The sequence below is a fragment of the Janthinobacterium sp. UMAB-60 genome (assembly GCF_900095235.1).
Classification (GTDB): Bacteria; Pseudomonadota; Gammaproteobacteria; order Burkholderiales; family Burkholderiaceae_D; genus Janthinobacterium.
Genome location: NZ_LT607488.1, coordinates 1 through 57,671, shown reverse-complemented (window position 1 = coordinate 57,671; position 57,671 = coordinate 1). Strand labels below are relative to the sequence as shown.

The 57,671-nt window shown below is 63.5% G+C and carries 48 protein-coding genes; 14 read left to right on the top strand and 34 right to left on the bottom strand.

Features of this window, described 5'->3' with window-relative positions; translation table 11 throughout:
• Positions 1-753 (top strand): SDR family oxidoreductase, encoded by a 753-nt coding sequence (locus K0F86_RS12935; protein ID WP_219134764.1) that lies wholly within the window; start codon positions 1-3, stop codon positions 751-753.
• 77 nt (positions 754-830) lie between these two features.
• Here the strand turns inward: K0F86_RS12935 and cheY are convergent, their stop codons facing one another.
• The 14 genes from cheY to flhD all read right to left on the bottom strand — a co-directional run bounded on the left by cheY (position 831) and on the right by flhD (position 13,850).
• Positions 831-1,229, bottom strand: coding sequence for a chemotaxis response regulator CheY (cheY, locus tag K0F86_RS12930; RefSeq protein WP_010396677.1), 399 nt, complete (start codon positions 1,227-1,229; stop codon positions 831-833).
• 147 nt (positions 1,230-1,376) lie between these two features.
• Positions 1,377-2,447, bottom strand: a complete 1,071-nt coding sequence (locus K0F86_RS12925; protein ID WP_071078256.1) for a chemotaxis response regulator protein-glutamate methylesterase — start codon at positions 2,445-2,447, stop codon at positions 1,377-1,379.
• A gap of 117 nt (positions 2,448-2,564) precedes the next feature.
• Positions 2,565-3,173 carry a chemoreceptor glutamine deamidase CheD gene (cheD, locus tag K0F86_RS12920; RefSeq protein ID WP_071078257.1) on the bottom strand — a complete coding sequence of 203 codons (609 nt, stop codon included), beginning with the start codon at positions 3,171-3,173 and terminating at the stop codon, positions 2,565-2,567.
• A 9-nt stretch (positions 3,174-3,182) separates the two neighbouring features.
• Positions 3,183-4,055, bottom strand: a complete 873-nt coding sequence (locus K0F86_RS12915) for a CheR family methyltransferase (protein WP_102121798.1) — start codon at positions 4,053-4,055, stop codon at positions 3,183-3,185.
• Between the two features lie 71 nt (positions 4,056-4,126).
• A complete protein-coding gene (locus K0F86_RS12910; RefSeq protein ID WP_219134763.1) occupies positions 4,127-5,839 on the bottom strand; it encodes a methyl-accepting chemotaxis protein in 1,713 nt (570 codons plus the stop codon).
• A 162-nt stretch (positions 5,840-6,001) separates the two neighbouring features.
• Positions 6,002-6,508 carry a chemotaxis protein CheW gene (locus K0F86_RS12905; RefSeq protein WP_071078260.1) on the bottom strand — a complete coding sequence of 169 codons (507 nt, stop codon included), beginning with the start codon at positions 6,506-6,508 and terminating at the stop codon, positions 6,002-6,004.
• Positions 6,509-6,539: 31 nt separating this feature from the next.
• Positions 6,540-8,741 (bottom strand): chemotaxis protein CheA, encoded by a 2,202-nt coding sequence (gene cheA, locus K0F86_RS12900; RefSeq protein ID WP_219134762.1) that lies wholly within the window; start codon positions 8,739-8,741, stop codon positions 6,540-6,542.
• Between the two features lie 43 nt (positions 8,742-8,784).
• The gene (locus tag K0F86_RS12895; RefSeq protein WP_034758362.1) at positions 8,785-9,150 is read right to left on the bottom strand and encodes a response regulator; all 366 of its coding nucleotides are present in this window, start codon (positions 9,148-9,150) and stop codon (positions 8,785-8,787) included.
• An 83-nt stretch (positions 9,151-9,233) separates the two neighbouring features.
• Positions 9,234-9,782: a chemotaxis protein gene (locus tag K0F86_RS12890; RefSeq protein ID WP_096234722.1), complete on the bottom strand. Its 549-nt coding sequence runs from the start codon at positions 9,780-9,782 to the stop codon at positions 9,234-9,236.
• A gap of 46 nt (positions 9,783-9,828) precedes the next feature.
• A complete protein-coding gene (gene motB / locus K0F86_RS12885; protein WP_219134761.1) occupies positions 9,829-10,806 on the bottom strand; it encodes a flagellar motor protein MotB in 978 nt (325 codons plus the stop codon).
• A gap of 58 nt (positions 10,807-10,864) precedes the next feature.
• A complete protein-coding gene (gene motA / locus K0F86_RS12880; protein ID WP_077401985.1) occupies positions 10,865-11,725 on the bottom strand; it encodes a flagellar motor stator protein MotA in 861 nt (286 codons plus the stop codon).
• A gap of 219 nt (positions 11,726-11,944) precedes the next feature.
• Positions 11,945-12,706 carry a class I SAM-dependent methyltransferase gene (locus K0F86_RS12875; protein WP_219134760.1) on the bottom strand — a complete coding sequence of 254 codons (762 nt, stop codon included), beginning with the start codon at positions 12,704-12,706 and terminating at the stop codon, positions 11,945-11,947.
• Positions 12,707-12,808: 102 nt separating this feature from the next.
• A complete protein-coding gene (gene flhC / locus K0F86_RS12870) occupies positions 12,809-13,372 on the bottom strand; it encodes a flagellar transcriptional regulator FlhC (protein ID WP_219134759.1) in 564 nt (187 codons plus the stop codon).
• Positions 13,373-13,532: 160 nt separating this feature from the next.
• Entirely contained in the window at positions 13,533-13,850 is a 318-nt protein-coding gene (gene flhD / locus K0F86_RS12865) for a flagellar transcriptional regulator FlhD (RefSeq protein WP_034758381.1), read from the bottom strand.
• 605 nt (positions 13,851-14,455) lie between these two features.
• On the opposite strand from flhD, the gene kynU reads away from it, so the two are divergent.
• The 5 genes from kynU to K0F86_RS12840 all read left to right on the top strand — a co-directional run bounded on the left by kynU (position 14,456) and on the right by K0F86_RS12840 (position 20,356).
• Positions 14,456-15,706, top strand: coding sequence for a kynureninase (kynU, locus tag K0F86_RS12860; protein ID WP_219134758.1), 1,251 nt, complete (start codon positions 14,456-14,458; stop codon positions 15,704-15,706).
• A 20-nt stretch (positions 15,707-15,726) separates the two neighbouring features.
• Positions 15,727-16,599: a tryptophan 2,3-dioxygenase gene (gene kynA / locus K0F86_RS12855; RefSeq protein ID WP_219134757.1), complete on the top strand. Its 873-nt coding sequence runs from the start codon at positions 15,727-15,729 to the stop codon at positions 16,597-16,599.
• 14 nt (positions 16,600-16,613) lie between these two features.
• Complete coding sequence (locus K0F86_RS12850; RefSeq protein WP_219134756.1) at positions 16,614-17,159, top strand: alpha/beta hydrolase; 546 nt, start codon at positions 16,614-16,616, stop codon at positions 17,157-17,159.
• Between the two features lie 117 nt (positions 17,160-17,276).
• On the top strand, positions 17,277-19,328 hold the full coding sequence (locus tag K0F86_RS12845) for a toxin-antitoxin system YwqK family antitoxin (protein ID WP_219134755.1): 2,052 nt from the start codon (positions 17,277-17,279) through the stop codon (positions 19,326-19,328).
• 2 nt (positions 19,329-19,330) lie between these two features.
• Positions 19,331-20,356, top strand: a complete 1,026-nt coding sequence (locus tag K0F86_RS12840; protein WP_219134754.1) for a hypothetical protein — start codon at positions 19,331-19,333, stop codon at positions 20,354-20,356.
• A gap of 2 nt (positions 20,357-20,358) precedes the next feature.
• On the opposite strand, the gene K0F86_RS12835 is transcribed toward K0F86_RS12840, so the two are convergent.
• Complete coding sequence (locus tag K0F86_RS12835) at positions 20,359-21,396, bottom strand: hypothetical protein (protein ID WP_219134753.1); 1,038 nt, start codon at positions 21,394-21,396, stop codon at positions 20,359-20,361.
• 142 nt (positions 21,397-21,538) lie between these two features.
• Between K0F86_RS12835 and K0F86_RS12830 the strand changes: the two genes are divergently transcribed.
• Positions 21,539-22,336: an alpha/beta fold hydrolase gene (locus K0F86_RS12830; protein WP_257572141.1), complete on the top strand. Its 798-nt coding sequence runs from the start codon at positions 21,539-21,541 to the stop codon at positions 22,334-22,336.
• On the opposite strand, the gene K0F86_RS12825 is transcribed toward K0F86_RS12830, so the two are convergent.
• The 3 genes from K0F86_RS12825 to K0F86_RS12815 all read right to left on the bottom strand — a co-directional run bounded on the left by K0F86_RS12825 (position 22,255) and on the right by K0F86_RS12815 (position 26,172).
• A complete protein-coding gene (locus tag K0F86_RS12825; RefSeq protein WP_219134752.1) occupies positions 22,255-22,620 on the bottom strand; it encodes a hypothetical protein in 366 nt (121 codons plus the stop codon). The two genes, K0F86_RS12830 and K0F86_RS12825, sit on opposite strands and share 82 nt — an antisense overlap.
• Before the next feature lie 109 nt (positions 22,621-22,729).
• Entirely contained in the window at positions 22,730-24,649 is a 1,920-nt protein-coding gene (gene htpG, locus K0F86_RS12820) for a molecular chaperone HtpG (RefSeq protein WP_219134751.1), read from the bottom strand.
• A gap of 89 nt (positions 24,650-24,738) precedes the next feature.
• A complete protein-coding gene (locus K0F86_RS12815) occupies positions 24,739-26,172 on the bottom strand; it encodes a PLP-dependent aminotransferase family protein (protein ID WP_219134750.1) in 1,434 nt (477 codons plus the stop codon).
• A gap of 133 nt (positions 26,173-26,305) precedes the next feature.
• Here K0F86_RS12815 and K0F86_RS12810 point away from each other — a divergent pair, with 133 nt between their 5' ends.
• From K0F86_RS12810 to K0F86_RS12800, 3 genes are all read left to right on the top strand, one after another.
• The gene (locus K0F86_RS12810; protein WP_219134749.1) at positions 26,306-27,217 is read left to right on the top strand and encodes a DMT family transporter; all 912 of its coding nucleotides are present in this window, start codon (positions 26,306-26,308) and stop codon (positions 27,215-27,217) included.
• Between the two features lie 176 nt (positions 27,218-27,393).
• Positions 27,394-28,587 carry a PLP-dependent aminotransferase family protein gene (locus K0F86_RS12805; RefSeq protein ID WP_219134748.1) on the top strand — a complete coding sequence of 398 codons (1,194 nt, stop codon included), beginning with the start codon at positions 27,394-27,396 and terminating at the stop codon, positions 28,585-28,587.
• 288 nt (positions 28,588-28,875) lie between these two features.
• Positions 28,876-30,234: a diguanylate cyclase domain-containing protein gene (locus K0F86_RS12800; protein ID WP_219134747.1), complete on the top strand. Its 1,359-nt coding sequence runs from the start codon at positions 28,876-28,878 to the stop codon at positions 30,232-30,234.
• A 103-nt stretch (positions 30,235-30,337) separates the two neighbouring features.
• Here K0F86_RS12800 and K0F86_RS12795 read toward each other — a convergent pair whose 3' ends face one another.
• The 5 genes from K0F86_RS12795 to K0F86_RS12775 form a co-directional block, all read right to left on the bottom strand.
• The gene (locus K0F86_RS12795; protein ID WP_219134746.1) at positions 30,338-32,599 is read right to left on the bottom strand and encodes a TonB-dependent hemoglobin/transferrin/lactoferrin family receptor; all 2,262 of its coding nucleotides are present in this window, start codon (positions 32,597-32,599) and stop codon (positions 30,338-30,340) included.
• 245 nt (positions 32,600-32,844) lie between these two features.
• Positions 32,845-34,422: an FGGY-family carbohydrate kinase gene (locus K0F86_RS12790; RefSeq protein ID WP_219134745.1), complete on the bottom strand. Its 1,578-nt coding sequence runs from the start codon at positions 34,420-34,422 to the stop codon at positions 32,845-32,847.
• 3 nt (positions 34,423-34,425) lie between these two features.
• Positions 34,426-34,773, bottom strand: a complete 348-nt coding sequence (locus K0F86_RS12785; protein ID WP_219134744.1) for a hypothetical protein — start codon at positions 34,771-34,773, stop codon at positions 34,426-34,428.
• Entirely contained in the window at positions 34,770-36,338 is a 1,569-nt protein-coding gene (locus K0F86_RS12780) for a glycerol-3-phosphate dehydrogenase/oxidase (protein ID WP_219134743.1), read from the bottom strand. The genes K0F86_RS12785 and K0F86_RS12780 overlap by 4 nt, the downstream gene beginning before the upstream one ends.
• Positions 36,335-37,945, bottom strand: coding sequence for an FAD-binding oxidoreductase (locus tag K0F86_RS12775; protein ID WP_219134742.1), 1,611 nt, complete (start codon positions 37,943-37,945; stop codon positions 36,335-36,337). The genes K0F86_RS12780 and K0F86_RS12775 overlap by 4 nt, the downstream gene beginning before the upstream one ends.
• A 139-nt stretch (positions 37,946-38,084) precedes the next feature.
• Between K0F86_RS12775 and K0F86_RS12770 the strand changes: the two genes are divergently transcribed.
• The 3 genes from K0F86_RS12770 (at position 38,085) to K0F86_RS12760 (ending at position 41,043) form a co-directional block, all read left to right on the top strand.
• Positions 38,085-39,167, top strand: a complete 1,083-nt coding sequence (locus K0F86_RS12770; protein WP_219134741.1) for an AraC family transcriptional regulator — start codon at positions 38,085-38,087, stop codon at positions 39,165-39,167.
• A gap of 71 nt (positions 39,168-39,238) precedes the next feature.
• Positions 39,239-40,021, top strand: coding sequence for a 3-hydroxybutyrate dehydrogenase (locus K0F86_RS12765; protein ID WP_219134740.1), 783 nt, complete (start codon positions 39,239-39,241; stop codon positions 40,019-40,021).
• Between the two features lie 173 nt (positions 40,022-40,194).
• Entirely contained in the window at positions 40,195-41,043 is an 849-nt protein-coding gene (locus tag K0F86_RS12760; protein ID WP_219134739.1) for a DUF2071 domain-containing protein, read from the top strand.
• Here the strand turns inward: K0F86_RS12760 and K0F86_RS12755 are convergent.
• From K0F86_RS12755 to K0F86_RS12745, 3 genes are all read right to left on the bottom strand, one after another.
• Entirely contained in the window at positions 41,015-42,655 is a 1,641-nt protein-coding gene (locus tag K0F86_RS12755) for a PAS domain-containing methyl-accepting chemotaxis protein (RefSeq protein ID WP_219134738.1), read from the bottom strand. The two genes, K0F86_RS12760 and K0F86_RS12755, sit on opposite strands and share 29 nt — an antisense overlap.
• A gap of 145 nt (positions 42,656-42,800) precedes the next feature.
• The gene (locus tag K0F86_RS12750) at positions 42,801-44,051 is read right to left on the bottom strand and encodes an HD-GYP domain-containing protein (RefSeq protein WP_219134737.1); all 1,251 of its coding nucleotides are present in this window, start codon (positions 44,049-44,051) and stop codon (positions 42,801-42,803) included.
• 369 nt (positions 44,052-44,420) lie between these two features.
• Positions 44,421-45,011 carry a hypothetical protein gene (locus K0F86_RS12745; protein ID WP_219134736.1) on the bottom strand — a complete coding sequence of 197 codons (591 nt, stop codon included), beginning with the start codon at positions 45,009-45,011 and terminating at the stop codon, positions 44,421-44,423.
• Positions 45,012-45,249: 238 nt separating this feature from the next.
• Between K0F86_RS12745 and K0F86_RS12740 the strand changes: the two genes are divergently transcribed.
• Positions 45,250-47,340, top strand: a complete 2,091-nt coding sequence (locus K0F86_RS12740) for a S9 family peptidase (protein ID WP_257572140.1) — start codon at positions 45,250-45,252, stop codon at positions 47,338-47,340.
• A 149-nt stretch (positions 47,341-47,489) separates the two neighbouring features.
• On the opposite strand, the gene K0F86_RS12735 is transcribed toward K0F86_RS12740, so the two are convergent.
• From K0F86_RS12735 to K0F86_RS12700, 8 genes are all read right to left on the bottom strand, one after another.
• Positions 47,490-49,544 (bottom strand): esterase-like activity of phytase family protein, encoded by a 2,055-nt coding sequence (locus K0F86_RS12735; RefSeq protein WP_219134735.1) that lies wholly within the window; start codon positions 49,542-49,544, stop codon positions 47,490-47,492.
• A 71-nt stretch (positions 49,545-49,615) separates the two neighbouring features.
• A complete protein-coding gene (locus tag K0F86_RS12730) occupies positions 49,616-50,542 on the bottom strand; it encodes an AraC family transcriptional regulator (protein WP_219134734.1) in 927 nt (308 codons plus the stop codon).
• 56 nt (positions 50,543-50,598) lie between these two features.
• Entirely contained in the window at positions 50,599-51,516 is a 918-nt protein-coding gene (locus K0F86_RS12725) for an AraC family transcriptional regulator (protein WP_219134733.1), read from the bottom strand.
• Positions 51,517-51,531: 15 nt separating this feature from the next.
• Positions 51,532-53,013 (bottom strand): mannitol dehydrogenase family protein, encoded by a 1,482-nt coding sequence (locus K0F86_RS12720; RefSeq protein WP_219134732.1) that lies wholly within the window; start codon positions 53,011-53,013, stop codon positions 51,532-51,534.
• A complete protein-coding gene (locus K0F86_RS12715; protein WP_219134731.1) occupies positions 53,013-54,062 on the bottom strand; it encodes an ABC transporter ATP-binding protein in 1,050 nt (349 codons plus the stop codon). The genes K0F86_RS12720 and K0F86_RS12715 overlap by 1 nt, the downstream gene beginning before the upstream one ends.
• A gap of 18 nt (positions 54,063-54,080) precedes the next feature.
• Positions 54,081-54,899 carry a carbohydrate ABC transporter permease gene (locus K0F86_RS12710; RefSeq protein ID WP_071078291.1) on the bottom strand — a complete coding sequence of 273 codons (819 nt, stop codon included), beginning with the start codon at positions 54,897-54,899 and terminating at the stop codon, positions 54,081-54,083.
• A 10-nt stretch (positions 54,900-54,909) separates the two neighbouring features.
• Positions 54,910-55,770 (bottom strand): carbohydrate ABC transporter permease, encoded by an 861-nt coding sequence (locus tag K0F86_RS12705; protein WP_219134730.1) that lies wholly within the window; start codon positions 55,768-55,770, stop codon positions 54,910-54,912.
• Positions 55,771-55,886: 116 nt separating this feature from the next.
• Positions 55,887-57,197, bottom strand: coding sequence for a sugar ABC transporter substrate-binding protein (locus tag K0F86_RS12700; RefSeq protein ID WP_219134729.1), 1,311 nt, complete (start codon positions 57,195-57,197; stop codon positions 55,887-55,889).
• Positions 57,198-57,671: the final 474 nt, after the last annotated feature.

Below are 57,671 nucleotides of genomic sequence, written 5' to 3'. Positions count from 1 at the left end.
ATGCATACCATACTCACCCCAGCCAGGGTCGCCATCGTCACGGGCGCCTCGCGCGGCATCGGCGCGGCCATCGCCCGCCGCCTGGCGCGCGATGGCATGCAGGTCGTCGTCAATTACGCCAGCGACAAGGCGGCGGCAGACGAGCTGGTGGCCAGCATGCTTGCCGACGGCAGCGCCGCCATCGCGGTCAAGGCCAACGTCGCCGATGCGGGCGAGGTGCAAGCGCTGTTCGATGCGGCCGAAGCGGCCTTCGGCGGCGTCGATGTGCTGGTCAACAACGCCGGCATCATGCCACCCGCGCTGCCCGCCCTGGCCGACACGGATGACGCCACCTTCGACAGCCTGTTCGCCATCAACGTCAAGGGCAGCTTCAACACCATGCGCCAGGCGGCGACGCGCTTGCGCCACGGCGGCAGCGTGGTCAACTTCTCGACCAGCGTGATTGGCCTGGCCCTGCCCGGCTACAGCATCTATGGCGCCAGCAAGGCGGCCATCGAGACGATGACGACTATCTTCGCCAAGGAATTGCGCGGCAAGAACATCACCGTCAATGCCGTCGCACCCGGCCCCACGGCCACGGCCCTGTTCTTGAATGGCAAGACGGCGGAAATGATAGAACGCATGAGCAAGATGGCGCCCCTGGAGCGCCTGGGCACGCCGGACGACATCGCCGCCGCCGTGGCCTTTTTGGCAGGGCCGGATGGCCGCTGGGTCAATGGCCAGACCTTGCGCGCGAATGGCGGCCTGGTGTAAGCAAGGTGCAGGCCGACGAAAAAAAACGCCGCCAGTTCGCACTGGCAGCGTTTTTCTTGATAACGGTCAAGCCTGGATCAGGCGCCGGCTTTTTCCAGCTTCTCGAAAATCTTGTTCAGCTTTTCATCGAGGGTCGCGGCCGTGAACGGCTTGACAACATAACCGCTGGCGCCAGCTTGCGCGGCGGCGATGATGTTTTCTTTTTTCGCTTCGGCGGTCACCATCAGCACGGGCAGCTTGGCCAGTGCGGGATCGGCGCGGATATGCTGCAGCATCGTCAGGCCATCCATATTAGGCATGTTCCAGTCCGAGACGACGAAATCGTAGGATTCCGCGCGCAGCTTGGCCAGGCCCATCACGCCGTCTTCCGCCTCATCGACGTTGGCATAACCCAGTTCCTTCAACAGATTCCGGACAATGCGGCGCATCGTCGAAAAATCGTCAACGACTAAAAATTTCATCTTTGGATCAGCCATGAATAACTCCGTTGTTTCTGTAGCGGTTTGTTAATAATATCGACATGAATGCCGACATTATGGTCGACACTACGGCAGCAAGTTGTAGGATAGCATTTTCGTTGCTTTTAGGCGAACAAACTTGCCCCAGATCATACAAAACGTGGCTTACACGCGCAAAGCACGCATGCCATGCGCAGCCAGGTGTCCCAGCACCATGCCGGGCAGCGCCGTCAGAGCGCCGACCTCATGCGTAGCACCGATGGCGATCGCCTCGCGCGGCATGCCGAACACCACGCAACTGGCTTCGTCCTGCGCAAAATTATACGCTCCTGCGGCCTTCATCTCCAACATGCCTTGTGCGCCATCCTTGCCCATGCCGGTCAGGATCACGCCGACGGCATTTTTACCCGCCGATTGCGCGGCCGAACGGAACAGCACATCGACCGAGGGGCGGTGGCGGTTGACCGGTTCGCCCTGGTCGATCTTGGTCATGTAGTTGGCGCCGCTGCGCGTCAGGGTCAGATGCGAATGGCCGGGCGCGATGTAGGCGTGGCCGGGCAGCACCCGTTCGCCGCCTGCCGCTTCCTGCACCGAGATCTTGCACAGCGAATCGAGGCGGCGCGCAAACGAACGCGTAAATCCTTCCGGCATGTGCTGCGTGATCAGGATGCCGGGGCAATCGGATGGCATCTGCATCAAAAATTCGCGGATCGCTTCCGTGCCGCCCGTGGAGGCGCCCACGATGATCAGCTTTTCGCTCGACGTCAAGGGGCTGCGCAGCGCAGGCAGCGGTGCGGCTACCCGGTCGCCCGCCGACGGCAGCGTGCGGGCGCGGATGCGCGCCTTCGAGGCCGCGCGGATCTTGTCGGCGATCATGTCGGTATATTCGCGCATGCCGCTCTGGATGGAAATCTTTGGCTTGGTGACGAAATCGACGGCGCCCAGCTCCAGCGCGCGCATGGTGATTTCCGAACCGCGCTCGGTCAGCGACGACACCATCAGCACCGGCATCGGACGCAAGCGCATCAGTTTTTCCAGGAAGTCGAGGCCATCCATCTTCGGCATCTCGACGTCGAGGGTGAGCACGTCGGGGTTGGTCTGCTTGATCATCTCGCGCGCCACCAGCGGATCGGGCGCCGCCCCCACCACTTCCATGTCGGGCTGGCTATTCACGATTTCCGTCATGACGCTGCGAATCAGCGCCGAATCATCCACGATCAATACTTTGATCTTCATAAAATATCCTTCCAGGCCTTGCGGCCCTTATTCTTAATCGGTAAAAACGCCAGACAAAACCGTAGCGAGCGGCAGTGATTTGTGGCTAAGAAGCGCAGTAGGTTTGGTCTGGTGTTACTAGAACAGCTCGATCTCGCCACCCACGGGCGCAACCTTGAGACGGCTGGCGTAATCGAGTTCGCGGCGCACCAGGGTGTCGTTGTGCGTCTGCATCAGCTTTTTCACCAGCACCTTGCCGCTGCGGGGGAAAAAATACACCTTGCGCGGGTGGATGTCGTTCAAGTCTTCGGCCACCACGCGCATCTTTTCCGCCTTCAGGTAATTGATGACGAAAGCCGCATTGCGTTCACCGACGTTGATCGCCGTGAAGCCGCGCAGCACGGCGCCGCCGCCAAACACCTTCGCTTCCATGTTCTCGCGCCGCGCGCCGGCCTTCAGCAGATCGTTGATCAATATCTCCATGGCGTAAGTGCCATAGCGCATCGACGCGGAAATCGGGCTGTTCGGATCGCTGCCGCCGTCGGGCAGCATGAAATGGTTCATGCCGCCCAGGCCCGTGACGCGGTCGCGGATGCAGGCCGAGACGCAGGAGCCGAGCACGGTGACGATCAGCATGTCCTTGTTGGTAAAGTAATACTCACCAGGCAAGATCTTGGCGGCGTCACAATTGAACGTCCTGTCGTAATAGACGTTAGTGGCAAATTGCTCTTTGGATTCCAGGCTCATATTTCACTCTCATGTACGATGCGACGATGCCTTGGGCGCGGCGCCCCGAGGCTGGTCGAGCTCATAGACTGTTTTACCGCGCAGCTTCAATGAATCCGACACGTACAGGAAATTCTCCGAATGGCCCGCAAACAGCAGGGCATCAGGCTTCATCAACGGCACAAAGCGCGACAGGATCTTGCGCTGCGTCGCCTTGTCAAAATAAATCATCACGTTACGGCAAAAGATGACGTCGAACTGTCCCGTCAGGGGCCAGCTGTCGGCCAGCAGGTTGAGCGGCTTGAAGGTGATCATCTGGCGCAGTTCCGGGCGCACCCGCACCTGCCCCTCGCGATCGCCCTTGCCGCGCAAGAAAAAGCGCCGCGCACGGTCGGCCGGCATCTTCTCGAGCCGGTCCAGGTTGTAGACGCCATTGGCGGCCGTGGCCAGCACATTCGTGTCGATATCCGTGGCGATGATGGTGACGGGCGGCGTGAGCGTATTGAACGCCTCGCACACCGTCATGGCGATCGAGTACGGCTCCTCGCCGGTGGAACTGGCCGAACACCAGATGGTGATCGGACCGCTCAGTTTTTTCACATGCTCGGCCAGCAGCGGGAAGTGATGCGCCTCGCGGAAGAACGACGTCAGGTTGGTCGTCAGCGCATTCGTGAACGCTTCCCACTCGTCGCCCATGCGGCCCGCTTCCAGGTCGTCCAGGTAGCGGACGAACGAGGAGATGCCCGTCGCGCGCAGGCGCCTGGCCAGGCGGCTGTAAACCATCTCCTGCTTGCTGTCGGCCAGCGCGATGCCGGCCCGCTTGTAAATCATGGCGCGGACCCGTTCGAAGTCCTTGCCAGTGAAATCAAATTCCTTGACCGAATCCGTTTTAGTTTGCGGCATTTTGTTTTTACCTCTCTATGACTACTCTGACCAATGCCTTTGCAAGTATAACTAGCGGGACCGGGTTGGCGTCAGAACTCTTCCCAATCGTCGCCGCCGGCCGCCGCCAGCTTTTTCGCGGGCGGTGGCGTGCCGGCCTGCGCCGTCTTTGCCAACCGCCGTGTAGTTGCCGCCACATTCGGTGCCGGCCGTGCCGGCGCCTTCACCGGCGCGGGCACGGACGCCTGCGCCGCGCTCTCGCCACCCAGCTTGAAAATGCTGACGGCGTCGGCCAGTTTCTGCGCCTGCTCCTGCATGCTTTCGGCGGCCGCCGCCGCTTCCTCGACCAGCGCCGCATTTTGCTGCGTCATCTGGTCCATCTGCGCGATGGCCTGGTTCACTTCCTCGATGCCATGGCTCTGTTCCTGCGTTGCCGCCGTGATCTCGCCCATGATGTCGGCCACCTGCCGGATCGACGTGACGATCAGACCCATGGTCTGTCCCGCCTCATCCACCAGGCGGCTGCCCGCATCGACCTTGTCGACCGAGTCGCCGATCAGGCCCTTGATCTCTTTCGCGGCGCCAGCCGATCGTTGCGCCAGATTGCGCACTTCCGATGCCACCACCGCAAAACCGCGTCCCTGCTCGCCTGCGCGCGCCGCTTCGACGGCCGCATTCAGCGCCAGGATATTCGTCTGGAACGCGATGCCGTCAATGACGCCGATGATATCGACGATCTTGCGCGAACTGTCCTTGATGGAGCCCATGGTGTCGACCACTTGCGCCACCACCTTGCCGCCCTGCTCCGCCACCGACGATGCCGACACGGCCAGCTGGTTGGCCTGGCGCGCGTTGTCCGCGTTCTGCTTCACGGTCGACGTCAGCTCTTCCATCGACGACGCCGTCTCTTCGAGCGAACTGGCCTGCGTTTCCGTGCGCGCCGACAAGTCCGCATTGCCGCTGGCGATCTCGCGCGACGCCACGGTGATGGTGTCCGTCCCGGTGCGCACGTCGCTGACCGTCTGCACCAAGCTCTCGTTCATGTCCTTGAGCGCCTGCTGCAGCGCGCTCGTTTCATCCTTGCCTTCGACCACCACGCGCGCTGTCAGCTCGCCGGCAGCCACCTTCTGCGCCACCGCCAGGGCGCCCGACAGCGGCACCGTGATCGAGCGCGTGATGAAGATGGCGCACCAGGCGCCGATCGCCACCGCCGCGCCACCCAGGATGAACAGTACCATCATGAGGCGCGCATCGGCCGCCAGCGAATCGTCCATGAAGCTTTGCTGGGCCACATGCTGCAAGTCGAGCAGCTTGTTGATATCGGCCAGGGTCGTCTTGTTCAAGGGGTCGATGCGGGTGGCAATCACCTTCGCCGCGCCCTCGCTGTTAAACGCCAGCACCTGCCCCATCGCTTCCTTGAAGGCGGCGTCGACCTCGCCGTCGACCCTGGCGATATTGGCCAGCAGCGTCTTCTCGCCATCGGACAGGCCCAAGGTGGCCAGCTTGCCGCGCGCGCCGTCGTACAGCTTGCGCTGCTCGCGCACCTTGCCCTCTTCCACCTGCATCAGGCCGACATCGCCCTGCAGGCCGATATTGCGCATGGCGATACCGGTTTCCAGCATCGCGCTTTTCATCAGCGACGCCTGCGTATTTTTTTCGCTGGCCAGTGCCAGGCCCGTGAGCAACTGGGCCTTGTTACGATAATTCAGTGCATTCGCCGAAACGATCACCACCACCAGGATGGCGAGGATGCTGCCGAAACCTATCCCCAGCCGGGTACCTATCTTAAAATCGCGCAAACTCATTACAGTCTCCAATATTTATGTGAACGGCGCCCGTTCAACCGGACGGCGCCGTGTTGTGGCCTGGTCTCTGTCGGACCTTGCAGCCTGCCGGCGCGCCTCTAGATGCTGCTCGCGCCGGTACATGCATATCTGTAGTGATACTTTGCGTGGCAAAACTGCCGCTTACGCCGCCAGCTTGTCGATCAGGCCCATCTCGCTGCTCGACATCAGCTTGTCGATATCGACCAGGATCAGCATGCGCTCGTCGATGGTGCCCAGGCCGATCATGTAGTCGGTCGAGAAGGCGGTGCCCATTTCCGGCGCCGGTTTCACCTGCTCCGGCGTCAGGGTGGTGACGTCGGAAACGCTGTCGACCACCATGCCGACGATGCGGCCGCCGATGTTCAGGATGATCACCACCGTGAACTGGTCATACACGGGCGTGCCCAGGTTGAACTTGATGCGCATGTCGACCACGGGAATGATGATGCCGCGCAGGTTGATCACGCCCTTGATGAATTCAGGCGCGTTGGCGATGCGGGTGACCGCTTCGTAACCACGGATTTCCTGGACCTTCAGAATATCGATGCCGTACTCTTCGGAGCCCAGGGTGAAGGCCAGGAATTCACGTCCGGCGATGTCCTTGCCGTCGCCCGTATTGCTTCCGGATGTTTGTTGAGTATCTGACATGGTGCGTTTTCCTATCTTTTATCTATCGGTATTACGAAAAAATGGACTCGTCGGCCAGCTGGCGAGAGGAACGGATCAGGGCGGCGACATCGAGAATCAGCGACACACCGCCATCGCCCAGGATGGTGGCGCCAGAAATGCCCACTACCTTGCGGTAATTCGATTCGAGGTTTTTCACCACGACCTGCTGTTGTCCCACCAGGTCGTCGACAAACAGGGCTGCCTTGCGCCCTTCCGTCTCGAGAATCACGCAGATGCCTTCCGACGGACTGGTAAAGCGCGGCGCGATGTCGAACATCTGGTACAGCGGAATCAGCGGCAGGTACTCGCCACGCACTTTCACCACTTGCCCCTTGCCACTGATGTCCTTGATATCCTCAACGGCTGGCTGCAGCGATTCGATGACAAAGCCCAGCGGTAAAATATACACTTCGTCGCCGACGCGGATCGACATGCCATCGAGGATGGCCAGGGTCAGCGGCAGCGAGATCGAAATCGTCGTGCCGAAGCCCTTCGCCGAACGGATGTCGACCACGCCGCCCATGGCGCTGATATTGCGCTTGACGACATCCATGCCCACGCCGCGGCCCGACACGTCGGTGACCGCCTCGGCGGTGGAAAAGCCGGGCGCGAAGATCAGCTGCCACACGTCGGCGTCGCTCATCGTCTCGGACACGTCCATTCCCTGCTGCTGCGCCTTGGCCAGGATGCGCTCGCGGTTCAGTCCCGCGCCATCATCGGATACTTCGATGATGATGTTGCCACCCTGGTGGCTGGCCGAGAGGAATAAACGGCCGGCCTCGGTCTTGCCGGCGGCCACGCGGGCGGCCGGCATTTCCACGCCGTGGTCGATACTGTTGCGCACCAGGTGCGTGAGCGGATCGACGATGCGCTCGATGAGGCCCTTGTCCAGTTCCGTGGCGGCGCCATTGGTGATGAAGTCGACCTTCTTGCCCAACTTGGTCGCCAGGTCGCGCACCATGCGCGGGAAACGCGAAAAGACGAAATCCATCGGCATCATGCGGATCGACATCACCGCTTCCTGCAAGTCGCGCGTATTGCGCGTCAGGTGGCTGACGCTGTCGAGCAGTTTCTCATGCAGCATCGGGTCGAGCGCGCCGGCGCGCTGCTCGATCATCGCCTGCGTGATCACCAGCTCGCCCACCAGGTTGATCAGCTGATCGACTTTTTCAATCGAGACGCGGATCGACGACGATTCGGTACCGGCCTTGTCGCCCTCTTTCCTGGCCGGTTTCTTTTCCTGCTCCACCTCGGTCGCGGCGCTCGCCACGGCCGGCACGGCGGCAGCGCCGGCGTTGCCCGCCTTGGCGGCATCGGCACGAATCTGTTCGAGCGGCTGGAAGAATCCGTAGCCCTGTTCGGCGTCGCTCTGCACGCCGGCGGCGGCGCGGATGTCCTCGATCGGCTGGAAGAAGCCATAGCCGGGATCGGCCGCCCCCTGCGCTCCAGGCGCGCCTGGCAGCGGGTCGAAGAAACCATAACCCTGGGCTTTTTCCTGCGCCGCGCGGGCCGCTTCGGCTTCGCCTGGCGCCAGTGGCGGCGCCTGCGTAATGACCATGTCGTCGGGATTGAGCACGAACGAGCAGATGGCCAGGATATCGTCCAGGCTTTCATGCGTCGTCACTTCCAGCACCTTGCGCGCGTCGGCCAGGGTGGACACGGCGACGTCGCCCAACAAGCCCAGTTCGGCCGCCAGCGCATCGACTTCGCGCTCTTCCATCTTCGGCAGCTCCAGGCGGATGCGATGTCCGCCGGCGTGGCTGACGGCTGCCTTTTCCGCCGTATGGAACGCTGGCGCGACGGGCGTGAGCGCGGCCACGGGCACGTCCTGCGAGAACGACTGCAGCATCATGCGCACATTGGCCACGGCATCCTGGTCGACGGCGCTGCCCAGACGATGACCGTCGAGCTGCATCTTGAGGATGTCCTTGGCGGCCAAAAAGGCGTCGACGTGTTCCGCCGTCAGGGCCATCTGGCCCTGGCGGATGCGGTCGAGCAGCGACTCGAGGATGTGCGTCACCTCGCTCATGTCGGAGAGGCCGAACGTCGATGCGCCGCCCTTGATCGAATGGGCGGTGCGAAAAATGGCATTCAGGTCTTCGGCGTCGGGCGCCGCAATATCGACGGCCAGCAGCAGCCGTTCTTTTTCAGCCAGCAGTTCTTCGGCCTCATCGAAAAAGACCTGAAAAAACTGGCTAATATCGATGGTCATAGGGTGACTCCGTCATGTGCATCGTTGCGCTGCGCGGCTGGCATCAGCCGATCACCTTCTTGACCACTTCAATCAGGCGTTGCGGATCGAAGGGCTTGACCAGCCAGCCATTGGCGCCGGCGGCACGTCCTTTCGACTTCATTTCGTCCGACGACTCCGTCGTCAGCATCAAAATCGGCACCTTCTGGTAGGTCGGCAGTTCGCGCAGCAGCTTGATCAGCTCCAGGCCATCCATGCGCGGCATGTTCTGGTCCGTCAATACCAGGTCCACGGTTTGCAGCTTGGCTTTTTCCAGTCCATCCTGGCCGTCGACGGCCTCCACCACCTGGTAACCGGCGGCTTTCAGGCTGAACGCCACCATCTGGCGCAATGAGCTGGAATCGTCCACTGCAAGTATCGTTTTGGCCATCTTTGCTCCCACTTATTCCGGGCATCCTGCCCGAGTATTTGATTAATCAATCCATGCAACCGCAAGCGTTCCACACTGGCATGCTAGAACAGCTCGATGTCGCCGCTTTCCAAATGCTGTTGACTGACAGCCTTGCGCAGCACGCTGCGCAACTCCAGGCTTTGAATCGCCAGCGCCATGCTGACCCGCCCCAGCAAGGCGACAATTTCTTCATTGTCGCTCTCCGGCAACATCTCCGCACCATGCGAGCCCAAGGTACCGAGGAACTCGCGCAAGCCCGTCACGCGCTTCAGGGTACGCTCGATCAGCTGACTGGTCATGTCCTGAAACTGCATGCTGGTGATGGCGGCATTCACGTAGCCGCCCACTTCGTCCTGCAGCGCCAGCAGTTTTTCCCGCTGCTCTTCGGCCGGCACGCCGCCTGCGAGCAGCATGGCGATGGTATCTTGCTGCGCAGCGACGGCTGCGTGTATCGCCATGAAATTGAAGGACAGCTTCTCGATTGCCTCTTCCAGCAAGATGCCGGTCTGCACCAGGTCGGTTTCCACCTCCGTCAAGTGCTTGCGGCCATGGTCCGACACGCCAGACAGCAGGCGTTTTACATGCGAGCCAAGTATTTTCTTTCTTGTCATAAAGGTCTCATTGTTTCAGTACACCACGCGTTGACAGCCTTGCGTGTTATTTTTTCGCCGCTGCCGGGCCGGGAACTGGCGCCGCCGCGGGCGGCGCACCAGCCGCCAGCCCCGAAGCGACAGCGGCGGAAGCGGCATCGCTCACCGGCAGCTCTATCGCCGCCCCATCGCGCAAAACATTTTCTTCCGTGCGTTTGTTCATGACGATTATGCTGATGCGCCGGTTGATCGGATTGAAGGGATCGAGCTTGTCCAGGTGAGCGGCCGAGCCCAGTCCCACCACGCGCAATACTTTTTCTTCCTTCATGCCGCCAATCACCAGTTCGCGCCGCGACGCATTCGCGCGGTCAGCCGACAGTTCCCAGTTGCTGTAGCCGGCATCGCTCATGTAGGGCGTCGAATCCGTGTGGCCGGACAGGCCGATGCGGTTCGGCACTTCATTGAGCACGAAGCCGATGGCGTGCAGGATTTCCTTGGTATAGGGTTGCAGATTCGCATTGGCGAGCGCAAACATCGGACGGTTCTGCTCGTCGACGATCTGGATGCGCAAGCCTTCGCTGGTGATATCGAGCAGCAACTGGTTCTTGTATTTTTTCAGCAGGGGATCGGCTTCGATGGTCGCTTCGATGCGCGCCTTGAGCGCCTGCAGGCGCTTGCCTTCCTCGCGTTCGAGCGCGGCCTTGGCGGAATTGAGGTCGAACGACTTGCGCTGCGGCTCTTCCTGCGCCTTGCGCACCTGTCCATCCTGGCGTGACAGGTCCTGGCCGCCGCCCTGGATCACGGAATTGCTCTCGCCGCTGCCGGAACCGCCCGCCATCGCCACTTTCAGCGGTGTCTTGAAGAATTCGGAAATGCCGTTCAAGTCGCCCTTCGAGGTGGAGCCCAGCAGCCACATCAGCAGGAAGAAGGCCATCATGGCCGTGACAAAGTCGGCGTAGGCGATTTTCCACGCTCCGCCATGGTGGCCGCCAGCCGTCTTCTTGATACGCTTGACGATAATCGGGCGCATGCCTTCATCGGCCATGGCGTCCCCCTTCCGTGTGCTGCAAATGAATCATGGTGTCCAGGCGTCTGTTCACTGCTTACTTCGTTTTCGATTTCTTGATGTGGTCTTCCAGCTCGTTGAACGTAGGACGCTCGGTCGAGAACAGGACCTTGCGGCCGAACTCCACGGCCAGCGCTGGCGCATACCCGTTCAGGCTGGCCAGCAGGGTTACTTTCACGCACTGGAACATCTTGCTCGACTCTTCCAGCTTCTGCTCCAGCAGGCTGGCCAGCGGGCCGACAAAGCCATACGCCAGCAAGATACCGAGGAAGGTGCCGACCAGCGCGTGCGCGATCAGCATGCCCAGCTCGGCCGGCGGTATGCCCACCGACTCCATCGTGTGCACCACGCCCATCACGGCGGCGACGATACCGAAAGCGGGCAAGCCGTCACCCACCTTGGCAATCACGTGGGCCGGCACGGCGCCTTCGTGATGGTGCGTCTCGATTTCGTTGTCCATCAGGTTTTCGATCTGGAACGCATCCATATTGCCCGATACCATCAGGCGCAGGTAATCGGTCATGAATTCGACGATGTGGTGATCGGCCAGCACGGCCGGATACTTGGAAAACAGGGGACTCTCTTCGGGCTTGTCGATATCGCCTTCGATCGACATCAAGCCTTCCTTGCGCACCTTGCTGAGCACTTCGAACAGCAGCGACATCAGTTCCATGTACAGCTCTTTGGTATAGCGCGAACCCTTGAACAGGCTGGGCAAGGCGGCGATCGTCGCCTTGATCGCCTTGTTATTGTTACCAACAAGGAAGGCGCCCAGGGCGGCGCCGCCGATCATCAGCAACTCCAGCGGCTGGAACAGCGCCGCCAGATGGCCGCCGGCCAGCGCGAAGCCGCCAAAGACCGAGGCGCAGACGATGATGTATCCGATTATGACTAACAAGTGCCCTGACTCCCAATAATGGCCGGGGCTGTGTGCCCGGCATGTTCAAACCTGTTCCTGCCCTCTGGCGGCCGCGCCGCCGACGAAGACAGCGGCAAAAAAAGTGACCGGGAGTTAATTGAAATATGTTGCTTTTCAATGCAAATCCGAGAAAATGCCGTGTGGAACTACAATAACGTGAGATTGCCCTCCGGGCAAGCAAATAACGCAGACAATTGCTTAAAAGCACCATATGTAAAGTAAAGGGCCACCCTCTGTGGCGGCGATGGTCTTATCGGGTTCGCGTGCGGCAATCTGGAATTCGTAACTAAGAAGCATACTACCGGGCAACATTTCCCTTTCCGCCTTGCGCCACAGGGCCGCCATCGCCGCTGGCGACAGGTAGGCAAAGACCGCATCGTAGCGGCTGAAATCGAGTGCTTCGTAGTCGCCGCGCAGGAAGCGCGCGCGGCTGCCCGACAGCCGCGCGCGCAGGCGGCTTGCCAGCCACGGCAGCGGCGCCAGTTCGATGCCGGAAAACTGCCCATCGGGACGGCGCCGCGCCAGGTCCAGCACCAGGCCGCCCAGGCCGCTGCCGATATCGACCAGACGCACGCCGGGACGGTCCGCGATCAGCTCGGCCACCGCCTGCCAGACCTTCGGCCCCGACGGGTAAAACGGCACTTGCGTGCGAAACGTGGACCAATACAAGCTCAACAGGAAAACAAAGGCCGCCAGGAACACGACCGGGGGCCAGTGCAGCAAGCTGGCCGCCAGCAGCGCGGGCGCGAACAGCAGGCCGATGGCGCACCACCAGCGCGCCAGTCCCGCACGCCACGTGATGAGCGCCGCCAGCACACCCTGCAGCAAGGCCACGACGGACAACGACATGGCCACGCCTGCGCGCGCCAGGCCATACACCAATAGCAACATCAAGGGAAAGGCCAGCACCTGGATCAGGATGGCCTTGAGCGCGGGCGCGCGCAGGATTTGTTGCAGCATGGGGCAGTCAAAGAAGGAAAACGCCAGTGTAAGCGAAAGCACCATGAAAAAACCGGAGTCCGGTCTGGCGACCGGCTCCGGCTTGAGCGATGCGGGGCAGTATCAGGTGGCGATGCTCGGCGACGCGACCGCGGCCGCTTCATCGCGCGCCTTCTTGGTCTTGCCGGCACGCGAAGGCATATGGCACAGGCCGCAGACATAATCGGCGTTCAGGTCGAGGCAGTTGACGACAAACTTGCCGCCGCACTTGCCGCAGGGCGCCATGTTCAGCATCTTGCTGCTAAAAAAGCGCACCAGGGTCCAGGCCCGCGTCAGCGACAGCAGCGGCTCTTCACCCGCTTCGGGCGGCATCTGCTCGAGATACAGTTTGTACGCCTTCATCACGGCTTCGATGCCGGTGGCGCCGGCGTGGTCGACGAGGAATTTGTGGATATTGATGAATAGCGAGGAATGGATATTCGGCTGCCAGGTGAGGAACCAGTCGGTGGAAAAGGGCAGCATGCCCTTGGGCGGCGAGACGCCCTTCAATTCCTTGTACAGATTCAGCAGGCGTTCGCGCGACAGCGAGACTTCCGTCTCCAGCAGTTGCAGACGCGCGCCCAGCTGTATCAACTCGATGGCCAGCTGGATTTCTTGCGCTTCCGATACGACACTTTTCTTGGCCATGCTGTGTACTCCACTACTGACTGATACTAGACTGATACTGACTAACTGATACTGACTAAAAGGTTGCCAGCAAAATGTTCAGGGCAAGGCGCGTTGCCGAAGACAGTACGAATGTACGGCGAGGCAATGCAACGCCGCCATGGACGTTTTGATGGGAACCTTAAGCGATTTCTTCGACGCCCTGTCCGGCCATGAGGATAGCGGCATGCGACTGGGCCAGCGAGCGGTCTTTATTGTAGTTCGTCAACATACCCAGGATGGCGCTGTCGTCGAAGCGGAAGCGGGCCAGCATCATGTTGCCGCCAGCGAGCTTCAGGATCTGCGCATTGCTCATGCCTTCGATCAATTCGGCGATTTCGGCGGCTATGCCCAAACGGAAGATGGCCGTTACCTTGTCCGCACGAATCATTTGCTGGGCCAGCATCAGGTAGCTCAGGTTAGCGTCGCGAATCTCAGCCATCATGTCGTTAGCAGTCATTTCCATCTCCTCAATCCGTTGAATTCAGCTGGCGTTGTCTGTTGCCAGTGAGATACATTCTGCAGGAGCAACATCAAACGCAACAGAGGCGAAGGACTGTATTTTTGGTCGGGAAATGGCGGGCAGGACCGTAGGTGTTTGTCTGACAAACACGACTCGATCATGGTCGCACGCCAGTAACGGCGCGGATGCGGGAGGTGGCCGTTGAAGGGGATTTACCCGGATTCAGGCCTGTAAAAAATATCACTTTTTTACAACAACTTGATAAAAATCAAGTCTGCTTACCTAGATAACGGCTGCCTTGACAGGAACTTTAGGGCTTTTTCGAAAAATATTTAAAAGACCCGCATTCTTTTTGGCGGCTTGACGCCGTTCATGTAATCGTTGACGGCGGCAAATCGCAGAACTTTAGGGCGATTTGAAAATATTTTAAAAAAAACGTGATTTTTTTCGTTGACGCCCCGCAGGACAGCACTTTCCACCCCTCATCCGAGGCGCAAATGCCGCTTTTTGGCGGGGATTTGCTACACTGCCTGCTTCCGCACAATACTTTAGACCTCAAGCAATATCGTGCTATTAACGCAAGTCCCAACATGAAAGCCACCATGATTTCTCGACATGACTGCAGCGCGCGCGACCTCGATGACCCGCTGGCGCCCCTGCGCCAGCAATTCGACTTGCCGCAAGGCGTGATTTATCTCGACGGCAACTCCCTGGGCGCCCGGCCGAAAGCGGCCCTGGCCCGTGCCCAGCACGTCATCACGGCCGAATGGGGCACGGACCTGATCCGCAGCTGGAATAGCGCGGGCTGGTTCGACCTGCCCAAGCGCCTGGGCGACCGCCTGGCGCCGCTGCTCGGCGCGCAGACTGGCGAAGTGGTGGTCACCGACACCACCTCCGTCAACCTGTTCAAGGCGCTGGCCGCCGCCCTGCAGATGCAGGCCAGCGATCCCGCCCATGCCGCCCGGCGCATCATCGTCAGCGAACGCAGCAACTTTCCCACCGACCTGTACATGGCGCAAGGCCTGGCCGCCTGGCTCGACCGCGGCTACCAGCTGCGCCTGGTCGACAGTCCCGAGGAACTGGCGCAAGCCATCGATGCCGCTTGCGCCGTCGCCATGCTCACGCACGTCAACTACCGTACCGGCTACCAGCACGACATGGCCGCCATCAGCAGCCATTGCCACGCGCAAGGCGCGCTGGCACTGTGGGACCTGGCCCATTCGGCCGGCGCCGTGCCGCTGGACCTGAACGGCGCCGGCGCCGACCTGGCTGTCGGCTGCACCTACAAATACCTGAACGGCGGCCCCGGCTCGCCCGCCTTTATCTGGGTGCCGGAAAAACACCAGGCGCGCTTCCGCCAGCCGCTGTCCGGCTGGTGGGGTCACGCCACGCCGTTCGCCATGGACCCGGGCTTCGCGCCAGCCGACGGCATCGCCCGCGCCCTGTGCGGCACGCAGCCGATTGTCTCGCTGGCCCTGGTCGAATGCGGCCTCGATATCTTTGCGCAAACGAGCATGGAAGCGATCCGCCGCAAGTCGCTGGCCCTGACGGATTTGTTCATCGCGCTGGTGGAACAGCGCTGCGCCAGCCATCCGCTGGGCCTCGTCACGCCGCGCGAGCATGCGCGACGCGGCAGCCAGGTCAGCTTCACGCACCCGCACGGCTATGCCGTGATGCAGGCACTGATCGCGCGCGGCGTGATCGGCGACTACCGCGAGCCGGCCATCATGCGCTTCGGCTTCACGCCCCTGTACACGAGCTTTGCCGACGTCTGGGATGCCGTCGAGATCCTGCGCGACATCCTCGACACACTCGCCTACGACATCGCCGCCAAGCGCGACGCCGTCACCTGAACCCGAACCAAGAGAACACCATGAGCAAAGAAAACAGCAGCGGATGCCCCATGCATGCGGGCGCCCAGCAAGGCGCCGAATGGCATGGCGCGCAGATGGATTTCAGCGAATCGATGAGTTACGGTAACTACCTGGCGCTGGACCGCATCCTGACGGCGCAGCATCCGCTGTCGCCGAACCACAACGAGATGCTGTTCATCGTGCAGCACCAGACCAGCGAATTGTGGATGAAGCTGATGCTGCACGAAATGCACGCCGTGCGCGCCAACCTGCAAAGCGGCGACCTGGCGCCCGCGTTTAAAATGCTGGCCCGCGTGGCGCGCATCATGGATCAATTGGTGCATGCCTGGGACGTGCTGGCCACCATGACGCCGCCCGAATACACGGCCATCCGGCCCTACCTGGGTGCCTCGTCCGGCTTCCAGTCCTTCCAGTACCGCGAGATCGAATTCATTTTGGGGAACAAGAACGCCGCCCTGCTCAACGTGCACACCACAAAGCCCGACACCTATGCGGTGCTCGACGCCGCCCTGCGCGCGCCGTCCGTCTACGATGAAGCCGTCAAACTGCTGGCGCGCAGCGGCTTGCCCATCGCGCCCGAGCGCCTGGACGCCGACTGGACCCTGCCGACCGCCTCCGACGCCTCGGTCAAGGCGGCCTGGCTGGAAGTCTACCGCGCCCCGTCGAAACACTGGGCCTTGTACGAGCTGGCCGAAAAGCTGGTGGACCTGGAAACGGCCTTCCGCTTCTGGCGTTTCCGCCATGTGACGACGGTCGAGCGCATCATCGGCTTCAAGACGGGTACGGGCGGCACGGCGGGCGTGAGCTACTTGCGCAAGATGCTCGACGTGGTATTGTTCCCGGAATTATTCGCCCTGCGCACGGAGTTGTAACTTATGGAGCATCGATGTCGTGTCTCGTCCTGACCCTGGCCGGCCTGTGGAATTCCGGGCCGCAGCATTGGCAAACCCATTGGGAAGCGCGCCACCCGCAATGGTCGCGCGTGCCGCACCGGGAATGGCAGACGCCGGACAAGGATGAATGGGTGGCGGAACTCGACCGCGCCATCGCCGCCTGCGAACGCCCGCCCGTGCTGGCGGCGCACAGCCTGGCCTGCGCGCTGGTGGCCCATTGGGCGGCCAGCGGCTCGCCGCACAGGATCGCCGGCGCCGTCCTGGTCGCCCCCAGCGATGTGGAAGCGCCCTCCTACCCATCCGGCACCACGGGTTTTTCTCCCATGCTGCTGCAAGCCTTGCCGTTTCCCAGTCTGGTGGTGGCCAGCGGCGATGATCCCTACGTCAGCTTCGCGCGGGCGCGCGCGTTTGCCGCCGCCTGGAGCAGCGATTTCACCATGATCGGCGACGCCGGCCATATCAATGGCGACGCCGGCTACGGCCCCTGGCCGGACGGCGAACAGCTGCTGCTCGATTTTTGCGCCGCGCACCAGCCCTGAACAAGGGCGCGCACACGATACGCGTGCGCCCATTTGCCCGCGGCAGAGAACGCAGGCAGAATCGTGGCCTTTCCATTGCGGCGCCCCGGCGCCAGCCCCACGATGAAACTTCCGCTCTTGCCAGTTCTCCTGCCCTTGCTGCTTTGCTCCGCCCTTGCCCACGGCGCGCCCTTCTATGAAGGCAAGAGTCTCGCCCATCCCGCCATCAATGCATCGCAGGACAGCGGGGCTGACGTCGCCTTTCTCAAGGAAAAAGAAGGTGTCAACGGCTATTACTGCGAGTGCAAGAGCGGCAGCTCGAAACCCATTTTGCTCGACCAGTTCGGCAACGCCGTCATCCGCTCCGTCTTCTACGCCTCGCTGGACAAGGAAACGGACGACAGCGTACAAACCATGCTGGTGCTGTTCCGCGAGGGAGAAAGAAATGGCTTGCGCGCCTACCGCTACCACCGCGGTTCGGGCAAATACCGGCGCCTGGACGGCCTCCAGCCGGCCCTGAACCGCATCGTGGCGCAAGGCGCCGCTCCCAATGCGGGCCAGGTCAAGGCGGCGCTGGCGAAACTGGCCCCCATGGACTACAGCGTCGCGCGGGGCAAGAGCGGCAATGCGGACTTCGACGCCATCGACCATACGCAAGGCACCATCGTCGGCTACTACAGCGATGACGGCAAGCCCGTGGCGGCAGGCGGCAAGGACGCCATCACCTACAAGAAGACCTTCCAGAAGAAAGGCGAGCGTTTTCTCACTGCCAGCTACACGCTGTACAGCGACGCGGGCGCCGGCATCCTGCCCAATTACCGCCTGTGGCAAGTGACGTGGGAAACGGCGCCAAAGCAATTCACGGGCAGCCAGGACGGCCCGTCCGTCATCTACAGCCTGGCCTGGGACGACGGCTCGGTGGTCGAGCGGGGGCAGTACGTGAAAGGCAAGCGCCAGGGACTGTGGGTGCGCGAAGGCATGCATGAAGGCAGCGAAAAAGGTCATTTCGTCGACGGCCTGCAGGAAGGCCTGTGGTCCTTCAACTATCCCAAGCAAAGCGAGAGCGGCATGTACAAGGCCGGCAAGCGCGAAGGCCGCTGGACGGTCGTCAACTATGCCGATGCAGAGGAGGTGACGGGTTTCGACACCTACGCGGGCGGCCAGCTGAACGGCCCGCACGAGCGCCGCATGGGCGGCAAGCTGCAAACGCGCGGCAACTACGTCAACGGCACGCGCCATGGCGCATGGATCACGGAAGACGGCGACGGCAACTTCATCGACGGCTTGCGCGACGGGCCGTGGAAACTCAAGCTCAAGGACAAGGTCACGCAAAGCGTCACTTTCGTGAAAGGTAAAAAACAGGGCGAGGCACTCGACACGGACGCCAGTGGCGCGCTGCGCCAGCGCGACCATTACCAGGCCGGCGTGCTCGATGGCAGCCGCACGCGCTATCTGGGCCCGGCCGGCAAGGAATACGTGGTCTACACGGCCACCTACCGCAATGGTCAGCTGGACGGGCGCGAACAGGCGTTCGACGACAGCGGCAAGGTCCTGCGCCTCGATACGCTATGGGACAAGGGCAAGAAGCAGGGCCTGGACGCGCGCTACTACCCGAACGGCAAGCCGGAACGCCTGGCCGTCATCGACCAGGGCCGCCTGCTCACGCACCTGCGCGAGTACTATGAAGACGGCCAGCTGCTCAACGACATCCACCGCTGCACCTTCAAGGAGGACGGCAGCACGCGCGACGACGTGTGCGAGTACCACCACATGTACTACCCGGACGGCAAGCCGCAGTACTACTACGCCTTCCAGTACGGCCAGCGCCAGGAAGGCTATTCGAACTACCCGGACGGCAAGCGCAAGGACGAACTGCTGGTCGACCGCGCGGCCGACACCTCCGTCTTCAACGCGTATTATGCAAGCGGCCAGCTCAAATGCACGGAGCCGCGCAGCGGCCACAGCACGCGCACGGTCAACGGCCAGACCATGATCAGCTACGCCTCGGCCGACCGCGATGGCGACAATATCTGCTACCACCCGAACGGCAAGGTGGCCAGCATCTACACCTTCCGCAAGCGCGTGCTCGTCGAATGCGGCAAACGCTTTGACGACACGGGCAAGCAGACGTTCCCGGGGCCGGAAGGCTGCCCGCCCCCCAGACAGGTGGACTATCCCATAGGACTGTGACCATGACGCAAGCAAGACAGCCGCAGCGCATCCAGAATCCCGAGCGCATCGATGCCGGGGCGATCCGCGCCGCCATCGCGGGCGGCCAAGAGGTGCTGGTGCAGTTCAATACCCTGGCCGAGCCGGGGCCGCTGCTGGCCGACCTCGACGCCCTGGCCGCCACTTGCGGCACGGCGCTGACCATCCGCATCTACGGTTACGACCCGAGGGTGTTCGATGCCCGCATCCTGCGCGCGCTGCCGCATGTGGCCAGCCTGTCCATCGATTGCCACCGGCAAGCCATCCATCTGGAAGCGCTGGGCGAGCTGCGGCACCTGAAGCGCCTGAGCCTGGGCGTGTACGAGCTGGCGCAAGGCGACATCCTGCAACTGGACAATTTGCGCGCCCTCGACTACCTGAACCTGGGCGAATCGGCCAGGAACAATATCGACCTGGCGCCGCTGCGCCAGTATGCGCACCTGGCCAGCCTCGTCATCGAAGGCCACAGCCAGCATATCGACACCCTGGCTGGCCTGCCGGCGCTGCACGAGCTGTCGCTGTACCGCATCAAGAACAAGGTGCCGCTGGATTTCATCTCGGAGATGGCCCGCCTGGACCGGCTGCTGTTGCAGCTGGGCGGCCGCGCATCGCTCGCGCACATCGAGGCGCCGCTGTTGAGGAAACTGGAAGTGATACGCGTGCGCGGCCTGGAAACGCTGGGCGATATCGGTCGTTTCCCCCTGCTGCAGGCGCTATGGGTGGAAGACCAGATCAAGCTGCGGCAGATCGCGCTGGGGCCCAATCCCGTGCTCGAACGCCTGAACCTGCACACCTGCAAGACGCTCGACAGCCTGCCCGGCCTGGCCACCCTGCCCGCCCTGCGCCAGTTGTCGGCATCCGGGACCATGCTCGACATCGACGCCTTGCTGGCGCACGGCTTGCCCGCATCCCTGACGCATGCGCGCCTGCGCACCGGCAGGAAAACACGCGACGACGCCATCGCCGCGCAGCTGGCGCAACTGGGCTACGCAGAGGCGCGCCCTGGCTAAGATCAGCGGCCGGCCGCCAGCTTGCGCTGCCATAGCGCCACATCGATCATCACGCCATCGACGCCCGTGTTGCGGATGTAGACGCGGTAGCTGCCCTGCCCCATGTCGCCATCGAGGTAGGCCGTGCGCTCATTGCGCTGCAGCCTGGCACCCTTGGCCAGCTGGCGGTAGCGCTCGACCACCGCATCGAAGCTGGCATAGCTGCGCAACGCCACTTCCAGGTCGCGCGGCGGGCGGCCTTCGGCATGGTCCAGCACATTGTTCTGTTTCTTGCCCTTCAGCGTGAGCGGATAGGCAAACACGCCGGCGCCGGCCGACGTCAGCACCGTGGATTTATCGAGCAGCAGCGGCAGCAGCGCCGGCGGATAGGCGGGCGGCAGCTGGGCGCGGTTCCAGCCCGGCAGGGCCGGCTGCGCCAGCACATATTCGACGCTGGCGATCCTCTGCCCATCGGCGCCCGCTTCCTTGTCGCCCGCGATCAGCGCCAGCATGGGCGGCAATTGCCTGGCCCAGGTCAGCAAGGGCGCCGCTTCGCCGACCAGCATGCCCTTGCGATGGAATACCGTCAGCACCGCATTCGGATCGGGATTGCAGACTTTCGCCAGCGGCTGGCCCTCGAGGTGGCAATGCCCGTTGACCAGGCCAAAGGCGAGGATGACGCCGCGCTTGTCGAGCAGCATGGCGCCCCGTTCACGGCCCTGATTGCGGTCATTCATCGACGCCAGCAACTGGCGGCCATCGGCCAGCGTGGTACGCGTGGCGTCGCGCTTTTCGCTGATCGCTTCGAGCGCCTGCGCCAGCAGCAGTTCATCGTCTTCCGTGTAGCTGCCGCGCGCGTAGCCGAAGAAATCGAACAGGGCCGCGCGCACCTGCGCATCGTCGCTCAGGCGCGGCAAGGGACCGCCGGTCAGCAGGGAAGACAGGCTTTTCCCGGCCGGCGCCGAAGGTGCCGCCGTGGCGCGGGCGGGCTGGGAAAGGACGCAAGCCGCTGCCAGCAAGGCGCCGCCCAGGGTGCGGTAATTCGAAAAGATGATATGCATGATTCTGTCTGTCGGGGATTTGGCCGCTACCAGCGGCCACTGGCCACGCATGGCGCGCCGGCGATTCTAGCATGGCGCCAGCCCCCATGCCGTGCGGCTGGCGGACGGCGTATGCGCCAGGGCGGCTGTTATGATGGCCGCAATGACCATCTCTTCCCCCGCCCCAACACTGCTTGTCCTCCTGCCCGGCATGGATGGCACGGCCCGGCTATTCCACCGTTTTGACGCCGCCTTGCGCGCGCAAACCGCCATCGAGACCCAGGCCATCGCCTATCCGGCCGCGCCACTCGATTACGCGGCGCTGGAAGCATTCGTGCGCGCGCGCTTGCCGCAGGATCGCCCTTTCGTCGTGCTGGCCGAATCGTTTTCAGGACCGCTGGGGGCAGCTTTGCGCGCCGATCCGCCGCCCGGTATGCGCGCGCTGATACTGTGTTGTGCGTTCGTGCGCAATCCGCGCCCGCTGCTGACGCCACTGCGCCACCTGCTCGGCATGGTGCCCTTTGGCGCCCTGCCCGGCTTCGCCCTGCGCCAGGCGCTGCTGGCGCCGTATGCGACGCCGGCCCTGCAGGCCGAACTGACGGCGGCGCTGGCGCAAGTGCCGCCCAGCGTGCTGCGCCAGCGCCTGCGCGCCGTGCTGGAGATACCGGAAAAGACGCCTCGCCCAGCTTCGCGCGCGGCAGCCTGCCCGTCCTGTATCTGCGCGCCCGCCACGACCGCCTGGTGCCGCCGGCAAACGCCTTGCAGATACTGTGCCTGGCGCCAGGCGCGCAGCTGGTCGATATCGACGCGCCGCACATGCTGCTGCAGGCGGCGCCGGCAGCGGCCGCCGATGCGGTCGCCGCCTTTGTCAACGGCCTGTCAGCCGCGCAGGAATCTGATTAAACGCGCGCTGGCCAGCACGGCCAGCCAGCTCAAGCCGCCCGACAGCACGCTGAAGTAGATGGCCCGCAGCGGATGCTGTGGCAGCAGATACGCAAGCACGGCCGCGCCCAGCAAGCCGCACAGCGCAGGTTTCCACCAGCCTGGCGGCAGCAGCGCCAGCAGCAGATTCGTGCCCACATACACATAAAACACCAGCAGCAGGGCCAGGCCACCAGCCACGCCGCGCGAGCCGAGGCTGCCGAACAGCTGCGTGTACAGGTAAAATCCCAGCCAGCTCAATGCAATAAACAGCAGGCAGCCCAGCGCATGCGCGCCCAGGCCCGCCATCCAGCGGATTTTCATGATGACCCTTAAAAAAAAGCCGGCCCTTTCACGAGGAAAGGGCCGGCCTTGATGCATTAGCCGCTGTGTCGGATTACGCTTGCGCTAATCCGACCTACACGCATCTGAATTACTTCGCCGTATTGAGCAGCAATTCGTTGAGGCGCTTGACGAAACTGGCCGGGTCGGCCAGCGAACCGCCTTCGGCCAGCATGGCCTGGTCGAACAGGATGTTGGCCCAGTCGCCGAACTTGCCGCCTTCGGCATCTTCGTATTTCAGGCGCGTCACCAGCGGGTGGTTCGGATTGATTTCCAGGATCGGCTTCGATTCCGGCGCGCTCTGGCCAGCAGCCTTGAGCATGCGCAGCAGGTTGCCCGACAATTCGTTTTCATCGGCCACCAGGCAGGCTGGCGAATCGGTCAGACGGAACGTGACGCGCACGTCCTTGGCCTTGTCGGCCAGCACGGTCTTCATCTTGCCCACCAGGTCGGCGTACGAGGTTTCCGTTTCTTCGTGCTCTTTCTTTTCCGCCTCGTCTTCCAGCGCGCCCAGGTCCAGGCCACCCTTGGCGACGGAAACCAGTTCCTTGCCTTCGAAGTCCTGGATAAACGACAGCATCCATTCATCGACGCGGTCCGTCAGCAGCAGCACTTCGACGCCCTTCTTGCGGAAGATTTCCAGGTGCGGGCTGTTCTTGGCGGCGGCGTAGTTGTCGGCCGTGACGTAATAGATCTTGTCCTGGCCTTCCTTCATGCGCGCCACGTAGTCGGCGAACGAGGTGATTTGCCCGTCGCTGTCGTTGGCCGTCGAGGCAAAGCGCAGCAGCTTGGCCAGGCGTTCCTTGTTGGCCGCGTCTTCGCCGATGCCCTCTTTCAGCACCTGGCCGAATTCCTTCCAGAAGACGGCGTACTTGTCCTTCTTGTCCTGCTCGTCCGCGTTCGCCAGTTCTTCCAGCATGCCCAGCACGCGCTTGGTCGAGCCTTCGCGAATCACCTTGACGTCGCGCGACTCCTGCAGGATTTCACGCGACACGTTCAGCGGCAGGTCGGCCGAGTCGATCACCCCGCGCACGAAGCGCAGGTAGGTCGGCATCAGTTGCTCGGCATCGTCCATGATGAAGACGCGCTTGACGTACAGCTTGATGCCGCCGCGCTTGTTGCGGTCCCACATGTCGAACGGCGCCTTGGCCGGGATGTACAGCAGCTGCGTGTACTCGCTGCGCCCTTCCACGCGGTTATGCGTGTGCGTCAGCGGCGACTGGAAGTCGTGCGAGACGTGCTTGTAGAATTCGTCGTACTGTTCCGGCGTGATGTCGGCCTTGTTGCGGGCCCACAGGGCGCTGGCCTGGTTGACGGTTTCGAATTCGTCTTTCAGGACGGTTTCTTTTTTCTCTTCGTCCCACTCTTCCTTCTGCATCACGATCGGCAGCGAGATATGGTCCGAGTATTTGCGGACGATGGACTTGATCTTCCAGCTCGACAGCAATTCGTCCTCGCCTTCGCGCAGATGCAGGATGATGTCCGTGCCACGCGACGGCTTGTCGATGTTTTCGATGCTGTAATCGCCTTCGCCGGCCGATTCCCAGCGCACGCCTTCGGCGGCGTCCGCGCCGGCGCGGCGCGTTTCGACGGTGATCTTGTCGGCGACGATGAAGCCCGAATAGAAGCCCACGCCGAACTGGCCGATCAGGGCCGCGTCCTGCTGCTGGTCGCCCGACAGCTTGCCGAAGAATTCCTTGGTGCCCGACTTGGCGATGGTGCCCAGGTGCGAGATCGCCTCGTCACGGGTCATGCCGATGCCGTTGTCGGAAATGGTGATGGTGCGCGCATCCTTGTCGAAGCTGACCTTGATCTTCAATTCGTGATCGTTGCCGTACAGGGCGTCGTTATCGATCGCTTCGAAGCGCAATTTGTCGGCCGCGTCGGACGCGTTCGAGATCAGTTCGCGCAGGAAGATTTCCTTGTTCGAGTACAGGGAATGGATCATCAGGTGCAGCATTTGCTTCACTTCGGTCTGAAAACCCAGGGTTTGCTTTTCGGAGACAGCCATTTTTACCTCATAGTCTTGTGGATGGGACGGATTTGATGAAGTTGGGGATTATATAAGCGATTTCAAGGGCTCCCGTTTCACGCCGTGTCTTATCCCAGCGCGCGGTCGAAAAAGTCCCATACCCGCTCGTCCTGCACCGTGGCCAGGTTCAGGCGCATGCGGGTCGACGGCAGCTGGCGCGGCGAAAACAGGCTGCCCGGCGCCAGCACCAGGCCTTCGGCCAGCGCCTTTTCGGCCAGCACATTCGTGTCGCAACCCGCATCGGTCCAGAGGAACATGCCGGCCGGCGCGGGATCGAAGCGCAGGCCGGCCCGCTCGGCGCGGCGGTACGTCCCCTCGCGCACCTTGTCGAGCCGCGCGCGCAGCCGTTCCGCATGCTTGCGGTACAAGCCTTGCGAAAGGATTTTATAGACGACGCGCTCGCCGATGTCGCTGGTGGTCAAGGTGGCGAGCATCTTGCGGTCGGCCAGCCGCTGCGCCCATTCAGGCGAGGTGGCGATGAAGCCCACGCGCAAGTTGGCCGCCAGGCTCTTGGAAAAGCCGCCCAGGTAAATCACGCGGCGCAGCTGGTCCAGCGCGGCCAGGCGCGTGGCCGGCTGCACCTCGCCGCCCGGATGCATGTCGCAATAGATATCGTCTTCGACGACGAGGAAATCGTGCTGTTCGGCCAGGCGCAGCACCTGGAAAGCCTTGGCCGCCGACAGCGACGTCGAGCTGGGGTTGTGCAGCACCGAGTTGATCACGTACAGCCTGGGACGGTGCAGGGCCGCCAGCTCGGCCAGCACGGCGATATCGGGGCCGTCATTCAAGCGCGGGATGCCGATGACGTGCATGCCCATGGCGGCAAAGGCGCCAAACATCAGCCAATACGCGGGATCGTCGACGAAAATAGTCTCGCCAGGGCGGACAAACTCGCGCGCCACCAGGTCCAGCGCCTGCATCACACCCACCGTGGTGACGATCTGCTCGGGCGGACAGGCGATTTCCAGGCCCGCCAGTTTCAGCTGCAACTGCTGGCGCAGCGGCAGGAATCCCTGCGGCGATCCGTAACCGAGCAGCAGGCTGCCCGGCTGGCGGCTGACGTCGCGCAGGGCGCGCGCCACCAGGTCGCCATCGAGCCACTCGGCGGGCAGCATGCCGGTGCCGGGCGCGGGGATGACCGGCGTCTGGCGGAACATGTTACGGATCAGCCAAACGACGTCCAGCGGCTGCGCCGCCGCGTCCTGCGCGCCAGCGGGCGGCGCCGGCGCGTTCAGCGGCGAGCGCTCGCGCACGAAAAATCCCGCGCCGCGCCGCGATTCCAGATAGCCGCGCGCCACCAGCTTGTCGTAGCTGGCCACCACCGTGGCGCACGACACGCTCAGGCTGGCGGCGCACTGGCGGATCGAGGGCATGCGCGCGCCGCCGCGCAGCAGCTTGTCGTCGATGCGCGCCGCCAGCGAACGCGCGATCTGGTCGATCAGGGTTTCGCCCGAAGCGCGCGACAGCAAGGGCAGGGATGGAGAGGCGAGTGTATTGCTCATATGACCATGACAGTATGTGAAATTATGCGTGGAAGTGTATTTGTACTGTACTGCTATTCACCTCTAGGATAGCAGTACGGGGCGGATTGATCCACCCCGCCCATTGACCCACACCACCCGTACCAGGACAGCCATGCCATCGCCCGCCACCACTTCCCCCAGCTCCCTCCCGCGCCTCGGCGCCGACCGCACAGGCCTGCTGCTGGGCCTCATCGCCGTCGCCCTCTTCAGCCTGACCCTGCCTTTTACGCGCATGGCGGTGGCGGAACTCGACCCCACCTTTGTCGCCCTGGGCCGCGCCCTGGTGGCCGCCTGCCTGGCCGGCCTGTGGCTATGGCAGCAGCGGGCGCCGTTGCCGCGGCGCGAGCAATGGCTGCCGCTGGCGCTTGTATCGCTGGGCTGCGTGCTGGGTTTCCCCTGGCTGACGTCGATCGCCATGCGCAGCCTGCCCGCCTCGCACGGCGCCGTGCTGGTGGGCATTTTGCCGCTGGCCACGGCCGTGTTTGCCGTGCTGCGCGGCAAGGAACGTCCATCGCCGGGATTCTGGCTGATGGCCCTGCTCGGCACGGCGCTGGTGGTGGCGTTCGCGCTGCGCCAGGGCGGCGGCAGCTTCCACCTGGCCGACTGGCTGATGTTCGCCGCCGTGCTGCTGGGCGCCCTCGGTTATGCGGAAGGCGGACGCCTGGCGCAAGCCATGCCGGGCCAGCATGTGATTTCCTGGGCGCTGCTGCTGGCCATGCCTTTTGTCTTGCCCGTGGTGCTGTGGAACGCCTGGCCGCAGCGCGCGCTGATGGCGCAGGCCAGCGGCGCGGCCTGGCTGGGCTTTGCCTACATCTCCGTGTTTTCCATGTTTATCGGCTTCTTTTTCTGGTACCGGGGCATGGCGCTGGGCGGCGTGGCGCGCGTGGGACAAACGCAGTTGCTGCAGCCTTTCCTCACGCTGCTGGGCGCGGCCGTGCTGCTGCACGAGCCACTGACGGGCGAAAGCCTGCTGTTTGCCGGCGCCGTGATTGCCGTGGTGGCCATCGGACGCAAGCTGAAGTAAGGTTCCCTGACGCCCATTTGCAACGCCCTTGTGCGTGCGGATGGGCAGAGCGGCGTGCAAGCCGTACAATACCGCAGCACCATGGCGACGCCTATCCGGCGCCGCTTGCGCACGCACCGCCACAAGCGGGCCAACAAATCCAGCCGGCGCAGCTCGGCATCTTCTGTGAGACTCGTATGAAAATTGAAAATCCGAATCCGATCCAATGGCGCTTTGCCGAACGCGCGGAACAGCTGCAAAGCTCGTTCATCCGCGAAATCCTGAAGATCACGCAGCGTCCCGAGATCATCTCGTTTGCCGGCGGCCTGCCCTCGCCCGCCACCTTCCCCGTGGAAGAAATGAAGACCGCCTTCGACAAGGTCCTGTCGAACAATGGCAAGGTGGCCCTGCAATACGGCCCCACCGACGGTTACCTGCCGCTGCGCCAGTGGATCGCCGACTCGCTCTCCGGCAATGGCAGCACCATCCTGCCCGAGCAAGTGCTGATGACGTCCGGCTCGCAGCAAGCGCTCGACTTGCTGGGCAAGGTACTGATCGACGAAGGCAGCCGCGTACTGGTGGAAACCCCCAGCTACCTGGGCGCGCTGCAGGCGTTTTCCGTCTACCGTCCCGAATTCGTTTCCGTCGACACCGATGACGAAGGCCTGGTGCCGTCGTCGATCGACCCCGTCGCCGATGGCGCGCGCCTCTTGTACGCGCTGCCGAACTTCCAGAACCCGACGGGCCGCAGCCTGTCCGTGGCGCGCCGCGTGGAGCTGGTGGAAACCTGCGCCCGCCACGGCCTGCCGCTGATCGAGGATGATCCGTACGGCGCCCTGAGCTACAGCGGCGAGCCGTATCCGAAGATGATCAACATGAATCCGGACGGCGTCATCTACATGGGTTCGTTCTCGAAAGTGCTCACGCCCGGCATCCGCCTCGGCTACGTGGTGGCCCCGCCGCCGCTGGTACGCCGCCTGGAACTGGCCAAGCAGGCGGCCGACCTGCACACGTCCCAGCTGACGCAGATGGTGGTGCATGAAGTCATCAAGGACGGCTTCCTGGAGCGGCACATCCCCAGCATCCGCAGCCTGTACGGCAACCAGTGCCAGGCCATGCTGTCGGCGCTGGAAGAACACTTCCCGGCCGGCGTCACCTGGACCAAACCGGAAGGCGGCATGTTCATCTGGGTCACCCTGCCGAAACACATCGACGCGATGCAACTGCTCGATGAAGCCATCGCCAACAAGGTCGCCTTCGTGCCGGGCGCGCCGTTCTATGCGAACACGCCGGAAACGCACACCTTGCGCCTGTCGTTCGTCACGGTGCCGCCGGAACGCATCCGCGAGGGCATCGCCATCCTGGGCAAACTGATCGCCGCAAAAATGTAATTGCGCTCTTCACGCCCCGCTCTTGCGGGGCGTGTCATCGCTGCCCCAGCACCAACGGGCACGCCGCTCTCCGCCCAAAAACCGCCTTCGCGACAGCAACCGCGTGTATTTATTCTTAAAAATAGTATAAGAATAATATTTTCCCAGCTTCCACAGCATCGATTTTTCCACCCAAAAAATTGGCAAAGCGGTATGATTTGACCGCTGTATCCGATTTGAACCCGGTCAGCATCACGGAAAATGCAGCAAACGCTGGCAGCGCAGAGTACATCGAGAAGGCCGGAAGCAATGAGTCCAGGCAGTGTGGAGCATTCCCAGCGGCGCAACGCCGCCATTTTGATTGTCGACGATGCGCCGGCCAACCTTGAGCTGCTGCGCAAGCTGATGAGCGAACAGGGTTATCAAACCTATGTTGCCACGTCCGGTGAGCGGGCGCTGGCGATCGCCCAGCGTGCCCATCCCGACCTGATCCTGCTCGACGTGCTGATGCCGGACATGGATGGCATCGAAACCTGCCGCCGCCTCAAGCAGCATCCGCTGACGCAGGGCATTCCCGTCATCTTCATGAGCGCCAGGACGGAGACGGAAGACGTGGTGGCCGGTTTCGACTGCGGCGCCGTCGACTACATCAGCAAACCGCTGCGCATGGCCGAAGTGTGCGCGCGCGTGCGCGCCCAGCTGCACATCCGCAGCAGCAATGAAACCCAGCAGGAGCAGGCCGAGCGCCTGCGCACCATCGTCAACAACATGGCCGAGGGCTTGCTGATCATCGAGGCGGACGGGCGCATCCAGTACACCAACCCGGCCTGCGACCAGTACCTGGGCTACCGCGAAAACGAATTGGCCGGACGCTCGATCGCTGAACTGCTCAGCCCCCTGGTGACGCAGGAATACCTCGATTACTTCAGCATGTACGCAGCCAATCCGGAAAAAGCGCACAACCACGGCACGCGCGAAGTGGTGATCCGCCACCGCACCGGCGCGGCGCTGAGCATGGACCTGACGCTGACGCCCATGTATCTGCGCCAGCCCCTGTATATCGGCCTGCTGCACGACATCACGCACCACAAGCAGTCGGAAGACGCGCTGCAGCGCGCCGCCTATCTCGATCCGCTGACAAAAATAGCCAACCGCCGGCATTTCGACAGTTTCCTGGAAAAAGAGTGGCAGCGCGCCGTGCGCGGCGGTGGCACCCTGTCGCTGGTGGTGCTCGACGTCGACCACTTCAAGCTGTACAACGACAGCCTGGGCCATCCGGCCGGCGACAGCTGCCTGCAGCAGGTGGCGCAAGCCATCGCCTCGCATGCCGCCCGCCCTGGCGACCTGGCCGCCCGCTACGGCGGCGAGGAATTCGTCATGCTGTTCGCCGACACGGATGCCGACGGCGCCCTGCATCTGGCCGAAGCCATCCGCATGCACATCGAAGCACTGCAGCTGCCGCACCCGCGCTCCGCCACCTCGCCGTGGATCACCGTCAGCATCGGCGTGGCGACCATCCACCCGCACCAGCTGGACGACCGCGAAGCGCTGTTCGTCGCCGCCGACCGCGCCCTGTACGTGGCCAAGGAAGCGGGCCGCAACCAGGTGCGCGCCACGCACTCGGGCAGCACGGCCTGGAAAACGGTCAAGGCATTAGTGTTACGTTAAGGTTTGAAATTCAGCGCAACACGCAGCGAACATAGAGTAGGCCCAAGTCACAAAAAAAGGCACTCCGGGCCAAGCGTCTCCGGCCCGCTGTTCCTAAAATTAATCAAAACTTCCTCGACACGCTCAACTTCGCATTGCGCCCCACGCCGGTCACCGCTTCGCTCAGGTAGGGCATGTAGTTGCGGTTGAAGACATTATCGACCGTCAGCCGCACTTCCGTGCCGCGCCAGATGCCTTGCCGGCCATTCCACGACGCGAACACGGTATGCAGCGCATAGCCCTTCGATGGCGGCAGGCGGTACACGCTGCCCACGGGCAGCACGCGCTCCTGCTTCGCCACGAAGCGGCCCTGCCAGCCGATGCTGGCACCCAGGTCGGGCAAGCGCCAGCCCAGGCCCGCCATCAGTTTGTCCGGCGCAATCGTCGACACGGGTTCGTCCTGCCCCCACGGGTCGCGCTGGGTACCGCTGCGCGTGCCGCGCTGCTTCGACAGCGAGGCGCTGGCAAACAGGCGCGGCGCGTTGTAGTAGGACTCGACCTCCACGCCCTGCGTGCGGAAACCGGCCAGGTTGCGGTAGTCGGACAGCGCCGGCGGCACCTTGCCCGATCCCGGCTCGTAGCCTTCGACCAGCACGCCCAGGCGCGGGCCGATATTGTCGCTGACGCGATTGCGGTAGACCGTCAGGCGCAGCTGCGCGTCGTCGCGCTCCATGAACACGTTCTGGCGGTGCAGCATGACACCCGCGCGCACGGCCGTCACGCGCTCGACGGCCAGGTTGCGGCTGGTAGCCGGCGTCGATGAACCGAGGCGCGGCGACACATAATATTCATTCGAATACATCTCGTCGATGGTCGGCGCGCGCCAGGTGCGGCTTAAGTCGCCGAACAAGGCCAGCGTGCTGGACGCCTTCCAGAACAGGCCCAGGCGGGGCGACCAGTCTTCGTGGGCCTTTTCGCTGAAGTCGTGACCGGCCGCCGCCAGCGGGCTGTTGTAGCGCGATGCCTTGTTCGGCACGCCCTCGGAGACGACCCGGTCATGGCGCAGCGCCGCCGTCAGCGTCAGGTCGCCATACGTCATCGCATCCTGCAGATACAGGCCCGTGGTTTCCTGGCGCCCGGCCGGCATGTAATAGGGCTGGAAGTAGCCATAGTTATAGCTGGGATCCTTCAGCGCCGTCGACGACGGGTAGTACATCAGGGTATCGCGCACATTCTTGTGCCACTGCAGGCCCGTTTGCAGCACGTGCGACACGGCCCCCGTCGCAAACACGCTCTCATTGCGCACCTCCGCGATGCGGTCCACGTACGAAGCCCAGCTCTCGTTACCCAGCGAACCCAGATAGGAACCGAGTGAAGCGGACGGCAGGCGCTGGTCATGCTGGTCCGTGTGCGAATAGCCGGCGCTGGCCGTCAGCTTGATCCACGGATTATCTTGTGGCGCATACTGCCACTTCACGGAAACCGTGTCGTCGTCCTGGTCGCGGTACACGGCCTTGCGCCGCCACGCCTCTTCCAGTCCATATTTTTTGATTTCCGCCTCGGTCGGGGTGGGCACGTCTTCGCCCATGGCGGCGAACGGACCCCAGCCCGAACTGCCGCTCTTCATCGCCGTCAGGGTCAGCAGCTGCTCCGGCGTCAGCCGGATATTCAGTTTCGCCAGGCTCGATGGCGCGTCGATGGCGGAAAAGCGGAATGGCTTGCCATCGGGTTTGCGCAAATCATCGGACTTGCGCCGCGTGGTGAAGGCCATCGCATCGAAGCGACCATCTGCGCTGCGGCCATACACGGCCACGGTGGCGTCGTTTTCGCCATTGTTCGAATGGCGCGAATACTTCAGCATGGCGCCCACGCTCTCGCCGCCTTCCAGCAAGTCTTGCGCGTCCTTGGTCTCGACCGTGATGACGCCGCCGAAACCGCCATTGCCGTACAAGCTTGTATGCGCGCCCTTGTTCACCTCGATCTGCTTGATCAGTTCCGGTTCGATGAAGATGGAGCCCTGGCGGTATTTCTCGAAGCCCTTGGGCACGCCGTCGAGGATGACTTTCACGTCCTGCACTTTATTGAAGCCCCAGATATTGAGGCTCTGGCCGCTGGGACGGGCCGTACCGGCCAGGTCCACGCCGGGCAGGGTGTCGAGCAGCGAGGCGACGTTGTCCGCCTGCTGGCGCTCGATGTCGGCGCTGTTGATGTACGAGCGCCCTGCCGTGCCGGCGCTGATGGCGTCGCCAAACACGCTGATGGCGGGCATCTGCACGGCATCGGCCTTGTCGGCCATCGCCGCCGCCCACGCAGGGCCCTGCGCGCCGCCCAATGCCAGTGCCAGCGCGGCGGCCAGCGGGGTCAATCGTTGTTTGCTGCTCTTCATCGCTATCCTTGCCTGGGTTTGCTACTTCATGCTTGTGGAATGAAAAAACGCTGGGCAGAGGACAGGCGGTGCACGATCAAGCGGCGGCGTTGACGCAAGCGTTGCGGCGGAACCCTGCCCGCGCGGACACGCCGCCAGCGCATGGCCGGCGGCGCACTGCAGTCACCGGGATAAGTTGCCTTAGTGAAATGCGGAATACATCATATATCGGATGCGAATGATTCGCAATACGATTTAATGCGTAGTTATTCCGGATAGCCGGTGATATCGGCGATCTCGCGGTATAGCGGTTGCAGCCGCGCATACATTTTCTGGTACACGCGCCGGTACAGCTGTTCGTAGATTTTCCGGTGCTCGGGATGGGGATGAAATACCTTGCCCTTGCGCGTCATCGCCTGCACGGCGGCGGGGAAATCCGCATGCCAGCCCAGGCCCACGGCGGCGGCGATGGCCGCGCCCAGGCCCGAACTCTCATACACGTGGGCGCGCGCGGCGGGCAAGCCGAAGATGTCGGCCGTCAGCTGCATGGCAGAGTCGCTTTGCGAACCGCCGCCCGCGATGCGCAGCTCCGTAATCGCCATGCCGCTGCGTTGTTCGATGCGCTCCTTGCCTTCGCGCAGCGCATACGCGAGACCTTCGAGGATGGCGCGGTAGATGTGCGCGCGCGTGTGCACGTCGCCAAAGCCGATCATGGCGCCCTTCGCTTCCGGGCCGGGCACCTTGATGCCCGGACTCCAGTACGGCTGCAGCATCAAGCCCATGGAGCCGGGCGGCACGGCGTCGACCAGGCGGTCGAACAGCGCTTCGGCGGACAAGCCCGTGCCATCTTCGGCGGCCGCCGCCCGTTCGCGGTCGCCGAACTGCTCCTTGAACCAGTTGACCATCCAGTAGCCGCGAAAAATCTGCACTTCCGTGCTGTAGGCGCCCGGCATGGCGGCCGGATACGGCGGAATGAAGCGCGTCACTTCCACGTATTTGCGGTTGGTCGTGTTGATGGTGGCCGTGGTGCCGTAGCTGAGGCACGCCACATGCGGTTCGACGCAGCCCGCGCCCAGCACCTCGCACGCCTTGTCGGCGGCCGCCGCCAGCAAGGGCGTGCCCTCAAGAATGCCCGTCGCCGCCGCCGCCGCGGCCGTGATGGCACCCATGCGCGTGCCCGGCGTCACCAGTTCCGGCAGCATGGAGCGTCGTATCGCCAGCGCCTGCCACTTCCAGTCGAAGCGCCCGGCCCAGGCGTGGCGTTTGTAGTCGAACGGGATGTACGCCACTTGCGAGCCGGTCGAATCGATATACTTTCCGCAGAGGCGGTGGTTCAAGAAGCCCGACAGCAGCAGGAATTTATGCGTGCGGCGCCAGATGTCGGGCTGGTGCGCGCTGATCCAGTTGATCTCGGCCTCGCGGCGGAAGTACGCGATCGTGCCCTCGAGGCCCGTGACGCGGAAGGCGGCGCGCCACCACGGCGCCAGTTGGGGAATGTCGCGCGTGCTGCGCTGGTCCAGCCAGGTGATGGCGGGGCGCAGGGGGGCGCCATGTTCATCCACGTTGACCACCGTGCCGCGCTGCGTGGTCACGGCCACGCCGGCCACCGAGGATTGATTGATGTCCGTGCCGCGCCACAGCTGCTGGCACGCTTCGCACACGGCTTGCCAGTAACCGTCGGCGTCATGCTCGGCCCAGCCGGGATGCTCGGAGTAATACGCTTCGAGGAACACTTGCGCCTTGGCCGCCAGGTTGCCGTCCCGGTCGAACAGCAGCGCGCGCACGCTTTGCGTGCCATTGTCGATGGAGAGGATATAGGGGCCATTGCCCGCTGTGGAGCCCATCGCTTATGCCACGCTGGCCAGCGCGGCGCGCAGCGCCTGCAGCAGCGCCTGCGGATCTTTTTCCGGCTGCGCGCTGAAGACGGGCGCTTCCCAGTCCTGCCCGCGCACGGCCACCACGCGCAAGCGTCCCTGTTCATTCCAGGCCGGATACCAGCCCACGTCGACGATGTCGCCATTCGCGCACGTGATTTGCAGCAGGTCTTCGCCCAGGTTGTCGACGAGAACCTCCACGCTCTGGCGCAGGTCCAGCGCCGACAGGCTGTCATAGGTGATGCGGGCGTCGCCCAGCGCCAGGGGCTGGCCAAACAGGGTGGTGTCGATGATGTTCTCCTTATTTTTATGGTTTTTCAATCGCCCTGCGGCACGCTGTAATGGCTGCGCCACAGGGCCAGGTAGCGTGCTTGCTCGTCGTCCCAGCGCGCATCGTCCCAGCCCAGTTCATGCTGGCAGACGCCACGCAGGCGCGGCATGATAGCAAGCGCGCCGCCGGCCAGCTGCAAACCGAGGCGCGTGCGCCGCAGCAGCAGGTCGTCCAGGTGCTGCACGTCCTCGTTGCGCGCGCCCCAGCGCAGCTGGGCCCACAGGGTCTGCGTGCCGGGAACCGGCGCCAGTTCGCCCTCCTGCGCCGCATCGCACAGGGCCTGCGCTTGCGCGCCATGGCGGCCCAGCAGGCGTTTGCGCTGTTCGCCATCGAGCAGCAAGGCCTTGCCCGAAAGGGGCGGCGTGGCGTCAAAGATCGGCAAGGGGCGCAGATCCGCCTGCCAATCCGGCAACAGCGGTGCGGCGCGGCGCAAGGCGTCGAGGGCGATCATGCGGAACGTCGTCAGCTTGCCGCCCGCCACCGTCAGCAAGCCGTGTTCCAGCCATAGCGCATGTTCGCGCGCTTCCTTCGACGGGTCAAGCTGGCCGCTGTCGATGACGGGGCGCACGCCGGCAAACGTGGCCAGCACATCGTCTTCGCCCAGCGCCAGCTGCGGAAACTGCCAACGCAGCGCCGTCATCAGATAGGCGAGTTCGCCGCGCGTGATGGCAGGCTCCAGGTCCAGGCTGGCCCCATGGTCGACATCGGTGGTGCCCACCAGGGTCACGCCCTCCCACGGATACGCAAACACGGGACGGCCATCGTGCGGGTGCATCAGGCTGACGGCTTGCGCCAGCGGCAGGCGCCAGGCGGGCAGCAGCAGATGGCTGCCGCGCAAGGGCCGCAGCTTCGGCTGCTCTCCCACCTGGCCGCGCAAGGCGTCGGCCCAGGCGCCCGTGGCGCTGATCACCAGGCGCGCGCGCGCAGTCAACCTTGCGTCGCCGACGCCATCGATCAAGGTGGCACCGACGACCGTGCCATCTTCACGCAGCAGTGCTTCCACGCCCAGGTAATTGACGGCCACGCCGCCATGGCGGCGCGCTTCCTGCAGCACGCGCAGCACCAGGCGCGCGTCGTCCGTCTTGGCGTCCTGGTACAGCATGCCGCCCCGCAGCCCATCGCGGTTGACATGTGGCGCCAGCATGGCAAAGTCGGCAGCATCGACATAGCGGCGCGCGCGCCGGCCCGCCATCACGTCATAGATGGCCAGGCCCAGCATGAACTGGCGCCGCCCCGGTTTCCTGCCCGTGTAGTCGCCAAAGGCAAAGCCTTGCGGCTCGACCAGCCCCGCCGCATCCGCCAGCAAGGCTTGCCGCTCATGCACCGATTCGCGCGTCAGCGCGAACTGCCCCTGCTTGAGGTAGCGCAGGCCGCCGTGCACCAGCTTCGAGGAGCGGCTCGACGTGCCCCAGGCGAAATCGCGCTGTTCCACCAGCAGCGCCTTCAAGCCGCGCCGCGCTGCTTCCAGCAGGATGCCGGCGCCCGTGATGCCGCCGCCGACGATCAGCACGTCCCAGTCGCGCGCCAGGACGCCAGGCAGATCCCCCCTGTTCACGATGGGTCTCCGGCGTCAGGCAGCAGTTTGCCGGGGTTCATCATGCCCTGCGGGTCGAACTGGCGCAGCAGCGCGCGCATGGCGGCGATGCCCAGCTCTCCCTTTTCCGCCGCCAGCCACGGCGCGTGATCCGTGCCCACGCCATGCTGGTGGCTGATGGTGCCGCCATTGGCGACGATGGCGGCGCAGGCCGCGTCTTTCAAGCTACGCCAGCGCGCCATATTGTCTTCATACGTGGGCGCCAGCCGGTACACATAAGTGGTGTAGACGCTGGCGCCCTGCGCATACACGTGCGACAGATGCGTGTACACATGCACCCGCTCACCGTGCGCGGCCAGCGCATTGGTGCCCGCCTGCTCCAGCGCCGCCATCATGGGCGTGACGCGGGGCCAGTCGACGGCCGTTTCCACCGTGTCGATGACATAGCCGTGTTCCCAGGCGCCATTGCGCAGGTAGACGTTGCGAAATCTCCCCTGCTTCCACTTGTCGCCCATGTGGCGTCCCACGTGCACGCCCTTGTGCCGCCGCGCCAGCGCCAGCGCGCCGCGCAGGGCCGCGCGCGCCGTTTTTTCTTCTCCGCTGACGCCCAGCATCAGCATGCACTTACCTTGCGCGCAGCCGCGCAGGGACAGGTAGCGCTCCAGCAGTCCCACCAGTTTCTTGTGGCCGGCCAGGGTCAGCATGGTTTGCGTTTCCAGCGCGTTCGACAGGCGCAGCATGCACAGGGGCAGGCGCGACTGAGCCAGCGTCCGCACGGCCGCCTGTGCCTGACCCCAATCGGCGAAAAACACGGCGTGGAAAGCTTCGTAGGGCGGCAGCGGCGAGATGCGCACCGTCGCCTGCGTCAGGATGCCCAGCCGCCCCTCGGAACCGAGCACCATTTCGCGCAGGTCGATGCCGGCCGCCGAAGCGGGAAACGTGGGAATCGTCAGGGTGCCGGACGGCGTTTCCACCTCGCCGCCCGCGAACAGCTGCTCGATGCGGCCATAGCGCAGCGACTGCTGGCCAGACGAGCGCGTGGCGATCCAGCCGCCCAGGGTGGAATATTCGAACGACTGCGGATAGTGGCCCAGGGTATAGCCATGCGCGCGCAGCTGCGCTTCCAGGTCGGGGCCGTAGACGCCCGCGCCAAACGTGGCCAGCTGCGCTTCGCGGTCCAGGTGGCCCAGCGCAGACAAACGCCGGAGGCTCAGCGCCAGCACGGGGCGCGACCCCGCCGCCACCGTCAGGTGCCCGGCCACGCTGGTGCCGCCACCGTGCGGTATCACGGACACGCAGGCCTGGCGCGCGTAGTCGAGCAGCTGGCGCACCTGCAGCGCGCTGTCGGGAAACGCCACGCCATCGGGAACAACACCGATGCGGCCGTGGCGCAATTTGAACCAGTCGGGCAGGCTTTGACCGAGCGCATGGCGCACGCGCGTGGCAGGCAGGGTATCGATCAGTGGATGCGGCGCCAGGCGCGAAGCGGGCACTTGCGCGCAAGCCTCGTCCAATGTGGCATCGAGCATGCCGCTGCCCGGCCCCAGGCGTTCGCCCAGGAAGGCCAGCGCCTCCTCGCTCAGCGCGTACCTGACGCTCTCGTCCCCCCAGCCATTCCAGCGTTGCATTGATATCCCCTGTGTTGGGCCAGTTGCGCGCCACGGCGGCTTGCTATACTGTCCTTGCCTTATTTTCTTGCCAGATCAATAGCATATGCCGCCACAAACGAAGGGTATTGGTTTTTCATGACAATCGCATTGTTCTATCATGACAAGTACTGACGGCCGTGTCGCCGGCGCCTATCTGCTGCCGCTGCTCGAAGCGGCCGGCGCGCACGGCATCGCGGCAGCCACCCTGGCGCAAGCGGCCGGCGTGCCGCCGCACAGCCTGGAAGCGTCAGCGGCCAGCCTGGCCGCGCGCGACTACGTGCGCCTGCTCGATGCGGGCGCCAGCCTGGCGGGCGACGCGCATTTCGGCCTGCACGTGGGCCAGCGCGTGCGCATGGGCACGTACAGCGCGTACGGCTTGATTTTGCTCAGTTGCAAGAACGTGGGCCAGGCGCTGGAACAGACGGCCCGCTACGAGCGGCTGGCGCACGACCTGGGCCGCTCAACGCTGCAGCGCGACGGCGCCGTCGCGCACTACCGCTGGGCCAGCAATTACCCGGGCGCCAGCCGGCACCTGGTCGACAGCGTCTTTGCCGGTGTCAAAGTGTGCGGCGACTGGCTGGCGGGCATGCCGCTGCCGCCGGCCCGGCTGGCGTTTGCCCATGATGGTGGCGGCGAGCTGCTGCGCCACGCGGCGCACCGCGACGAATACGTGCGCGTGCTGGGCAGCCTGCCCGCCTTTGGCGCGGACGCCAACACGGCCACCTTCGACGCGCAATTGCTGGACTGGCCCGTGCCGAATGCCGACGTCAGCCTGTACCCCGTGCTGTGCCAGCACGCGGAACAGCTGCTGGCGCAGCGCCAGGCCGAAATGGACACCGGCGCCGGCATCGAAGTACAAGTACACGCGTCCATCGTGGCGGGCTTGCGCCACGGTTCGGCGCGGCTGGCCACCGTTGCCGCCGCACTGGCTGTGACGCCGCGCACCTTGCAGCGCAAGCTGGCCGACGCGGGCACCAGCTTCCAGGCCCTGCTGGACCAGGCCCGCTACGGCCTGGCGCGCGATTATTTGCGCGAGCCGGACCTGTCGCTGGTCGACATCGCCTTTCTGCTCGGTTACCAGGAACAAAGCGCGTTCAACCACGCGTTCCGCGTCTGGGCTGGCACCAATCCCGGCGCCTGGCGCCTGCAGCAATTACAGGAGAAGCAAGCCGGTTTGCACGCGTGCGCGGGGCATGCCTGACGCGTTTTCTGGCTATACTGGCATAGTCTGACTTCCCACGATCACTCCAACCCGCAATGCAAAGGATTAATATGCAACTCAAAGACAAAGTCGCACTGATTACCGGCGCCGCCAGTGGTATCGGCAAGGAAATGGCCATTGAATACGCGAAACAGGGCGCCAAGGTCGTCATCGCCGACCTGGCCCTGGAAGCGGCCAGCAAGACGGCCGAGGAAATCAAGCAATCGGGCGGCCAGGCGTTTGCCGTCGCCATGGATGTTTCCAGCGAAGAGCAGGTCGACAAGGGCGTGGCGGACGCCGTGGCCCACTTCGGCGGCATCGACATTCTGATCAGCAACGCGGGCATCCAGATCATCAGTCCCGTCGTCGACTACCCGTTCGACCAGTGGAAAAAGATGCTGGCCATTCACCTGGACGGCGCCTTCCTCACCACGCGCGCCTGCATGCGCGAAATGATCAAGGCAGGCCGCGGCGGCGCCATCATCTACATGGGTTCCGTGCACTCGCACGAAGGCTCGCCGTTCAAGAGCGCCTATGTTGCTGCCAAGCATGGCTTGCTGGGCCTGGCCAAGGTGGTGGCCAAGGAAGGCGCGAAAGACCACATCCGCGCCAACGTCATCTGCCCCGGCTTCGTGCGCACGCCGCTGGTCGACAAGCAAATTCCCGAGCAGGCGGCCCAGCTGAAGATCACGGAAGAAGAAGTCATCAAGAACGTGATGCTGAAAGAAACCATCGACGGCGAATTCACCACCACGCAAGACGTGGCACAAACGGCCGTCTTCCTGGCGGCGTTCCCGTCGACGGCCCTGAGCGGCCAATCCATCGTGGTGAGCCACGGCTGGCACATGCAATAGTGGTGACACCCGCCCACATCGGCTGCGCGGCGCCCTGTGCGGCCTGCGATGCTCGCTGTGCTCCAGCACAGCTGCGCGTCTCGGCCACACATCGCTGCCGCTCGCGATGATGTGGGCGGGCGTTGCAGCGTCAGCGTATCAACCTTTCCGTATTCCACCCGAGAGTTTTCCCCTTGCAAGACAACACCTACCGCCACCCGCGCGCGGGCTGGCCGGGGCGCCTGTTTGCCGCGCTCGCCAATTGCACGCGTTTCGCCAACCTACGCCAGGCTGTCATGTCGCGCCTGCCCTTCCTGACCCTGCACAGCGACGTGCGCGATGTCGTCTACGTGAGCTGGCTGGTCGACGCCGCTGCCGCGCAGAAATTATTGCCGCCAGGTGTGGCCTTGTGGCAGCGCGACGGCAAGACGCCGTTTACCGTGCTGACCTACCGTCACGGGCATTTCGGCCCTGCCCTGTTCGGTCCGTTACGCAAGCTGCTGCCCTCGCCCCTGCAAAGCAACTGGCGCTTATATCTGGACCACACGCCGCCAGGCGCACCCGCCGTGCCCTGCGTGTATTTTCTGAAAAACATCATGGCCAGCCTGCCCCATGCGCTGGGCACGCGGTTGTTCAGCGACATCCTGCCGACCCACCTGGCCGCCGGCATGACACTGGAAGTCGGCGCCACGCAGGCGCACTGCAGCATTGCATCCGGCACCGGCAGCGCGCCACCGCTCGATGTGCAGGCGGACATCACAGCGGAGCATGATCTGGATGCCGACTGGCATACGCTGTTCGGCAACTGGCACGCTGCCGTCGCCTTCCTCGCTTGCCAGGATGCGGCCATCGCGCACGTGCCGCGCAACGGCAAGCTGGTCTTCGGCGAAATCGACTTGCCCGTTGATGTGGATCAAGTGCAAGCACTGACAGCCTTGCGCGCCGACTGCGGCATGCTGAGGCAACTGCCGCCCGTATCCGCGCCGTTTGCCTTTCTCGTACCGCAAGTGGACTTCAAGGCGCTGTCAGAGCGCCTGCTGTAGCGCGGCGCTCGGGCGCGCGCAAGGGCGTGGCCGGCCCGCCGCGCCGCCGTTCCAGCTTGAACAAGGCCATCGCTTGCTCCAGCTGCAAGGCCTGGTCTTGCAGCGACGCGGAGGCGGCCGCCGATTCCTCCACCAGCGCCGCGTTCTGTTGCGTCACTTCATCCATCTGCGTGACGGCCATGTTGACCTGGCCGATGCCATGGCTCTGTTCGCGCGAGGCAGAGGCGATCTCCGCCATGATACCGTGCACGCCCTGCACGGCGCCCAGCATCTCGGCGCTGCTGGCGCCCGCCTGCTGCGCCAGCTTCGCGCCCGCCTGCACTTGGGCCAAAGACGCCGTGATCAATTGCTTGATTTCCGTGGCCGCCGCCGCACTGCGGTGCGCCAAACTGCGCACCTCGCCCGCCACCACGGCGAAACCACGCCCCTGGTCGCCTGCGCGCGCCGCTTCCACGGCCGCGTTCAGGGCGAGGATATTGGTCTGGAAGGCAATGCCTTCGATGATGCCCGTAATGTCTCCGATCTTCTTCGATGAAGCGTTAATGTCCGCCATCATCGTCACCATCTGGCCGACGATCTCGCCGCCGCGCCCCGCCAGGCCATGGACCTTGCCCGCCATGTCGCTCGCTTGCACGGCGTTGCCGCTGTTTTGCTGCACCGTGGCCGCCAGTTGCTCCATGCTCGATGCCGTTTGCTCCAGGGCCGAGGCCTGCGCTTCCGTGCGGCCCGACAAGTCCATATTGCCGGCGGCGATTTCCTGGCTGGCCATGCTGATGCGCAGGAAATTGCCGCGCACGTCGCCGACGATGGAGTGCAGGTTCACGCGCAGCTGGCGCAAGGAGCGCAGCAGCTGCCCCATCTCGTCGCGCCGCGTGGTATCGAGCTCGCCCGTCAGGTCGCCGCCCGCCATCACGTCGCAGGCCTGGCGCGCCCGCTGCAGCGGTTGCAGCACCACCTTGTGCAGGGCATGCCAGAAATACAGGGTCAGGCACAAAGCCGCCACGGACAGGCCCGTCAGCCAGCGTTGGGCCGCATCCGGCAACAGGCCCGCATCCCAGGCCAGCTGCAGCAGCAAGAGTACGACCAGCGCCCCCAGGTTCCAGCCGATGCGTTTGCCCAGCGGCAGGTCACGCATGCTCGCCAGCCTGGCGAGCATGCCCGTGCGCACGGCCGCGCCCTGGCTGAGGGCGATGCCGTCGGCTTGCCCCGCCTTGATGCGCGCGTACAGGGCGGAGGCCTGCGCCACCTGCTGGCGCGTGGGCTTGGTGCGCACGGACATGTAGCCGACAGCCACGCCGTCTTCCACCACCGGCGTCACGTTTGCCAGCACCCAGTAGTAATCGCCATCCTTGCAGCGGTTTTTCACCATGCCGCTCCACGAGCGTCCCGAGCGGATGGTGGCCCAGAAATCGGCGAACGCTTCGACCGGCATGTCCGGATGCCGGAGGATGTTTTGCGGCGCGCCGATCAATTCTTCCGCACTGTAGCCGCTGACGGCGATGAAATACGGGTTCGCATACGTGATATTGCCTTGCAAGTCGGTAGTCGAGACAATGGTCTCGGTATCGCTCAGATTGATCTCGGTATCGTTGACGGGAAGATTGAGTCGCATGGTCACATCCTCAGTGGTAGCCCGTACGGTGACGGGTATGCGGACAAGGAACGGTCGCCAGACAGGAAAACGGACGCGGCACTGGCACCATTATTTTAATATTTTATTATTAACAAAATAGACTTTATTCCTGCCGTGGCTGCCGCTATGCCACGGCAGGTTCGTCGACCCAGTAACGGTCGACGTCCAGCAAGCCCCACTGGGCAGCGCTTTCCGTGGAAACAATGCGCTCCTGGCAACCGGGGGCCGCCAGGTCGATGATGCTGGGTACGATACAAGTGCCGGCGCGGATGGAAAAAAATACGCGTACCGTGGGCGAGGTCAGCGTCTTGCCCGCCGCCTGCCCCACCACCACGGCCAGGCGCTCCGATTGCAGCCGCACCAGGGTGCCCAGTGGATAAATGCCCAGGCATTTGACGAAGGCGGCAAACAGTGTCGCGTCCAGATGTCCGCCGCGCCAGGCCGCCATGCGGCGCAGCGACTCGGCCGGGCACCAGCCCTGCTTGTACGGCCGGTTCGAGGTGATCGCGTCGTACACGTCGCAGATGGCGCCCATGCGCGCATACAGGCTGATTTCCTCGCCGCGCAAGCCCTTGGGATAGCCGCTGCCATCGAGTTTTTCATGGTGGTGCAGACACACGTCGAGGGCCACCGGATCGATCTCGCCCACCTCGAGCAGCATGCGATGGCCGGCGGCCGGATGGGTACGCACAGAAGAAAACTCCGCGTCGCTCAGGCTGCCAGGCTTGTTCAGGATGGCCGCTGGCACGGCCATCTTGCCGATATCGTGCAACAAACCCGCCAGCCCGGCCGAGCGCACCTGCTCCGGCGCCAGCTCCAGCTCCCTGGCCAGCGCCGTCATCAGCGCACACACGGCCACCGAGTGCATATACGTATAGTTATCGGCGGTTTTCAGGCGTGCCAGGCCCAGCAGCACGCCGCCGCCGCGCAGCACCGAGGCGGCGATGTCGTCGACCAGCTCGTAGGCCTGCCCCACGGCCAGGGCCTTGCCCATGCGCGCTTCGTCAAACATCGTCTGCACGGCCTGGCGCGTGCGCTCGAGCAGGCGCCGGGCGTGCGCCATTTCCGCCTCGCGCGACAGGGCAGGCGCCACAGTCGCAACGGGGACGGAGACGGCCTGCGCTTCGGCTTGCGTGCCGGCTGCGTCGGCTGCCGGAACGGGCGGCGCGGCAACGGCAACAGGTTCAGGCGGCGCCAGCCCGCGCGCCGTGTCGATCCACACTTCATTCAGGCGGGCCGCCCGGATACGCTCCAGGTCAGCCGGCGATTCGAGTAAAAAGGAACGCTTCCAGAACGGGTTCTCAAGCCAGGAGCGGCCGAGGCGCTCGACATACATTCCCAGCATGAGTTCGCTACTCCTTATTTTTTTCAGCACGGCGGTTCTCCACACATTCAGATCGCGACATTTACTTGCGCATTATCAATATCATACGCCAAAAATAATGATTAAACCAAATAAATTGATTTATATAGCGAAATCACAACAAATACAGCAACAATCACCAATTCTATCATTTTCATTGGAAAATAATAATTAATCAATAAATATATCAATTAATCCATATTGATTTCGTGGAATTGTATGCATCCTGCCGATGATGGAGGCGCATGCCTGCCGGCGGCCTCATGGGCCACCACACGGGCATGATGTGCAGGAAAGGAAAGACGAGCGCCAGCGCCAGACGTCGCGAAAAGACGCTGGCGCTATGCGGGGAGAAGTATCAGATGATGCGCGAGCGGCGGCCTAGCGCGGCACGTAACGCCAGTTGCCGCTGTCCAGCATGAAGGTCAGATCCGTCTTGAAGCCTTGCGGACGGCTCGGCAGGCTCACTTCCGTGTCGCACACGAGGTAGCCCGTCGAGCGCCTGACTTCGCATTCGTTGATGGCCTTGACCTGCAGGGAGGCCTCCGCTTCCACCATCTGCAAATCCTTGGCAAGTTGCGGATTGCCCGCCGCTTCTTCCTTGACCCAGGCGCGTGCCATGGCTTGCGCCTCGGCCGGCGACGGTCCCGCGAACTTGGCATGCTTGCGCTCGACGCCGACCCAGATATCGCCCTCTTTACGCAGAGGCAACACATTAAACCCGTCGCGCATGCCGGCGCTCATGGCCACCAGGCACACCACTTCGCCTGGCACTTCCAGCGAATCCTGGCAACCCTGCAGGCTCTTGACCTTGACGGCGAACGGCATGCTCGATTGCGTCTTCGCTTGGGTCCTGGCCACGCCCGCCTGCACGGCGGCGTCGATTTGTTCGAGTGTCGGCATGGTGTCCGCATGGGCCGGCAAGGCGGCGAACAGGGCGGCGGCGGTCAGGGCAAGGAAAGTCAGGCGCATGGGTGTCAAAAGTAGTGAGCTAAGGCCGGCAGTCTAGCACTTTGCATAAAAACAGCTGTTTCTGTAAGAAAACAGCTGCGCGTCCGCCCACTCGACCAACTGGCACTTCCCGCCGGCTAACCGGCGGTCAACTCCCGCAGCGAGCACGTCTTTATTGCTATGATGTCGGGCTGCCGGCGGTACAGCCGGCCACGTCAATACCATATCGATAACGTCGTCATCAGAATCGGGAGTTTGAATGAGTTTACGTCTGCTGCTCTTGGGAGCATTCAGTGCCGCCATGGCCACCACTGCCGTTGCTGCGGAACCGGCGCTGGCCGCGCCGCGCGGTTTCACCGTGGAAGACATGGTCGCCATGGAAAGAGTGGGCAGCCCCGTGCTGTCGCCGGACGCCACCCGCGTCGTCTACACGGTGCGCACGACCAACCTGGACAAAAACCGCGGCAACACGCAGCTGTGGCTGATCGACCTGCGCGCGCCGAACACGGCACCGCGCCAGCTCACGCGTGGCGATGCCAGCGCCAGCGACCCGCAATGGTCGCCGAACGGCGACGCCATCTACTTCCTCTCGGGCCGCTCCGGCTCCTCGCAAGTGTGGCAGCTGCCCCTGAACGGCGGCGAAGCGGCCAAGGTCACCGACCTGGCGCTGGACGTGGATACTTATCGCCTGTCGCCGCAGGGCGACCGCCTGGCCTTCAGCATGGGCGTCTTCCTCGATTGCGCCGATATCGCCTGCACCAAGAAGCGCTTGGATGAAAAAACCAAGAACAAGGCGAGCGGCATGGTCTACGACCAGATGTTCGTGCGTCACTGGGATACCTGGGCCGATGGCCGCCGCAATGCGCTGTACTCGGCACCGATCGACGCGACCGGCAAGGTCAGCGCCGCGCCCGTCAGCCTGAGCGGCACCCTCGATGGCGACGCGCCATCGAAGCCATTCGGCGACAACAGCGAATACCACTTCAGCCCGGACGGCAAGACGGTGGCCTTCTCCGTGCGCGTGGCCGGCCGCACGGAAGCGTGGTCGACCAACTTCGACGTCTACACGATCCCCGCCGCAGGCGGCCAGGCGCCGCGCAACCTCACCGCCGACAATCCGGCCTGGGATGCGAAAGCCACCTGGTCGCCCGATGGCCGCACCCTGGCGTATGTCGCCATGACCAAGCCGGGCTTCGAGGCGGACCGTTTTCATTTGGTGCTGATGGATGTCGCCACGGGCAAGAAGCGCACCCTGGCCGACGACTGGGACCGTTCCGTGGCCGACTTCCGCTGGACGCCGGACGGCAAGGCTTTTCTCGTCGCCGCCGATGACGTGGGCCAGCACCGTCTGTTCCACGTCGACGCGGCCAGCGGCAAGGTCAACGCGCTGACGGGCAAGGGCGCCGTGGGCGACTTCGACGTGCGCGGCAATACCATCGTGCTGGCGCAAGCGAACCTGGCCTCGGGCGCGCAGCTGTACACGCGCAAGCTCGACGCCAGGTCGGAAAACGCACCGATGGTGCAGCTGACCAAGCAGAATGCGGCAGCGCTGGCCGACGTGCGTTTCGGCGAATATGAACAGTTCTCGTTCGCCGGCGCGAATGGCGAAACCGTCTACGGCCACGTCATGAAGCCATGGAACGCCAAGGCGGGCGAAAAGTACCCGATCGCCTTTTTGGTGCACGGCGGCCCGCAAGGCAGCTTCGGCAACAGCTGGAGCTACCGCTGGAATCCGCAAGTGTATGCGGGCGCCGGCTACGCCACCGTCTTCATCGACTTCCACGGCTCCACCGGCTATGGCCAGAAGTTCACGGACTCCATCAGCGGCGACTGGGGCGGCAAGCCGCTGCTCGACTTGCAAAAGGGCCTGGAAGCGGCCACCAAAAAATTCCCGTGGCTGGACCGCGAGCGCAGCTGCGCGCTGGGCGCGTCATACGGCGGCTACATGATGAACTGGATCGCCGGTAACTGGCCGGACGGCTTCAAATGCCTGGTCAACCACGACGGCGTGTTCGACAACCGCGGCATGGCCTATGCAACGGAAGAACTGTGGTTCACGGAATGGGAAAACGGCGGCACCTATTACGACGCACCGGCCAGGCACGAACAGTTCAACCCCGTCAATTTCGTGAAGAACTGGAAGACGCCGATGCTGGTGGTGCAGGGCGACCTCGATTTCCGCATCCCCACCGCGCAAGGCCTGGGCACCTTCACGGCGCTGCAGCGTCGTGGCATCCCGAGCAAGCTGCTGGTCTTCCCGGACGAGAACCACTGGGTGCTGAAGCCGGCCAATTCGCTGCTGTGGCATCACACCGTTTTGGATTGGTTGAATACCTACACGAAAAAATAAGCGGATACATGTCGGATTACAGCCTTCGGCTTAATCCGACCTACGCGAAAAAGCCGCGCGATGCATCTCTGCACCGCGCGGCTTTTTGTCATGTAGGTCGGATTAGCGGCGCGCAGCGCCGCGTAATCCGACATCACCACCGCGCTCGTTCAATAGCTATTAAGCGCCTTGGCAAACTTCACGATCCACAAGCGGCTTGGACGCTCGCGGTCGTCGCCGCGCGCCACGCGGATGGTGTTGGCGGCGTTGCAGCCGGCCGCGCTGCTCGTGACGATGGTGCCATTGGCATCGACCGTGCACTTGGTCACGTCGGCGCCATCGACTTCCACGCCATTCGCGTCGAATACCTTGGTTTTCAGGCCGAAGTCATTGTCGTTGGCGAGCGCGATGGTGGAGTCGTCGATCAGGGTCAGGCCTTCGGCCTTTTCCGCCGCCCAGCCGATGGCGTTCAAGTCCAGCAGCACAGTTTTCTTCAGCGGCGTGACGGCCGTCCAGTCGGCGCCATTGACGGCCACGCCGCCCATGCTGCTCTTTTCCAGGTCGGAGGTCGTCGCGTTGAAGGCGGCGGCCGCAATGTCCGTGGCGCCCTTCAGTTCGACCAGCATCAGTTTATTGAAGACCTTGCCCGACGGCGCGGCGCCCTGCTCGATGACGAGGAACTTGCCGCCGCCCAGCGCCACCATGTCGCCCAGCTTGGCGTTGCCCGTGCGGCCATCCTGGTAGTCGGCCGCATTCAAGGGGTAGGCGAACATCTTGCCGCTCGTGCCCGTCGTCGGGTCGAATTCGATCCAGCGCGTGAAGCGGGCGAAGCGCTCGACCTGTTCATTCTTCTTCGTCACCGTGTACGGCGCGCTGCCGTCGGACAAGGGGCTTTGCAGGAAGGCGTACAGCTTGTCGTTGCTCGTGTCGAGCGTCATGCCTTCCATGCCGCGGTTCGCGCGGCGCTTGGCGAACAGCGCCGGCAAGCCCTTGCCCGGCTCGTACTTGGCCTGGATGATGCCGGTGGCGGCATCGATCTTGACGATGAAGGGACCGTATTCGTCCGAGACCCACAGCGCGTTGCGCTTCGCATCGACGACGATGGCTTCCGAATCGAGGCCGCCCGCATTGAAGACGGCCTTGCCGGCGGCATCGAACTTCATCGCATCCATGACGGGAATCTCGGCCGAATTGCCGACCGCGCCCACAGGCACGGGCAAGCCCGAGCTGTTGACGGTCGCCGATACCTTGATCGGCGTGCTCGATGTCAGCACGGCGCCGTTCTTGCCCACCGTGATGACGCCGAACGAAGGGGTAAAGCTCGGTGACGGGAAGATCTTGCTGCCGATCGTGCCCTTGCCCGAAGGATCGGGCAGCAGCGGGCCGTCGCCGTTCGGGCCACGGTCTGTCAAGCCATAGAATTCCAGGTCGCCGGCCGCATTCTTGCCCTTGTAGGCCAGGCCCGAACCGTACGACGGCAAAAAGCCGTTCGGGAATTCGCCCTTGATCCTGGCATTCGCGCCTTCGTACGGCACATAGTATTTGCCGGCCGCCTGGATCTGGTAGCGCGTCACGGTGACTTTCACTTCGCCGACCGGATTGGCCTGCGTCAGCGCTTCATTGACGGGCGCGCCCGCTTTCGAGGCCAGGGTGTCTTCGAAATGCTCGCGCACGAGCGCGCGGCGCTCGGCATCGACCGTGCGGCCGGCGAATTTCCCGCCTACCGCCGCCAGGTGCGCGGCCAGCGCCGTGTTGAAGACGGCCGGAGCACCCGCAAAGTCCAGCGTCTTGCCGGCCAGCGCAGCTTTCACTTCGGCCGTCAGCTTGATGCCGTTCGAGGGATCGCTGTCGTCATCGAGCAGTTGCAGCGCCAGCAGGCGGTTGACGACCTTGTCGTCCGCCACATTCGTGCTGGCGGCCAGCGCCAGCGGCGTGACGACGGCGCCGCATGGCGCCGAACCGAGGGCCAGGCCGCCCACGCTGAAGGCCACCGTGTCGCCCGGGTTGCAAGTAAATTCGCCCTTGGCATTGGTGCTGGCCTTGGCCGCGCTGCCGGCCACGTAATCGAGTCCTTCCACCGCGCCGTCGAGGAACACGCCCGTCTGCGCCACGGGCTTGGAAGGTTCCGCCGGCGTACTATCGCTGCCGCCGCAGGCGGACAGGCACAGACTGGCGGCGATGGCCAGCAGGGTCAGTTTCGGGGTCGACGTTACAGCAGCGTTCATGCATTCCTCGGCTAAAGTGGGATTGAAGCCGAGGAGAGTAACTGTTCAAAGTGACAAGCCCGTGACAGCCGTCACGCCAGTGGCGTATCCGCAACAGGCCCGCCGATGCCGCCAAAGCGGCCATCGGCCTGACGCCGGAATTCCTTGGGCGTGACGCCCTTCACCTGCAGGAAGCGGCGGTTGAAGTTGGCCACGTTCTGGAAACCCACGTCGTAGCAGACGTTCGACACGTATTGGTCGGTGTCCATCAGCAGCTGGCACGCCTTGTTGATGCGCAAACGGCTGATGAAATCGGTAAAACTGTTGCCCGTCGCCTTGCGGAAGAAGCGCGAGAATTTACTCAGCGACATGCCCACCTGCTCGGCCAGCATTTCCGCCGAAATCGGCTCGCGGTAATTATCGGTGATGTAGTTGAGGACGGAATTCACCTTGGCCAGGGTGGCGTCATCATCGTAGGAGCGCAGCGAGGCGCTCGACAGCAAACGGTAGTTGGCCGTGCGCGCCAGCTTGCTCATCAGTTGCACGAATGCGGCGAAGCGCTCGGCGCCATGCGTGGCGCGGATGCGCGCCAGGTGCTGCTCGGCCTCGTGGCCCATGTCGAAAAACTCCACGCCATAGCTGGAGCGCTCCAGCAGCGGCAGCAGCTCGCGCAGTTCGGGGATGACGCGCGCGGCGCCGGCCAGCGGCGCGTGGGCGAACTGCACGATCATGTCGCGCAGGGCCACGCCCCCTTCCGGCATCACGTTGGAAATCCAGTTGTGCGGCAGGCGCGGCCCCGTCAGCACCAGGTGGCCGGGCGAGAATTCGCCGATATAGTCGCCCACGAACAAGCGCCCGCTGGTGGCGACGATCAGGTGCAGCTCATATTCTTCATGGCAGTGCCAGCGCACGCGCGAGCTGGGATAGCCATGTTCCAGGTAATTGATGATGCCATCGTAGCTTTCGCGCTCCAGTTCGGGCGCCTTGCGCTCGCCGTCCTTGTGCCATACATGTTCCATGCTCGTCTCTCCCAGGCGGTCCCCGCCCGTGCCATCGAATGTACCTCAAAAAAACCTCAGGCGCCAAAACGGCCCAGCGCCTGCTGGCGAAACTCCTTCGGCGTCATGCCCTTCAATTCCAGGAAGCGCCGGTTGAAATTGGCCACGTTATTAAAACCCGCCTCGTAGCAGATGTTGCTGACATAGCGCTCCGTCTCCATCAGCAGCTGGCACGCCTTGTTGATGCGCAGGCGGTTGACGAAGTCCGTGAAGCTGTTGCCCGTGGCGCTGCGAAAGAAGCGCGAAAACGTCCGCTCGGGCATGTCCACCTGCTCGGCCAGCTGTTTCAGCGAGAACTGGCTGCTGTAATTGTGCACGATGAAGTTGATGGCGGAACTGATGCGCGCCAGGGCCACGTCGTCGTCGCTCGACTGCATCGGCACCGTCGACAGCAGCTGGTAGTCGCTGGTCTGCGCCAGCTCGCCCAGCAGGGTCAGAAACTCGATGAAGCGCGGCAGGCCGCTGCTGTCGCGGATGCGCCGGAAGCGCCGCAGCGACTGTTCGCTGACGCCGAAAAATTCCACGCCATGCAGGGCGCGCTGTAGCAGCGGAAAGATTCCCTTCAATTCGGGAATGGCGGCCGCCATCGACGCCAGCGGCGCATGGCCGAACTGGATCACCATGTCGCGCAGGGCCACGCCTTCCGGCGGCATGTCGAGCGAGACCCAGTTGTGCGGCACGCGCGGCCCCGTCAGCACCAGGTGGCCGGGCGCAAACTGGCCGATGTAGTCGCCGACAAAGACCTTGCCGCTCGTCGCGACGATCAGGTGCAGCTCGTACTCGTCGTGGTAATGCCAGCGCACCAGCGCATTCGGAAAGCCGTGCTCCAGGTAGCGGATGAAACCGAAACTGCCTTTCGGCTCGAAGCCGGGCGTGGCGTCGCGCTGCTGTTCCAGCTCCATCTGCGGCAATCCGGCATCGGCTTTGCGTGGCATGGCGCGCCCTCCCCGTCAGGCGACGATCTGTTCCAGCGCCGCGCGCGCGCCCAGCCCATACAGGCTGGCCAGCGCTTCGCCCACCGCCTGCGTGAACGCGGGTGTGTCGGACAGGTCGCCAAACAGCTCGCGCAGGGACAGCAACGGCGCGGCGTCCGCCCCGCCCTGCAGCGCCAGAGCGCGCAGGCGCGCCGCGTACGGGTCGCTCAAAGGCATCTCGCGCCCCGCTTCGTCGTGGCCTTCCAGGTAGCGGAACCAGCACGCCACGGTAAACGCCAGCAGCTTGATGGCACCGCCTTGCGCCAGCGCTTCGCGCACGGATGGCAGCACGAATTTCGGAATACGCGCCGAGCCTTCCGTGCCGATGCGCGCCAGTTGGTCGCGCACGGCCGGATTCGAAAAGCGCTCGATCAGGGTGGCCTTGTACCGTTCCAGATCGATTCCTTCCACGCTATCGAGCAAAGGCGTGACCTCGTCATCCATCATGCGCCGCACCAGCAGGCGGATGCCAGGATCATCCATCGCTTCATGCGCAAACGTGTAGCCGAGCTGCATGCCGATGTAGCACAGGGCCTGGTGGCTGGCATTCAAGAGACGCAGCTTCATCTTTTCATACGGCAGCACGTCGTGCGTCATCTGCGCGCCCACGAGCTCCCAGGCCGGGCGGCCGTGCGGGAACTCGTCTTCGATGACCCACTGGCGGAATGGCTCGCATACGACGGGCCAGGCGTCGACGATGCAGAAGCTGTCACGCAGCAGCGCCCGGTGTTCATCGGTGGTGGCCGGCGTGATGCGGTCGACCATGCTGTTGGGGAAGCTGCCATGCGTGGCCAGCCAGCGCGCCAGTGCTGCGTCGCGCAAGGCGACAAAGGCCAGCAGCATCTTGCGCGTCACATCGCCATTGTTTTGCAGGTTATCGCAGGACATGATGGTAAACGGCGCCAGTCCCCGCTGGTGGCGCAGGGCCAGGGCGGCGGCCAGGTAGCCGAACGAGCAGCGCGGCGCATCGGGATGCGCCAGTTCATGCACGATATCGGCATGATCCGCGTCAAATTCGCCCGTGCCCTGATTCACATAGTAGCCGCCCTCGGTGATGGTCAGCGCGACGATGCGCGTGCCGGGGTCGGCCAGCTTATCCAGCACGGCTTGCGGCTCGTCGGGCGCATACAGATACTCGCCGACGCTGCCGATGATGCGCGCCGTATCGCCGGCCGCGCTGCGTTCGACCACCGTGTACAGCCCGTCCTGCGCCCGCATGGCGTCGCGCATGGCCGCGTCATGCGCCAGCAAGCCCACGCCGCAATAGCCCCATTGCGCGTGTTGCTGGCCCGGCAAGGCCAGCAAGTCGTCGAGGTACACGGCCTGGTGGGCGCGGAAGAAGCCGCCCACGCCGATATGCACGATGCTGGCCATGAGCGCCTCGCGCGCATACGCGGGCACCGCTACGTTGGCGGGCAACTGCGCCAGGTTCGCCTGGTTCAATGCGATGGCTTCCATTACAGCGCTCCTTTCGCCGCCGCGTAAGTCTTGCCGGCGCGGTCAAAATAGTGGACGAAACCCGGCTCGAACATCAAATGCGTCTGCTGGCCCGGCTGCAGGCTGCTGCGTTCCGCGCCGCGCGAGACCACCTGCACATTGTTCGGCAAGCGCACATAGGTCAGGGTTTCCACGCCCAAGGATTCGACCAGGTCGACGGTGACGGGCACGCTGCCCGGCTGCGCCGCGCCCAGGTGCACGTGTTCGGGGCGGATGCCGACAAAGCCGTCGGCCTGCGCCGCGCTGCCCGCCTGCGCCAGCAACTGCGGCGCCGCGTCGGCGGGCACCACGTTCATGCTGGGCGTGCCGATGAATTGCGCCACAAAACGGTTGGCGGGACGGTCATACAGTTCCAATGGCGAGCCATGCTGTTCGATCTGGCCGTCGCGCAGCACCACCACGCGGTCGGCCAGGGTCATCGCTTCGACCTGGTCGTGCGTGACATAGATGGTGGTGGCGCCCAGCTCGCGGTGCAGCTTGGCGATCTCGATGCGCGTCTGCACGCGCAGGGCCGCGTCCAGGTTCGACAGCGGCTCGTCGAACAAGAACACTTTCGGGTCGCGCACGATGGCGCGGCCGATGGCCACCCTCTGGCGCTGGCCGCCCGACAATTCCTTCGGCGTGCGCTCCAGGTATTTTCCCAGGTCGAGGATGGCGGCCGCCTTGTCGACTTTTTCGCGGATGATGGCCGGATCGACGCCGGCCAGTTTCAAGGCGAACGACATGTTCTGGAACACCGTCATGTGCGGATACAGCGCATACGACTGGAACACCATCGCCAGGTCGCGCTTGGACGACGGCACGTTGGTGATATCGCGCCCGTCGAGCGACAGCTTGCCGCCGTCGATCGGTTCCAGGCCCGCGATCAGGCGCAGCAGGGTGGATTTCCCGCAACCGGACGGTCCCACGAAGACGACGAACTCGCCCTGTTGGATGTCCAGGTCGATGCCCTTGATGGCGCGGTGCTCGCCAAAGAATTTTTCGATATTGCTCAGTTGAAGGTAAGCCATGATGTCATCCAATAGTGTTTACTTAACAGCGCCAAAGGTCATGCCTTGCACGAGTTGTTTTTGGCAGAACCAGCCCAGCGCCATGATGGGCGCGATCGCCATCAGCGAAGCGGCCGACAATTTGGCCCAGAACAGGCCTTCCGGGCTGGAATACGAGGCGATGAGCCAGGCCAGCGTGCCCGCGTTGGAGGCGCCCAGGTTCAGCGACCAGAACGATTCATTCCACGACCACACCATGCAAACCAAGGCCGTGGAAGCGATGCCGCCCACGGACAGGGGCAGCACGACGTGGCGAAATTCATCCCACACGGTGGCGCCATCCATGCGCGACGCTTCCAGGATTTCGCGCGGCAGCTCCTTCATGCTCGTGTACAGCAGCCAGATCATGATGGGCAAATTCATCAGCATGAACATGATGGTCAGGCCGATGCGCGTATCGAGCAGGCCGAAGTACTGGTAGCAGATATAGATCGGCATCAGCGCGCCCACGCCGGGCATGTAGCGCGAGCTGAGCATGAATTTCAGCAAACCGATGGTGCCGCCCGTGGGAAAGAAGGCCATCGAATACGCGGCCGGGATGGCGATCAACAGGCCAATGGCGGTGGAGACCACGCTGGTAAACAGCGAGTTCCACGCGTAGCCGAAGTAATTGTCGCGCGCCAGCACTTCGCGGAAGCTGTCCAGGGTCGGCGTGAAGAACAGCAGCGGCGGCGTGGAAATGGCTTGCCCTTCCGTCTTGAAGGCCATCAGGCCCAGCCAGAAGATGGGAAAGAACAGCAGCAGCGCGCACAGCCAGGCGGCGGCCGTGCGGCCATACAGATTGAATTTGCTATGCATCAAGGTCTCCTTATTTCGACAAATTCTTGCCGATGACGCGCATCAGGAAGAAGGCGGCGATGTTGGCAATGAGCACGGCGAACAGGGCGCCGGCCGAGGCCGCTCCCACGTCATACGACAGCAGTGCCTGCTGATAAATCATGAAGGTGATGGTGGTCGTGTCGAAACCGGGACCGCCGCCCGTGGTGGTGAAGATTTCCGCAAAGATCGACAGCAAAAAGATCATCTCGATCATCAGTACCACCGAGACGGCGCGGCCCAGGTGGGGGATGTAGAGGTAACGCAACTGCTGCAGATAGGTGGCGCCATCCATGCGCGCCGCTTCCAGCTGTTCCCGGTCCATCGACTGCAGGGCCGTCATGAAGATCAGGCAAGCAAACGGCAGCCATTGCCACGCGACCATCATGATGATGGAAAACAGCGGATGGGCCGACAGCCAGTCGACGGGCGTGGCGCCAAAAAACAGACTGATCTGCGCGAACAGGCCGTAGATCGGATTGAGCAGCATGTTTTTCCACATCAGGGCATTCACGGCCGGCATGACGAGAAACGGCGAAATCAGCAGCACGCGCACGATGGCACGCCCGGGGAACGCTTCATTGATCAGCAAGCCCAGCGCCGTGCCCAGCACCACCGTGATCAGCATCACGGAAAACAGCAACGTAAACGTGTTCTGCAAGGCCGGCAGGAACGAGGCATCGGTAAAGAAAAAGTGGAAATTGGCCAGGCCATGGAAAGGATGGCCGCTCGGATCGAGCATGGAATAGCGCACGAACGCGTAAAACAGGGTAATCAGCAGCGGAACGACGGAAATGACGGAGACGGCGACCACGGCCGGCGTCAGCAAAGTCCGGGGGATAATGCGTTTCATAATGTTCTCTTGGGGCAAGGGGAAATCTGGGGGCAGATCCGGCGGGACTCGGCGTCCCCGTCTGCCCCCTGCTTTACGCTATTGGGGTAAGCAAACTACTCGACAAAGACACTGCCTTATTTGTAGTAGCCACCCTTACGCATTTCCCTCTCCGCCGTCTGCTGCGACAATTCCAGCGCCTGGTCCACCGTCACCTTGCCCAGCAGCGCCGCCGCCATTTGCTGGCCGGCCGCCACGCCGATCACCTGGAATTCCGGGATCGAGGCGAATTGCACGCCCACGTACGGCGACGGCAGCATGGTGCTTTGCACGGCGCGCGTGGTGGCCAGGGCCTTGCCTTCGGCGGCGGCAAATTTCGCCACTTTCTGGAACTCGGGGCTCGCATACGTCGACTTGCGCGTACCCGTCGGCACGTTGGCCCAGCTGGTTTCCTTGGCCACCAGTTTCACGTAGTCGGGCGAGGTGGCCCAGTTGATGAAGCGCTGCGCCTCGTTCGGGTGCTTCGAGCTCGACGGGATGGCCAGCGACCAGATCCACAACCAGTTGGCGCCCCGCTCCGTCACGCCGATGGGCGACTGGGCAAACGCCACCTTGTCGGCCACCTTGCTTTGCTTGGGGTCCGTGATGAAGGAGGCGGCGATCGTCGCGTCGATCCAGATGCCACACTTGCCCTGGTTGAACAGCGCCAGGTTTTCATTGAAGCTGTTGGCGGCCGCGCCCGGCGGGCCGTATTTCTTCATCAGATCGACGTACATGGTGACCGCGTCCTTCCACGGCTTGCTGGTAAATTGCGGCTTCCACTGCATGTCGAACAGCTGGCCGCCGTAGGAATTGGCCATGGTGGTGATCAGGGCCATGTTGTCGCCCCAGCCCGGCTTGCCGCGCAGGCAGATGCCGTACACGCCGTTGGCCGGATCGTGCAGCTTGGCCGCCACGTCGCGCAACTGGTTCCAGGTGGGACGGTCCTCGATCGTCACGCCCGCTTTTTTGACCAGGTCGCTGCGGTACATGATCATCGAGCTTTCGCCATAGAACGGCGACGCGTACAGCTTGCCATCGCCGGACAGGCCTTCGCGGATAGCGGGCAGCAGGTCGTCGATATCGTATCTGGCGTCCGGCTTGATGGGGATCAGCCAGTTTTTCTTGCCCCAGATGGGCGTTTCATACAGGCCGATGGTCATCACGTCGAACTGGCCGCCCTTGGTGGCGATATCGGTGGTCATGCGCTGGCGCAAGACGCCCTCTTCCAGGGTCACCCATTTGAGCTTGATATCGGGATTGGCTTGCTCGAAGAACTTGCTGAGCTTTTGCATTTCGATCATGTGGCCGTTGTTGACGGTGGCGATGACCAGGTCGGTGGCGGCAATCGCGGACGAGGCGAAGCAGAAGGCGCCGGCGCACAGCGCGGCAATGGCGGAACGTTTCATTGTGTGTCTCCAGTGTTTTTTGTCGTTGGCAATGCCCAGGTACTTGGCACCACGACCACAATGTAGCACCGGACTTTGATACTTTCTGATACTCCAAAACCGCAATTCGATACTCTTTTGCAGCACCGCTATGCACCAGAGTATCGATATTAAGTAAAAACAACACTTTGAAAGAAAGTATCGTCACTTGTACGTTTTGTATCGGCCTGGTTAAAAAAGCGCTGCTAGACTTGGTTTTCGGCATTAGACCGTGTGCGCTGGCCGTCCTCCGGGCGCCAGCGCTACCACCTACATTCTTCTGGAGACCGCATGAATCGCACTGCATTGAAAACCTTACCTGCCCTGCTGCTGGCCATCGCCAGCGCTTCCGCCATGGCCGATCCCATGTATCCAAGCGATGCCGAAGGCTTCCACGGCTACCTGCGCGCCGGCGCCGGCAGCAATACCTCCGGCGACGGCGGTTCGCAAGGCTGT

Bases quoted from the DNA above. Each gene is read 5' to 3' on its own strand.
- K0F86_RS12935 (WP_219134764.1), top strand. From the start codon at position 1: ATGCATACCATACTCACCCCAGCCAGGGTCGCCATCGTCACGGGCGCC.
- cheY (WP_010396677.1), bottom strand. From the start codon at position 1,229: ATGGCTGATCCAAAGATGAAATTTTTAGTCGTTGACGATTTTTCGACG.
- K0F86_RS12925 (WP_071078256.1), bottom strand. From the start codon at position 2,447: ATGAAGATCAAAGTATTGATCGTGGATGATTCGGCGCTGATTCGCAGC.
- cheD (WP_071078257.1), bottom strand. From the start codon at position 3,173: ATGAGCCTGGAATCCAAAGAGCAATTTGCCACTAACGTCTATTACGAC.
- K0F86_RS12915 (WP_102121798.1), bottom strand. From the start codon at position 4,055: ATGCCGCAAACTAAAACGGATTCGGTCAAGGAATTTGATTTCACTGGC.
- K0F86_RS12910 (WP_219134763.1), bottom strand. From the start codon at position 5,839: ATGAGTTTGCGCGATTTTAAGATAGGTACCCGGCTGGGGATAGGTTTC.
- K0F86_RS12905 (WP_071078260.1), bottom strand. From the start codon at position 6,508: ATGTCAGATACTCAACAAACATCCGGAAGCAATACGGGCGACGGCAAG.
- cheA (WP_219134762.1), bottom strand. From the start codon at position 8,741: ATGACCATCGATATTAGCCAGTTTTTTCAGGTCTTTTTCGATGAGGCC.
- K0F86_RS12895 (WP_034758362.1), bottom strand. From the start codon at position 9,150: ATGGCCAAAACGATACTTGCAGTGGACGATTCCAGCTCATTGCGCCAG.
- K0F86_RS12890 (WP_096234722.1), bottom strand. From the start codon at position 9,782: ATGACAAGAAAGAAAATACTTGGCTCGCATGTAAAACGCCTGCTGTCT.
- motB (WP_219134761.1), bottom strand. From the start codon at position 10,806: ATGGCCGATGAAGGCATGCGCCCGATTATCGTCAAGCGTATCAAGAAG.
- K0F86_RS12875 (WP_219134760.1), bottom strand. From the start codon at position 12,706: ATGCTGCAACAAATCCTGCGCGCGCCCGCGCTCAAGGCCATCCTGATC.
- flhC (WP_219134759.1), bottom strand. From the start codon at position 13,372: ATGGCCAAGAAAAGTGTCGTATCGGAAGCGCAAGAAATCCAGCTGGCC.
- flhD (WP_034758381.1), bottom strand. From the start codon at position 13,850: ATGACTGCTAACGACATGATGGCTGAGATTCGCGACGCTAACCTGAGC.
- kynU (WP_219134758.1), top strand. From the start codon at position 14,456: ATGATTTCTCGACATGACTGCAGCGCGCGCGACCTCGATGACCCGCTG.
- kynA (WP_219134757.1), top strand. From the start codon at position 15,727: ATGAGCAAAGAAAACAGCAGCGGATGCCCCATGCATGCGGGCGCCCAG.
- K0F86_RS12850 (WP_219134756.1), top strand. From the start codon at position 16,614: ATGTCGTGTCTCGTCCTGACCCTGGCCGGCCTGTGGAATTCCGGGCCG.
- K0F86_RS12840 (WP_219134754.1), top strand. From the start codon at position 19,331: ATGACGCAAGCAAGACAGCCGCAGCGCATCCAGAATCCCGAGCGCATC.
- K0F86_RS12835 (WP_219134753.1), bottom strand. From the start codon at position 21,396: ATGCATATCATCTTTTCGAATTACCGCACCCTGGGCGGCGCCTTGCTG.
- K0F86_RS12830 (WP_257572141.1), top strand. From the start codon at position 21,539: ATGACCATCTCTTCCCCCGCCCCAACACTGCTTGTCCTCCTGCCCGGC.
- K0F86_RS12825 (WP_219134752.1), bottom strand. From the start codon at position 22,620: ATGAAAATCCGCTGGATGGCGGGCCTGGGCGCGCATGCGCTGGGCTGC.
- htpG (WP_219134751.1), bottom strand. From the start codon at position 24,649: ATGGCTGTCTCCGAAAAGCAAACCCTGGGTTTTCAGACCGAAGTGAAG.
- K0F86_RS12815 (WP_219134750.1), bottom strand. From the start codon at position 26,172: ATGAGCAATACACTCGCCTCTCCATCCCTGCCCTTGCTGTCGCGCGCT.
- K0F86_RS12810 (WP_219134749.1), top strand. From the start codon at position 26,306: ATGCCATCGCCCGCCACCACTTCCCCCAGCTCCCTCCCGCGCCTCGGC.
- K0F86_RS12805 (WP_219134748.1), top strand. From the start codon at position 27,394: ATGAAAATTGAAAATCCGAATCCGATCCAATGGCGCTTTGCCGAACGC.
- K0F86_RS12800 (WP_219134747.1), top strand. From the start codon at position 28,876: ATGAGTCCAGGCAGTGTGGAGCATTCCCAGCGGCGCAACGCCGCCATT.
- K0F86_RS12795 (WP_219134746.1), bottom strand. From the start codon at position 32,599: ATGAAGAGCAGCAAACAACGATTGACCCCGCTGGCCGCCGCGCTGGCA.
- K0F86_RS12790 (WP_219134745.1), bottom strand. From the start codon at position 34,422: ATGGGCTCCACAGCGGGCAATGGCCCCTATATCCTCTCCATCGACAAT.
- K0F86_RS12775 (WP_219134742.1), bottom strand. From the start codon at position 37,945: ATGCAACGCTGGAATGGCTGGGGGGACGAGAGCGTCAGGTACGCGCTG.
- K0F86_RS12770 (WP_219134741.1), top strand. From the start codon at position 38,085: ATGACAAGTACTGACGGCCGTGTCGCCGGCGCCTATCTGCTGCCGCTG.
- K0F86_RS12765 (WP_219134740.1), top strand. From the start codon at position 39,239: ATGCAACTCAAAGACAAAGTCGCACTGATTACCGGCGCCGCCAGTGGT.
- K0F86_RS12755 (WP_219134738.1), bottom strand. From the start codon at position 42,655: ATGCGACTCAATCTTCCCGTCAACGATACCGAGATCAATCTGAGCGAT.
- K0F86_RS12745 (WP_219134736.1), bottom strand. From the start codon at position 45,011: ATGCGCCTGACTTTCCTTGCCCTGACCGCCGCCGCCCTGTTCGCCGCC.
- K0F86_RS12740 (WP_257572140.1), top strand. From the start codon at position 45,250: ATGAGTTTACGTCTGCTGCTCTTGGGAGCATTCAGTGCCGCCATGGCC.
- K0F86_RS12735 (WP_219134735.1), bottom strand. From the start codon at position 49,544: ATGAACGCTGCTGTAACGTCGACCCCGAAACTGACCCTGCTGGCCATC.
- K0F86_RS12730 (WP_219134734.1), bottom strand. From the start codon at position 50,542: ATGGAACATGTATGGCACAAGGACGGCGAGCGCAAGGCGCCCGAACTG.
- K0F86_RS12725 (WP_219134733.1), bottom strand. From the start codon at position 51,516: ATGCCACGCAAAGCCGATGCCGGATTGCCGCAGATGGAGCTGGAACAG.
- K0F86_RS12720 (WP_219134732.1), bottom strand. From the start codon at position 53,013: ATGGAAGCCATCGCATTGAACCAGGCGAACCTGGCGCAGTTGCCCGCC.
- K0F86_RS12715 (WP_219134731.1), bottom strand. From the start codon at position 54,062: ATGGCTTACCTTCAACTGAGCAATATCGAAAAATTCTTTGGCGAGCAC.
- K0F86_RS12710 (WP_071078291.1), bottom strand. From the start codon at position 54,899: ATGCATAGCAAATTCAATCTGTATGGCCGCACGGCCGCCGCCTGGCTG.
- K0F86_RS12705 (WP_219134730.1), bottom strand. From the start codon at position 55,770: ATGAAACGCATTATCCCCCGGACTTTGCTGACGCCGGCCGTGGTCGCC.
- K0F86_RS12700 (WP_219134729.1), bottom strand. From the start codon at position 57,197: ATGAAACGTTCCGCCATTGCCGCGCTGTGCGCCGGCGCCTTCTGCTTC.